The organism is Pseudomonas marvdashtae (assembly GCF_014268655.2).
Classification (GTDB): domain Bacteria; phylum Pseudomonadota; class Gammaproteobacteria; order Pseudomonadales; family Pseudomonadaceae; genus Aquipseudomonas; species Aquipseudomonas marvdashtae.
Genome location: NZ_JABWQX020000001.1, coordinates 2135975 through 2192521 on the forward strand (window position 1 = coordinate 2135975; position 56547 = coordinate 2192521).

The 56547-nt window shown below is 57.6% G+C and carries 52 protein-coding genes and 2 pseudogenes (2 of these 54 only partly in view); 32 read left to right on the plus strand and 22 right to left on the minus strand.

Annotation, left to right across the window (positions count from 1 at the left end):
* The 5 genes from HU742_RS09835 to HU742_RS09855 all read left to right on the plus strand — a co-directional run.
* A protein-coding gene (locus tag HU742_RS09835) for a gamma-glutamyltransferase family protein (RefSeq protein ID WP_186642350.1) crosses the window boundary here: on the plus strand, positions 1 to 821 show its 3' portion. 790 nt of this gene lie to the left of the window's left edge; 821 of the gene's 1611 nt are visible here — the last part of the coding sequence; its start codon lies beyond the left edge, outside the window; it ends in the stop codon at positions 819 to 821.
* Positions 822 to 940: 119 nt separating this feature from the next.
* A complete protein-coding gene (locus HU742_RS09840) occupies positions 941 to 1657 on the plus strand; it encodes an SDR family NAD(P)-dependent oxidoreductase (RefSeq protein ID WP_437179895.1) in 717 nt (238 codons plus the stop codon).
* 82 nt (positions 1658 to 1739) lie between these two features.
* The gene (locus HU742_RS09845) at positions 1740 to 3134 is read left to right on the plus strand and encodes an aspartate aminotransferase family protein (RefSeq protein WP_186642352.1); all 1395 of its coding nucleotides are present in this window, start codon (positions 1740 to 1742) and stop codon (positions 3132 to 3134) included.
* A gap of 68 nt (positions 3135 to 3202) precedes the next feature.
* The gene (locus HU742_RS09850; RefSeq protein WP_186642353.1) at positions 3203 to 4570 is read left to right on the plus strand and encodes a glutamine synthetase family protein; all 1368 of its coding nucleotides are present in this window, start codon (positions 3203 to 3205) and stop codon (positions 4568 to 4570) included.
* Between the two features lie 72 nt (positions 4571 to 4642).
* Positions 4643 to 6070 carry an aldehyde dehydrogenase family protein gene (locus HU742_RS09855; RefSeq protein WP_186642354.1) on the plus strand — a complete coding sequence of 476 codons (1428 nt, stop codon included), beginning with the start codon at positions 4643 to 4645 and terminating at the stop codon, positions 6068 to 6070.
* A gap of 562 nt (positions 6071 to 6632) precedes the next feature.
* On the opposite strand, the gene HU742_RS09860 is transcribed toward HU742_RS09855, so the two are convergent.
* Positions 6633 to 7244 (minus strand): LbetaH domain-containing protein, encoded by a 612-nt coding sequence (locus tag HU742_RS09860; RefSeq protein WP_186642355.1) that lies wholly within the window; start codon positions 7242 to 7244, stop codon positions 6633 to 6635.
* Positions 7245 to 7371: 127 nt separating this feature from the next.
* On the minus strand, positions 7372 to 8274 hold the full coding sequence (locus HU742_RS09865; RefSeq protein WP_186642356.1) for a bestrophin family protein: 903 nt from the start codon (positions 8272 to 8274) through the stop codon (positions 7372 to 7374).
* 265 nt (positions 8275 to 8539) lie between these two features.
* Between HU742_RS09865 and HU742_RS09870 the strand changes: the two genes are divergently transcribed.
* Complete coding sequence (locus tag HU742_RS09870; protein ID WP_186642357.1) at positions 8540 to 10528, plus strand: M10 family metallopeptidase C-terminal domain-containing protein; 1989 nt, start codon at positions 8540 to 8542, stop codon at positions 10526 to 10528.
* A 149-nt stretch (positions 10529 to 10677) separates the two neighbouring features.
* On the opposite strand, the gene HU742_RS09875 is transcribed toward HU742_RS09870, so the two are convergent.
* The gene (locus HU742_RS09875; RefSeq protein ID WP_186642358.1) at positions 10678 to 12024 is read right to left on the minus strand and encodes an aspartate aminotransferase family protein; all 1347 of its coding nucleotides are present in this window, start codon (positions 12022 to 12024) and stop codon (positions 10678 to 10680) included.
* Between the two features lie 732 nt (positions 12025 to 12756).
* Here HU742_RS09875 and HU742_RS09880 point away from each other — a divergent pair.
* The gene (locus HU742_RS09880) at positions 12757 to 13680 is read left to right on the plus strand and encodes a LysR family transcriptional regulator (RefSeq protein ID WP_186642359.1); all 924 of its coding nucleotides are present in this window, start codon (positions 12757 to 12759) and stop codon (positions 13678 to 13680) included.
* A gap of 64 nt (positions 13681 to 13744) precedes the next feature.
* Here the strand turns inward: HU742_RS09880 and HU742_RS09885 are convergent.
* The 5 genes and pseudogenes from HU742_RS09885 to HU742_RS09905 all read right to left on the minus strand — a co-directional run bounded on the left by HU742_RS09885 (position 13745) and on the right by HU742_RS09905 (position 19889).
* A pseudogene (locus HU742_RS09885) lies at positions 13745 to 15216 on the minus strand (aldehyde dehydrogenase family protein).
* Positions 15217 to 15343: 127 nt separating this feature from the next.
* Positions 15344 to 16753: an APC family permease gene (locus HU742_RS09890; RefSeq protein ID WP_186642360.1), complete on the minus strand. Its 1410-nt coding sequence runs from the start codon at positions 16751 to 16753 to the stop codon at positions 15344 to 15346.
* Positions 16754 to 17217: 464 nt separating this feature from the next.
* Positions 17218 to 17793, minus strand: a complete 576-nt coding sequence (locus HU742_RS09895; RefSeq protein ID WP_186642361.1) for a c-type cytochrome — start codon at positions 17791 to 17793, stop codon at positions 17218 to 17220.
* Positions 17780 to 19087, minus strand: coding sequence for a sulfite dehydrogenase (gene soxC, locus HU742_RS09900; RefSeq protein ID WP_225923553.1), 1308 nt, complete (start codon positions 19085 to 19087; stop codon positions 17780 to 17782). The genes HU742_RS09895 and soxC overlap by 14 nt, the downstream gene beginning before the upstream one ends.
* Positions 19088 to 19271: 184 nt before the next feature.
* Complete coding sequence (locus tag HU742_RS09905) at positions 19272 to 19889, minus strand: TetR/AcrR family transcriptional regulator (RefSeq protein ID WP_025214418.1); 618 nt, start codon at positions 19887 to 19889, stop codon at positions 19272 to 19274.
* A 192-nt stretch (positions 19890 to 20081) separates the two neighbouring features.
* Between HU742_RS09905 and HU742_RS09910 the strand changes: the two genes are divergently transcribed.
* A complete protein-coding gene (locus HU742_RS09910; RefSeq protein WP_186642362.1) occupies positions 20082 to 20963 on the plus strand; it encodes a DMT family transporter in 882 nt (293 codons plus the stop codon).
* A 96-nt stretch (positions 20964 to 21059) separates the two neighbouring features.
* Here the strand turns inward: HU742_RS09910 and HU742_RS09915 are convergent, their stop codons facing one another.
* The 3 genes and pseudogenes from HU742_RS09915 to HU742_RS26960 form a co-directional block, all read right to left on the minus strand.
* Positions 21060 to 21911: a universal stress protein gene (locus tag HU742_RS09915; protein ID WP_186642363.1), complete on the minus strand. Its 852-nt coding sequence runs from the start codon at positions 21909 to 21911 to the stop codon at positions 21060 to 21062.
* Positions 21912 to 21922: 11 nt separating this feature from the next.
* Entirely contained in the window at positions 21923 to 23410 is a 1488-nt protein-coding gene (locus HU742_RS09920) for a SulP family inorganic anion transporter (protein WP_186642364.1), read from the minus strand.
* A 368-nt stretch (positions 23411 to 23778) separates the two neighbouring features.
* Positions 23779 to 24059 (minus strand): annotated as a pseudogene (locus HU742_RS26960) (type II toxin-antitoxin system RelE/ParE family toxin); the annotation flags it as partial.
* A 131-nt stretch (positions 24060 to 24190) separates the two neighbouring features.
* On the opposite strand from HU742_RS26960, the gene HU742_RS09930 reads away from it, so the two are divergent.
* Positions 24191 to 24541 (plus strand): ArsR/SmtB family transcription factor, encoded by a 351-nt coding sequence (locus HU742_RS09930; RefSeq protein ID WP_186642365.1) that lies wholly within the window; start codon positions 24191 to 24193, stop codon positions 24539 to 24541.
* 37 nt (positions 24542 to 24578) lie between these two features.
* Positions 24579 to 25649 (plus strand): flavin-containing monooxygenase, encoded by a 1071-nt coding sequence (locus tag HU742_RS09935; protein ID WP_186642366.1) that lies wholly within the window; start codon positions 24579 to 24581, stop codon positions 25647 to 25649.
* 34 nt (positions 25650 to 25683) lie between these two features.
* On the opposite strand, the gene HU742_RS09940 is transcribed toward HU742_RS09935, so the two are convergent.
* Positions 25684 to 26829: an MFS transporter gene (locus HU742_RS09940; RefSeq protein ID WP_186642367.1), complete on the minus strand. Its 1146-nt coding sequence runs from the start codon at positions 26827 to 26829 to the stop codon at positions 25684 to 25686.
* Positions 26830 to 27024: 195 nt separating this feature from the next.
* Between HU742_RS09940 and HU742_RS09945 the strand changes: the two genes are divergently transcribed.
* The 3 genes from HU742_RS09945 (at position 27025) to HU742_RS09955 (ending at position 29456) form a co-directional block, all read left to right on the plus strand.
* Complete coding sequence (locus tag HU742_RS09945; protein ID WP_186642368.1) at positions 27025 to 27519, plus strand: MarR family winged helix-turn-helix transcriptional regulator; 495 nt, start codon at positions 27025 to 27027, stop codon at positions 27517 to 27519.
* A 63-nt stretch (positions 27520 to 27582) separates the two neighbouring features.
* Positions 27583 to 28086 carry an arsinothricin resistance N-acetyltransferase ArsN1 family A gene (locus tag HU742_RS09950; RefSeq protein ID WP_186642369.1) on the plus strand — a complete coding sequence of 168 codons (504 nt, stop codon included), beginning with the start codon at positions 27583 to 27585 and terminating at the stop codon, positions 28084 to 28086.
* A gap of 14 nt (positions 28087 to 28100) precedes the next feature.
* Positions 28101 to 29456: an FAD-dependent oxidoreductase gene (locus HU742_RS09955; RefSeq protein WP_186642370.1), complete on the plus strand. Its 1356-nt coding sequence runs from the start codon at positions 28101 to 28103 to the stop codon at positions 29454 to 29456.
* 52 nt (positions 29457 to 29508) lie between these two features.
* On the opposite strand, the gene HU742_RS09960 is transcribed toward HU742_RS09955, so the two are convergent.
* Positions 29509 to 29781: a hypothetical protein gene (locus HU742_RS09960; RefSeq protein WP_039588715.1), complete on the minus strand. Its 273-nt coding sequence runs from the start codon at positions 29779 to 29781 to the stop codon at positions 29509 to 29511.
* Between the two features lie 265 nt (positions 29782 to 30046).
* Here HU742_RS09960 and HU742_RS09965 point away from each other — a divergent pair, with 265 nt between their 5' ends.
* From HU742_RS09965 to arsH, 5 genes are read left to right on the plus strand one after another with little or no spacing between them, the layout of a single operon-like run.
* Entirely contained in the window at positions 30047 to 30460 is a 414-nt protein-coding gene (locus HU742_RS09965; RefSeq protein ID WP_039588714.1) for an arsenate reductase ArsC, read from the plus strand.
* Positions 30461 to 30468: 8 nt separating this feature from the next.
* Positions 30469 to 30840: a metalloregulator ArsR/SmtB family transcription factor gene (locus HU742_RS09970; protein ID WP_082112043.1), complete on the plus strand. Its 372-nt coding sequence runs from the start codon at positions 30469 to 30471 to the stop codon at positions 30838 to 30840.
* 27 nt (positions 30841 to 30867) lie between these two features.
* Entirely contained in the window at positions 30868 to 31338 is a 471-nt protein-coding gene (locus HU742_RS09975; RefSeq protein ID WP_039588713.1) for an arsenate reductase ArsC, read from the plus strand.
* A gap of 18 nt (positions 31339 to 31356) precedes the next feature.
* The gene (arsB, locus tag HU742_RS09980) at positions 31357 to 32430 is read left to right on the plus strand and encodes an ACR3 family arsenite efflux transporter (RefSeq protein WP_186642371.1); all 1074 of its coding nucleotides are present in this window, start codon (positions 31357 to 31359) and stop codon (positions 32428 to 32430) included.
* The gene (arsH, locus tag HU742_RS09985) at positions 32423 to 33139 is read left to right on the plus strand and encodes an arsenical resistance protein ArsH (RefSeq protein WP_186642372.1); all 717 of its coding nucleotides are present in this window, start codon (positions 32423 to 32425) and stop codon (positions 33137 to 33139) included. Before arsB ends, arsH begins: the two co-directional genes overlap by 8 nt.
* A 20-nt stretch (positions 33140 to 33159) precedes the next feature.
* Here arsH and HU742_RS09990 read toward each other — a convergent pair whose 3' ends face one another.
* On the minus strand, positions 33160 to 33360 hold the full coding sequence (locus HU742_RS09990) for a FecR/PupR family sigma factor regulator (protein WP_082112048.1): 201 nt from the start codon (positions 33358 to 33360) through the stop codon (positions 33160 to 33162).
* Positions 33361 to 33851: 491 nt separating this feature from the next.
* On the opposite strand from HU742_RS09990, the gene HU742_RS09995 reads away from it, so the two are divergent.
* The 3 genes from HU742_RS09995 to arsJ are packed head-to-tail and all read left to right on the plus strand — an operon-like array spanning position 33852 to position 36621.
* The gene (locus HU742_RS09995; protein WP_186642373.1) at positions 33852 to 34364 is read left to right on the plus strand and encodes a cyclin-dependent kinase inhibitor 3 family protein; all 513 of its coding nucleotides are present in this window, start codon (positions 33852 to 33854) and stop codon (positions 34362 to 34364) included.
* Between the two features lie 22 nt (positions 34365 to 34386).
* On the plus strand, positions 34387 to 35391 hold the full coding sequence (locus HU742_RS10000; RefSeq protein WP_186631189.1) for an ArsJ-associated glyceraldehyde-3-phosphate dehydrogenase: 1005 nt from the start codon (positions 34387 to 34389) through the stop codon (positions 35389 to 35391).
* Positions 35392 to 35400: 9 nt separating this feature from the next.
* Positions 35401 to 36621, plus strand: a complete 1221-nt coding sequence (gene arsJ / locus HU742_RS10005) for an organoarsenical effux MFS transporter ArsJ (protein WP_186642374.1) — start codon at positions 35401 to 35403, stop codon at positions 36619 to 36621.
* A gap of 82 nt (positions 36622 to 36703) precedes the next feature.
* Here arsJ and HU742_RS10010 read toward each other — a convergent pair whose 3' ends face one another.
* The 3 genes from HU742_RS10010 to HU742_RS10020 are packed head-to-tail and all read right to left on the minus strand — an operon-like array spanning position 36704 to position 38502.
* Positions 36704 to 37342: a transmembrane anchor protein gene (locus HU742_RS10010; protein ID WP_186642375.1), complete on the minus strand. Its 639-nt coding sequence runs from the start codon at positions 37340 to 37342 to the stop codon at positions 36704 to 36706.
* 12 nt (positions 37343 to 37354) lie between these two features.
* Positions 37355 to 38092, minus strand: coding sequence for a HupE/UreJ family protein (locus tag HU742_RS10015; protein WP_186642376.1), 738 nt, complete (start codon positions 38090 to 38092; stop codon positions 37355 to 37357).
* A gap of 47 nt (positions 38093 to 38139) precedes the next feature.
* A complete protein-coding gene (locus tag HU742_RS10020; protein WP_186642377.1) occupies positions 38140 to 38502 on the minus strand; it encodes a hypothetical protein in 363 nt (120 codons plus the stop codon).
* Between the two features lie 96 nt (positions 38503 to 38598).
* On the opposite strand from HU742_RS10020, the gene HU742_RS10025 reads away from it, so the two are divergent.
* A complete protein-coding gene (locus HU742_RS10025; RefSeq protein ID WP_186642378.1) occupies positions 38599 to 38895 on the plus strand; it encodes a metal-sensing transcriptional repressor in 297 nt (98 codons plus the stop codon).
* Positions 38896 to 38902: 7 nt separating this feature from the next.
* Positions 38903 to 39730: a nickel/cobalt efflux protein RcnA gene (locus tag HU742_RS10030; protein ID WP_186631205.1), complete on the plus strand. Its 828-nt coding sequence runs from the start codon at positions 38903 to 38905 to the stop codon at positions 39728 to 39730.
* Here HU742_RS10030 and HU742_RS10035 read toward each other — a convergent pair.
* On the minus strand, positions 39703 to 40062 hold the full coding sequence (locus tag HU742_RS10035) for a hypothetical protein (RefSeq protein WP_186642379.1): 360 nt from the start codon (positions 40060 to 40062) through the stop codon (positions 39703 to 39705). The genes HU742_RS10030 and HU742_RS10035 overlap by 28 nt on opposite strands.
* 310 nt (positions 40063 to 40372) lie before the next feature.
* On the opposite strand from HU742_RS10035, the gene HU742_RS10040 reads away from it, so the two are divergent.
* Genes HU742_RS10040 through qhpG form a run of 4 tightly spaced genes read left to right on the plus strand, consistent with a single transcriptional unit; the run spans position 40373 to position 45954 of the window.
* Positions 40373 to 42277, plus strand: a complete 1905-nt coding sequence (locus HU742_RS10040; RefSeq protein WP_186642380.1) for a sigma-54-dependent Fis family transcriptional regulator — start codon at positions 40373 to 40375, stop codon at positions 42275 to 42277.
* Entirely contained in the window at positions 42277 to 43995 is a 1719-nt protein-coding gene (locus HU742_RS10045) for an ABC transporter ATP-binding protein (RefSeq protein WP_186642381.1), read from the plus strand. Before HU742_RS10040 ends, HU742_RS10045 begins: the two co-directional genes overlap by 1 nt.
* Positions 43985 to 44662, plus strand: a complete 678-nt coding sequence (gene qhpE, locus HU742_RS10050; protein ID WP_186631214.1) for a subtilisin-like serine protease QhpE — start codon at positions 43985 to 43987, stop codon at positions 44660 to 44662. Before HU742_RS10045 ends, qhpE begins: the two co-directional genes overlap by 11 nt.
* Entirely contained in the window at positions 44659 to 45954 is a 1296-nt protein-coding gene (qhpG, locus tag HU742_RS10055; RefSeq protein WP_186642382.1) for a flavin-dependent monooxygenase QhpG, read from the plus strand. The genes qhpE and qhpG overlap by 4 nt, the downstream gene beginning before the upstream one ends.
* Positions 45955 to 46004: 50 nt before the next feature.
* Here qhpG and HU742_RS10060 read toward each other — a convergent pair whose 3' ends face one another.
* The gene (locus HU742_RS10060) at positions 46005 to 47495 is read right to left on the minus strand and encodes an aldehyde dehydrogenase family protein (RefSeq protein WP_186642383.1); all 1491 of its coding nucleotides are present in this window, start codon (positions 47493 to 47495) and stop codon (positions 46005 to 46007) included.
* A gap of 479 nt (positions 47496 to 47974) precedes the next feature.
* Between HU742_RS10060 and peaA the strand changes: the two genes are divergently transcribed.
* From peaA to HU742_RS10085, 5 genes are all read left to right on the plus strand, one after another.
* The gene (gene peaA, locus HU742_RS10065) at positions 47975 to 49555 is read left to right on the plus strand and encodes a quinohemoprotein amine dehydrogenase subunit alpha (RefSeq protein WP_186642384.1); all 1581 of its coding nucleotides are present in this window, start codon (positions 47975 to 47977) and stop codon (positions 49553 to 49555) included.
* An 82-nt stretch (positions 49556 to 49637) separates the two neighbouring features.
* Positions 49638 to 51068, plus strand: a complete 1431-nt coding sequence (peaB, locus tag HU742_RS10070) for a quinohemoprotein amine dehydrogenase maturation protein (RefSeq protein ID WP_186642385.1) — start codon at positions 49638 to 49640, stop codon at positions 51066 to 51068.
* A gap of 1 nt (position 51069) precedes the next feature.
* Positions 51070 to 51393 (plus strand): quinohemoprotein amine dehydrogenase subunit gamma, encoded by a 324-nt coding sequence (gene qhpC / locus HU742_RS10075; protein WP_007933151.1) that lies wholly within the window; start codon positions 51070 to 51072, stop codon positions 51391 to 51393.
* 24 nt (positions 51394 to 51417) lie between these two features.
* Positions 51418 to 52536, plus strand: coding sequence for a quinohemoprotein amine dehydrogenase subunit beta (gene peaD / locus HU742_RS10080; protein ID WP_186642386.1), 1119 nt, complete (start codon positions 51418 to 51420; stop codon positions 52534 to 52536).
* An 83-nt stretch (positions 52537 to 52619) separates the two neighbouring features.
* Entirely contained in the window at positions 52620 to 54308 is a 1689-nt protein-coding gene (locus tag HU742_RS10085; protein WP_186631231.1) for an AMP-binding protein, read from the plus strand.
* A 52-nt stretch (positions 54309 to 54360) separates the two neighbouring features.
* Here HU742_RS10085 and HU742_RS10090 read toward each other — a convergent pair whose 3' ends face one another.
* The 3 genes in view from HU742_RS10090 to HU742_RS10100 are tightly spaced (each overlapping or abutting the next) and all read right to left on the minus strand, a layout consistent with a single transcriptional unit that may run on beyond the window.
* Positions 54361 to 55722, minus strand: coding sequence for an isochorismate synthase (locus tag HU742_RS10090; RefSeq protein WP_186642387.1), 1362 nt, complete (start codon positions 55720 to 55722; stop codon positions 54361 to 54363).
* Positions 55719 to 56027: an isochorismate lyase gene (locus HU742_RS10095; protein WP_186642388.1), complete on the minus strand. Its 309-nt coding sequence runs from the start codon at positions 56025 to 56027 to the stop codon at positions 55719 to 55721. Before HU742_RS10095 ends, HU742_RS10090 begins: the two co-directional genes overlap by 4 nt.
* On the minus strand, positions 56024 to 56547 hold the 3' portion of the coding sequence (locus HU742_RS10100; RefSeq protein WP_186642389.1) for a thioesterase II family protein. Its footprint extends 235 nt past the window's final position; only the last 524 of its 759 coding nucleotides appear in the window; its start codon lies off the right edge, out of view; its stop codon occupies positions 56024 to 56026. Before HU742_RS10100 ends, HU742_RS10095 begins: the two co-directional genes overlap by 4 nt.

Sequence of the window (56547 nt, forward strand, 5' to 3'; positions counted from 1 at the left end):
TCCCGCCGAGCGGCCAGGGCCTGGTGGCGTTGATGGCGCTGAAGATCCTCGAAGGCTTCAACTTCGATCACCGCGACAGCCAGCAGACCTGGCACCGCCAACTGGAGGCGATGAAGCTCGCCTACAGCGACGGCCTGCACTACATCACTGACCCGGCGCACATGCGCGTGGCGGTGGCCGACCTGCTCAGCGATGACTACAGCACCCGCCGCCGTGACCAGATCGGCGAGCAGGCCCAGCCGCCCAAACCCGGCGACCCCCATGCCAGCGGCACGGTGTACCTGGCCACGGCGGATGCCGAAGGCAATATGGTCTCGTTCATCCAGAGCAATTACCACGGCTTCGGCTCCGGCGTAGTGCTGCCCGACAGCGGCATCGCCCTGCAGAATCGCGGGCAGGAATTCAGCCTTGATGAGGCGCATGCCAACTGCCTGGCACCGGGCAAGAAAACCTTCCACACCATCATCCCGGGCTTCCTCAGCAAGGACGGCAAGGCCCTTGGACCGTTCGGCGTGATGGGCGGCTATATGCAGCCCCAGGGCCACGTGCAGATGGTGATGAACCTGGTGGACTTCGGCCTCAACCCCCAGGCGGCATTGGACGCGCCGCGCTGGCAATGGCTGGGCGACATGAAGGTCGGCATCGAACACGGTGCTTCACGCGACATGGTCAATGCGCTGGCGCGGCGCGGGCACAAGGTACAGACCGACAGCGACCTGACCGACTACGGGCGTGGGCAGATCATCCTGCGCGACCCGGTCACCGGCGTGTTGTGCGGCGGCACTGAGCCACGGGCGGATTCGCATATCGCGGCGTGGTAACGGTTGCCTGATTGCCATCCTTTTACCCATCGAGTAAGCGGGAGAGCACTGTGTTCAATAGTGAGTTGGGCGCGCACGTTGCACTGGTCAGCGGTGCCGGAAGTGAAGCCGGGATCGGCATGGCCATCGCTCGCAGACTGGCTGCATCCGGAGTGAAGTTGATCATTACGGCGAGCAGTCAGCGTATTTCGCAGCGGATTGAAGAGCTGCGAGCTGAAGGGTTCGAAGTGGAAGGCCGGCCAGCTGACCTCACTGATGAATGTCAGGTGCGTGATTTGAGCCTGTGGGCAGAGTCCGTCTGGGGACGGGTGGATATTCTGGTGAACAATGCCGGCATGGCCATGCAAGGAAGCCCTGAGGTGTTCTCGGAATTGGCAACGATGGAACTGCAGGAGTGGAATCTTTCACTGGGCAGAAACCTGACCACAGCCTTTCTTCTGACGCGAGCCGTTCTGCCCGGTATGAGGGCGCGAAATTACGGGCGCATCATCAATATCAGCTCCACCACAGGCACTCGGTGCAGCAACCCGGGCGAGGCGGCTTATAGCGCCGCCAAGGCCGCGATGGTAGGCATGAGCATGGGGCTTGCGCTTGAAGTCGCCAGGCAAGGGGTCACCGTCAACAGCGTCGCGCCGGGCTGGATTACCACAGGGTCAACCTCACCCGTTGAAGCCGAGGCGGGACGCTTCACCCCGATGGGCCGGGCAGGCAGCCCTCACGAAGTGGCTGCGGCGGTTGCATTTCTGGCGTCGCCTGAATCCAGTTACATCACCGGTGAAGTCATTGTGGTGGATGGCGGGAACTGTTTGGTCGAGAACAAAGCCCCTCGGGCCTGAACTTAAAGATGGGGGCGGTGGAGTGTTCCTGTCTGAACGACGACGTTTAACTGATTTTTGTCATTAACACAGGGTGTTGATCATGTCGAAAAGTGGAATTAGTGAATCAGCGATTGCTGCGTTTACCGCCTCCGAGCGTGAGCGTTTCATAGAAAGCAACCCAGCGTCGATGGCGCTGGCCAAGCGTGCCAGGGCGAATCTGTTCAACGGTGTGCCCATGCACTGGATGAGCGACTGGTCGATGCCTTCGCCGCTGTTCGTGCAGCGTGCCAAAGGTGCACGCTTCACCGATGTTGATGACCATGAGTACATTGACTTTTGCCTGGGCGACACCGGCACGATGTTCGGCCATTCACCTGATCCTGTTGCCCGCGCCATCGCCGAGCAGGCGAACAATGGCTTGACCACGATGCTGCCCGGCGAGGACGCGGTGGTGTGCGGCGAGTTGCTGGCTCAGCAATTTGGGCTGCCTTACTGGCAAGTGACCGCGAATGCGACTGACGCCAACCGTTATGTGCTGCGCTGGGCGCGCGCCATCACCAAACGCAATGTCCTGCTGGTGTTCGACGGCTGCTATCACGGCACCGTGGATGACGTGATGGTGCGCTACCGCGACGGCAAGACAGTGCACCGTCCGGGTCTTGTGGGCCAGGCCTACGACTTGAGCCAGTACAGTCGATCCATCCCCTTCAACGATGTCGCCGCACTGGAGGCTGCGTTAGCTCAGGGCGATGTGTGCGCGCTGATGTGCGAGCCGGCGATGACGAACATCGGCATGGTCCTGCCCGATCCTGGGTTCATGCAAAAGTGCCGAGAATTGACCCGCCAATATGGCAGCCTGCTGGTCATTGATGAGACTCACACGATTTCCACGGGCTTGGGTGGATGCACGCGCCAATGGGCGTTGGAACCCGACTTTTTCGTGGTGGGTAAACCCATCGCAGGGGGCATGCCTTGCGCTGTGTTTGGCGTGACCGAGGAAGTTGCCCGGGCCATGCGCGACGTGCAGATGAGCGCAGAGGGCGGCGGCCATGGACACAGTGGCATGGGAACAACGCTGTCCGCCAACTCGCTGGCGATGCGCTGCATGCGCGCCAGTCTTGAAGAGGTCATGACCGACGGAGCCTACCAGCACATGCTGTCTGTCGCCTCACGACTGGCGCAGGGATTTCGCGCGTTGTTCAAGCGCCACCAACTGAACTGGTCTGTCACCGAGTTGGGCGCTCGTTGTGAGTTTCAATTCTGTGCCACGTCGCCCAGAACCGGTGCGCAAGCCGAGGCGGCTTTTCATGACAGCCTTCAAATGGCGCTGCACCTCTACCTGATCAATCGCGGCATCCTGATCACACCTTTTCACAACATGACCCTGTGCTGTCCACAAACAAGTGATGCAGATATCGACAGGCTGATCGGTGAACTGGATAACGCGCTGACCACGCTGCTTGCGCTGCCGGGAGCCCGGGTCCTCTCTTCATAAGTGGATGCTGACGCCGCCGTTTTTTCAAATACTGCCAAGGCGCTTGAATGAGCGCCAAGAGGTTTGACATGCAATTTTCTGATAGAAAAGAGGCCGAGGATTATCTCGCCGCACACCCTGAAGTGCTGAGCATCGAGTTGTTCCTGATCGACGCGAATGGCGTGCCACGGGGCAAACTGTTGCATCGTAACGAGCTGCTGGCGATCTATGAAAATGGTCGGCCACTGCCAAGCTCCATTCTTGCCTTGACCGTACAGGGTGAAGACGTGGACGAGACTGGCCTGGTCTGGGATGTCGCTGACGCTGATTGCTGGACCTATCCCTTGCCGGGGAGCCTGACCCTGCAACCCTGGCGCGCCCAACCAACCGGTCAAGTGCAGGTGAGCATGCACCCCACCCAGGGTCTTCCCGCCGCGCCCGTCGACCCGCGCCATGTACTGGTGAGCACCATCGAGCGGCTCAAAGCCGATGGCTTCCATCCGGTAATGGCCGTTGAGTTGGAGTTTTACCTGCTGGACCAACAGCGCGACGTCAACGGCCGACCGCAGCCGGCGCAGCAAACCAATGGCGTACGTCCGGTGGCTCCGCAGGTGTATGGCGTATACGAACTCGAACAGGTTCAACCGTTTCTTGATGACCTCTACGCAGCGTGCGCGCTGCAGGGCTTACCGGTGCGTACGGCGATCTCCGAGTATGCGCCGGGTCAGCTCGAGTTGACGCTGGAGCATCGTTTCGACGCACTCCAGGCCATCGATGAAGGCGTACGTTACAAACGCCTGGTCAAGGGTGTCGCCAACAAACACGGGCTGCAAGCGTGCTTCATGGCCAAGCCATTCAGCGATCAGGCCGGCAGCGGTCTGCACCTGCACGTCAGCCTGGCCGACGAGGAGGGCAACAACCTGTATGCGAGCGAAGATCCGCAGGGCACGCCGCTGTTGCGTCACTCCATTGGCGGGATGATGGCAACCTTGTTCGACTCGCTGGCGATCTTTTGCCCCCATGCCAACTCCTATCGCAGGTTTCAGACCGGCAGTTACGCGCCGCTGGCCAAAAGCTGGGGCGTCAACAATCGTACGGTGTCGTTCCGCGTGCCCGGTGGCCCTGCGATCAGTCGGCACATTGAACACCGCATTTGCGGTGCCGATGCCAACCCCTATCTCGCTGCTGCCGCGTTGCTGGCGGGCATTCACCACGGCATCACGCATCAGAGCGATCCTGGCGCTGCGATTGTGGGCAACGGCTATGAACAGGCGACCGATTTTTTACCCACCGACTGGCTGACCGCGTTGCAGGCACTGGAACGCTCTACCTGGGCTCGCGAGGCGCTGGGCGCTGAATTCCTCAAGGTGTACCTGGCGATCAAGTGGCGCGAGTTCCGTACCTTCAATGCCGAGGTCGGCGAGCAGGACTGGCGCTGGTACCTCACTCACGCATGAATGTCGCCCCGTCAGCGTGTCTTGAAACGGACCGCTGAGGGCACCTCTTTCCGAGTTATCCAGAGATAAACCATGAACCATGCGCTCAAGTTCTACATCGATGGCCAGTGGGTCGACACCCAGTCGGGCAACACCCTGGAGGTGATCGACCCTTCCACCGAGCAAGCCTTCATCAGCATCGCGGTGGGCAACGCGGCGGATGTGGACAGCGCGGTAAACGCTGCTGCCAGGGCCTTTCCCGCGTTCTCTGTAACCCCCGTCGGCGAACGCCTGGCACTGCTCAAAAACATCCTGCGGGTCTACAACCTGCGCTACGAAGACCTGGTCAAGGCCGTCAGCCAGGAGATGGGCGCGCCGTTGCATTTTGCCCGTGACTCACAAGTCTGGAGTGGCCGCGCGCACCTGGAGTCGACCATCAGTGCCCTGGAGACGTTCCAGTTCAACGAAGTGCACGGCATTACTCAGGTGATGCGTGAAGCCATCGGCGTCTGCGCCCTGATCACGCCCTGGAACTGGCCGCTGAACCAGATCGTCTGCAAGGTCGCGCCCGCCATTGCCGCCGGTTGCACCGTGGTGCTCAAACCCAGTGAGATCGCGCCTCTGACCGGCATCATCTTCGCCGAAATCATGCATGAGGCGGGCGTGCCGGCCGGGGTGTTCAACCTGCTTAACGGCACCGGGCCGGATGTGGGCCATTACATGGCCAGCCACCCGAAAGTCGATATGGTCTCGTTCACCGGTTCCACCCGCGCAGGTATTCTTGTCGCCAAGGCAGCGGCCGATACGGTTAAGCGCGTGGCTCAGGAGTTGGGCGGTAAATCGGCCAATATCCTGCTGGAAGACGCAGACTTTGATGTGGCGGTGGCCAAGGGGGTTAAGGGCTGCTTTTCGAACTCCGGGCAATCCTGCAATGCGCCGACCCGCATGCTGGTACCACGCGCGCAGCATGCCCGTGCCCTGCAGATTGCCAAAATAACCGCCGAGCAGCTGGTTACCGGCAACCCGCAGGAGGCCAGCACGAATCTCGGTCCGGTCATCAGCGACGCACAGTTCGCCAAGATTCAGAGCCTGATCGCCATCGGTATCGAGGAGGGCGCCACCTTGGTGACTGGCGGTCTGGGCCGTCCTGAGGGCCTGGACAAGGGCTACTATGTGCGACCCACCGTGTTCGGCGACGTGACCGCGCAGATGACCATTGCCCGCGAAGAAATCTTCGGCCCCGTGCTGTCGATCATTGCCTATGACAGCGAAGCGCAGGCCATCGAAATGGCCAACGACACCGTCTACGGCCTGGCCGCCTACATACAGTCCGGTAATATCGAGCATGCCCGCGCCGTTGCCAAACAGATGCGTGTCGGCTCGGTGTACCTGAATTACCCGGTCTGGGACACGCTCGCACCGTTTGGCGGCTACAAACAATCCGGCAATGGCCGCGAGTATGCGGGGTGGGGCATTCACGACTTTCTGGAAATCAAGGGCGTGGTCGGTTGGAGCGACTGACCACTGAACGGGCAACAGTTACGCCCTGAGCTGAACATGGGTCGTAACTGTTGCAGGGGGACACTTTATTTTCGGTAGTCTAAGCTCACCCTCAGGAGACTCATAATGTGCGCTATCGGCAATCAGCAATGTTCTCCATTGGCTGTGGGTAGAAGCCAATATCCTTGCGTAGAGTTACACCTTTTTTTGATCTTGAAATACTCTAAAAACAAGTCCAGAATTGAGTCCTTTCTTACTTCGGAAAGAAAATAAACCCCTTAGATTTCAATGAGTCGGACACCAGATACGAGTCTCGTTTCCCGCTCCCAAGATTCAGAAAAAAGCCACTGAGATGAGTGGCTTTTTTTGTGCCTGGGATTTCCTGATATCAATGGTTGTATGGCGATCGTCTGTTTTGTTTCTGCACTTACCCTACTGCTTGTGCCTCGAAAGAGTCGGTACGTTCTGCATCGCCCAATCGGGCGATGGAAAATTCGAGATTGGGAACGGGCCTAGGTTTATATGCGGTGGGCTTGGGCCGGTGGGGAGGGCGTTTTTGTGACGGTACCAACGGTTAAGAATGTTAATCGTAGGCGAACTGGTCGATCAATCCAAGACGAGGAACATATGTTTTTGGCCGCAATAAAGCGCCTGGAGCGATCACTGCGTTTGCGCCAATCTTGCAGCCATCACCCACCAGCGCTCCGAATTTGCTGACTCCTGTCTCGATCACATAATCTTCGTGGCGGATTTTTATATCAGCCCCGTCCAGTTCGTTACGATAGTTTGCGATGATCGCACCGGCTTCAACATTTACCGACTCGCCAATCAATGAGTCGCCAACGAAATTGAAGTGTGCAAGCTTGCTGCCATCCAGCATGAAGGTGCTTTTCAGCTCACAGCTGGGGCCAACAATGCAGTTTCTCCCGAGATACACACCTCCACGAAGGTACGCGCCCGTAGCTACGAAACAGCCCTCGCCGATGATCACTGCGCCCTTCAGTACGGCTCCTTGCTCAATGACGGCAGTTTCATGAACAGCAATATTGCCTTGACGCCGGTATCCCGCGCCAAGCGCTTCAAGCAATGCCAGGATCCGATTCTCGCAATCCTGAGCCACCGCCCAAGGGGCAGCAGAGCCCATGCCCAGCAATGGCCATTGCTTGATGTAATCATCGACTTTTGGTGATTTCATAAAAGATCTTCCGAAAAGTGAGCTTGGTTATGCCTGCCTTGCGCCCATTGGACGTAATCACGCGGATGTTGCGCCGGCGTTTTGATTCATTCGGGAGCCTTCACAAGCACAGCCGGTTCCCGATTGCTCAAGCGTTCTCTTTAAGCCCGCGCACATCACCCAAGGAATCGCGCTGCATCGACTGCAGGTTCTTTTCGATGGTTTCGCACAGCGCTTCCATCTGGATCTGATGTTCGCTGTGGCGAAACGGGCTCTGCAGATCGGTGCCGATGCGCTCGATTGCCAGCAGCATAAACCCAACCACGGTCGAAGCCAGCGGCGTGAACCAGCCCAGGGATTCCACCAGTCCAACCGGCACAATCAGGCAGAACAGCGAGATAAACAGCCGTGGAAAATACACATAAGGGTAGGGCAGCGGCGTATTCGCGATCCGCTCCATGCCGCCCTGACTGTTGGACAGGTCCACCAGCGTCGACTCAAGACGCGCCAGGCGAATACTGTCCAGGTGCCCGGCCTGGTATTCCCGCGCGAGCAAAGTCGCCGAGCCGGTGAGGATATCGTTGGCAAAGTTATTGGTCGTGCCACTGCGGGCAAACTCTTCGGCCGGAATAAAGGCGCGCACCTCCTCGGGACAAGGCTGGCCTTGCAGATGCGCGGCGAGGCAATTCACATAAGCGACGTGGCGGCGCAACAGGGTCGACTTGACCGGATTCACCTCGCTGTCGGCGTCGTCCAGCAGCGTCAGCACCTGACGGGCGAAGCTGCGTGAGTTGTTGATCATCGTCCCCCACAGCGTCCGCGCTTCCCACCAGCGGTTGTAAGCACTGCTGTTGCGGAAACTGATCAACACCACCAACGCCGAGCCGAGCAAGGTCAGCGGCATCAGCGGCAGGTTCAGCTTGGCGTTGAGAAATAGCATGAAGTCCACCGTGACGGCGATGTCCCAGAGCAACAACCAGAACAACGCCCAGCCCACATAGCCCATGGTCTTGACGATCAGACGGTAATTTTTGACGATGGCAGCTTTCAAACGGAACCTCGTGGCGAGCAGTTAGCTTAAACGCTTAAGCTCGGACGATGCTTGGGGGCAAAGGTTCGGTTGGCGCGGGAAGCATGACATTTTGGTCGATGTATGCGCAAAGGTCGAAATGTTGTTTGCCCACCTCAAAGGCATCCTGGAATTGGATCGCCTGCGACTACGATTCTTAATGGAAAGCGCAAGCATCAAGCCATAACGTCAATCAATGTGGACTAGAGTTATCCCCGTCTAAAACATGCTGAAAGAGGACTGTGAAATGGAAGATTCACTCCGCTCCCCCCAGAACTCGCCACTCAAGACGGGTCTGGTTACCGTAGGCTACACCGGTGTAGATGAGCCCGGTCGCATAGTGGCGGACGCCGATGGCTCTATCTGGTTCGCGGGGTACAGCTCATCCTATTCCTTCGATGATGATTATTGGGCGGCCGACTACCGGGCTACCCTGAGCAAGTTCAATCCTGACGGCACTGTCGATACGAGCTTCAGTGACGATGGCAAAAGCTTTTTAGGCCCTTACGTCAGCTATTGGTATGGCGGTGCTGCCGAGTTTGGCGGCGGGGCAGCGGTGCAGTTAGGTGGAAAGTACCTTGTGATCGACTCAGGCTCCAAGGCAACGGTATCGCGATTCAATATCGACGGTGCCCTTGATAAAAGCTTTGGCGAAGGTGGCAGGGTGGTTACCCCAGTGGGCGACGATGCGCAAAATGCAATCGCGGTGCTGGCAGACGGCAGCATCCTGGTAGGTTTTTCTGCTGTGGACGACGAAAGTTACACGGAAATTGCGCGCCTCACGCCAGACGGTGAAATCGACCTGAGCTTTGGCGGCGACGGGCGCCTGGAGATTGCTGGCGTAGGAAATTATTCTCCCTTCGGCTTGACGCTCCAGCAGGACGGCAAGGTTCTGTTGACTTCCACTCAAGGCATAGTCCGTGTGAACGCTGATGGAACATTGGACAAGGAATTTGATGTCGACGGCATCGCGTCCTATTCGAAGGGTTCCGCTTCAGGGGTCACCGTACAGGCCGACGGAAAGATTCTCGTCCTTGGCAGTTTCGAGAATGGGGCGGGCATTTATCGCCTCAATCCCGACGGCAGTCTCGATACTACCTTCGGTGGCAGTGGGCAGCTGGCCGACGGTTTCGCCGCGCCGGGCATCAGTGGAAGAGATGCCGTGGTGCTTGCTGACGGTCGAATCCTCGTTTCCGGAACAGTTTCCACCTTTGCTGATGGGACCAATCTTGGCATTATGCGGCTGGACCCGGATGGCAACCTTGATACAACCTTTGGGAATCCTGACGACGGCTACAGGCACCTTACCGGTGGTACAGCGGATAATCTGTTAGTAGGTACCCACTCCTACAACTATGCAATTTCAGGTGGAGCCGGCAACGATCTGATCGATGGCCGTGGTGGCCGCGACCTGCTCACCGGGGGTGAGGGCGATGACGTGTTCCGCTTCCAGTCGATGACGGACAGCTTCCGAACCGCTGATACTGCCTTTAGTGATCGAATCCGCGACTTCAATGCAGACGAGGATATGCTGGATCTTTCAGCGCTTGGTTTTACGGCGTTGGGTAATGGTCATGGGGGAACGCTTGCATTGAAGGTGAACGAGGAGGGCACGCGGACCTACCTGAAGAGCTACGATGCTGATCCCGACGGTCAGCGCTTCGAGCTTGTGTTTGATGGCGACCTCAGTCAACAGCTGGATGCAAACAACCTCCTCTTTACACCCGGCCTCTTGAGTGGAAGCGACGCCAACGATTCCCTCTTCGCGCACGGTTGGACAGAAACGCTTATGGGATTGGCAGGGAACGATACGTTGACCGGCAGCCTGGGAAATACCTCGCTTGATGGCGGCGCGGGACGGGATCTTTTAGTGGGGGGCGGTGGCATTGATGCGTTCCACTTCGGTTCAGTGAGCGACAGTTACCGGACGGACTCGGTAAATTCTGCAGATCGCATTTTTGGTTTCGAACAAGGCGTCGATAGGATTGACGTCTCGGCCCTGGGCTTCGTCGGCCTTGGGAGCGGTCACAACGGCACTCTTCAAGTCAGGACAAACGCGGATAACACGCTTACCTATCTCAGAAGCCTGGAGACCGATGAGTCAGGTGCCAGATTCGAGGTCACGCTGCAGGGTAGTTATCAGTTTCAGAGTGAGTCGTTCATTTTCGCTTCGACACACACTGGCATTGCGGAAATACAGCTGTTGGGTATGTCACCGGACTACACCCTGGCTTGATTCAGCGGACGAAAATTCAGGCCTCAAAGTGAGTAAAAAACATAGAGATGGCCGTATGAAAAAGAGGTTCAAGACTCTTTTCCTGGCTCTCGATACGCAGCAATCGTGCCGGCGTATCGAGGACCGGCGGGGCATGTGGCGATGGGATATTAATCCTTCGCGTAAATGAGATGAATAATGTCCTTAGTGGTTTCTATGAAGCCCTCGACATCTTCGTCTGTCATCGGAAGTGTGAGTCCCACTTGGCCGCGATGGACAGGATAGTAGCCACGTGTTGCCATTTCCAGTGCATAGATACCCATGCTGTTTTCGTCAATCTTATGCCAGTAGTCGCGGTGCGTATTAATGGTCTGACCGAGCTCTTTAGTGAACGCATAAGCGAATACTGAGAAGGAGCCGAAAACGGTAAATGGATATTTGGACGCTTTGGCCCAGGTATTCAGCTCAGATTTGATCTTCGCTGCCATTTCATTGAGTCGCGCATAAGCCCTCTCATCCATGGCTTTAAGGCAGGCAATGCCCGCCGCGCAGGCCAATGGATGACCATGGTGGGTGCCCGAGATCATGACCTGGTTTTCCTCGATGACCCGGAAAACCTCTCTGCTGCCGCCCACTGCGCCAATGGGTAGGCCGCCACCGATCATTTTGCCGAGGACCGTCAAATCCGGCTTGATTTGATACTCGCTTTGCAGCGCTTTGAAATTTGCACGGAGTGTGATGGTCTCATCAGCGATTAAGAGAATGCCCAGTTCCTTGGTAAGCGCCCGAAGCTTTTGCACGAAATCTTTATCAAGCTCTACAATCCCACCGGCGCAAGTCTGCAATTCCATAATCAAACACGCGATTTCTTCCGCGTTGCCACGGAGGATTTTTGCGCAAGAATCAAAATCATTTTGGGTCAGCACAATGACGTTGTCGCTTTTATACGCGGGAATTCCGGCAGAGTCTGGAAGAGCCTTTGGATGAGTATCTGGGCCAGGGAAATTGTTCGGGTCAGGGTGAGCGGAAATCGCGAGGTCATCGGAGAAACCGTGATATCCACCTTCAAATTTGGCAATCTTCTTACGCGCTGTATAGCCTCTTGCGATACGCACGGCACTCAAGCATGCCTCACTCGCAGAGCAAAAAAATTTAACCTGTTCAACAGAGTCAATGCGCTCGCAAATCAGTTTGGCAAGCGCGAGCTCGTGATTCGTAGGGTTCCCGAATGAGAACCCATTCGGTAGCGTTTCATGAATTGCATTTAAGATCGCAGGATGATTGTGGCCCAGTACATTGGTGGCGAAGTTATTATTGAGGTCGAGGAGTTTTTTACCTTCGACAGTATAAAGATATTGTGCTTCGCCCTTGTCGACGAAGATTGCATGCGGGCCATAGCCAAATGTGCGCCTGCTAAAACCTCCTGGAATATACTCCTTTCCTTTCGATGTTTGTTCCTTGGAAAGATTAAAGGCTTCAGAGAAATTTTTTAGCGATTGCTGGTAGTTAAGCTTCATGGCTATTTCCAAAGTGGCTTGAAATTATGGTTGCTTTGAATGGGTCCAGGCTTTTTAACAGGTTTGCGCATGGCTATTTTTTGAATTCAATACCAGAACTGCGGGTCGTGAAGCTCTATATGTTGCATCGTTGATGCAGCTTCTGTCCTGTGCATTTGACCAACGCTAAGGTCATCATATTTTCTCAATTAGTATCTGGGCAACGGTGATTTTTAGATCGCTTGATCAGGTTTCGTGATCGCTGGTACTGGCAAATAAATTCAACGGATTGAAAACTTGGTCGCTAAGGATATCCAGTCATCCTCAATGCTCGGAATCAAAGGAATATGGACAGGGATTAAAAAGTCTGCTGCATGGGCGGAAGAGCGCAGATGAGGTTGGGTTTGCCGTAGTGTTACCATGTGGAGACGCGTTGTTACCGAGTGCTTCCTACCTGCCCACGGGACGCACCAATTGAGGCGTTTTTGGGATTCTCAAAGAGTTGCGATTTCTTTATCGGCCCTACGACAGCCGGCGATCGCCGCATAGGCTCGTCAAGCATCATTGAGAACCCGTGAAGAGGTATTTTTTTAGTGAATTGCGCCATTGTGGAGCTTTTTTTAAGCTAATTAAGGCTCCCGTAAACCCACGGGTCGGGTAAGGCTTCGCTGTTCAACCGCTACGTCAAAAATTTGCATGAATTTTGCTGCGTATTGCTTTCCCAAATGTTCCGTGAGTAGAGGGTACCCCTCAATGGACACTAGACAACTTCTTTTAGCGACCAGGCTGGCTGAGACCCTTCATTTCGGTAAGGCTGCCGAGATTGAGAATATCGCTCAATCTGGTCTGAGCGCTCAAATTGCGAAACTTGAAAGCGAGTTAGGTTTCAAATTGTTTGAACGTACCAGTCACCGTGTTTCATTGACCCAGGCAGGTCAGAGGTTCATAGAACAAGTTCGAACACTATTGGGTAGCATGAACAATACGATCTTGGAGTGCCGTGCCCTTGCTGAAAACAGTCGGGGTGTTTTGAAGTTAGGTTTCTTCGGTGATGCAGCGGGCGAACTGACTCACCTTATCTTCACGCTCTTTCAGCAGAGCAATCCTGACATCCGGTTGGTATTTACTGAGCTGTCCATGACAAATCAAGTCCAGGCTCTGATCTCGGGCAAAGTGGATGCGGCCCTCGTCAGGCTACCGATTAACGATCCGCGTCTTGAGCTCGATGTGATGTTTGACGAGCCGCGAGTGGCTGCCGTACCGGCCAATCATGAAATGGCGCATGCCTCGATCCTTACAATCTCAGATCTGATTGAGCAACCGTTTGCAGTAGCGGGCGAGGGAGCGCCGGCCGAATGGGCCGCATACTGGAGTTTGGGCTCAGAGCGGCAGGAGGCTAGCCGGATTGGCGCGTATGTCCAATCGATTCCAGAGAGTTTGGCTGCGGTTGCCTATGGCGGCGCGTTTGATACCTTCCCACTTACCGCCACACGCTTGTTCAGTCACCCAGGCGTGCGCTATGTACCATTGGCTGACGCACCACGTAGCTCATTGGCTTTGGCAACACTTGCCGGCAACCGGTCGCCGGCTGTTAGATCGCTCCGACGCTGCGTGACAGAGACGCTTGAAAGTTCTCTTTCGTGTATTCCTGAGGCTCGGCGCTTCGAAGTGGCTTAACCGCTCGCGAACCCCAAGAGTGGGTTTTTGCCCCTCCAGTCAATTGGCCAACTGGAGGGTGTACTCAGAAGGGATAGTGGCGGGGTTGCCGCTGAACAGATACCCATTGAGTGGTGGTGAACTCTTCAATTGCCCAGTCACCGTTGAATCTTCCAAGGCCTGAGTTCTTCTCCCCACCAAATGGGACGTTAGGAGCATCTGCCACCGGCATGTCATTCACATGAGCCATGCCCGAATGGATGTGCCGTGCGAAATGAACACCTCGTTCAACGTCACCTGAAAAGACCGCGGCGCAAAGGCCAAAACGGGTAGCGTTAGCCAGTTCCAATGCATGATCGGCGTCCCTTGCGCGCATTATCCCGGCGATCGGCCCAAAAATTTCTTCGTAGGCCAACTCCATATCAGATGTCACCTCAGTGAAAACGTGCGGCGCCAATACCAGTCCTGCAGATTCGCCGGCATAAGCCAACGTTGCGCCTTCTGCCTTGGCTTGTTCGACCTTGCGTACCAATCCGTCGAACTGTTTTCGGTTGATGACGGGCCCAACCGAGGTTGCCGCATTTTTGGGATCGCCGATTATCAAGTCGCTCACGCGCTGGATAAACAGGGAAACGAACGAGTCGTAAATCGGCTCCTCCACAATAATTCTATTGATGGCCATGCAGATTTGGCCCTGATGCAGAAATTTGCCTACAACAGCCGCGTGAACTGCTTGCTTGAGATCCGCATCGGCGAGCACTACAAAGGGTTGTTACCGCCTAGTTCCAATGCCACATGTTTCAGGTATTCGCCGCTGCCTGCCTGGCGGGCAATGTTCTGGCCAATCGGCGTTGACCCAGTGAAGGAAATGAGGCTCGGTACTGGATGGAGCACAAAGTCATCTCCAATCTCCGAGCCAGCCCCCACTACGACACTGAGCACACCTTCTGGCAATCCGGCCTCTTCAAAGATGCGCGCAAGCAGCAAGCCTCCGGTGACTGGGGTATCGCTGGCAGGTTTCACAACTACAGCGTTACCGAGCGCCAATGCCGGGGCGAGTGATCGCTGGGTGAGATGGAATGGAAAGTTCCAAGGGCTAATCACTCCAACTACGCCGACTGGGCGTCGATATACTCGGCTTTCCTTGTTCGGCACATCGGACTCCACGATGCGACCATGAACCCGGCTTGGAAAGGAAGCCGCTTCCAAAGTGATAGCTTTCGCTGACGCCCATTCGATCTCAGCTTTTATGCGCGTACTTCCTGACTCGGAAATGATCCAATCAACCAATTCGTCATGGCGCTCATCAAAAATCCGAGCGGCTCCTAGCAGCACTTCGGCTCGCGCAGACGGCCCCGTGGCTGCCCAGCCGGGCTGTGCCGCTTGCGCTCTAGCATAAGCTTCGTTCAAGTCTTCCTTATTCGCCAACGGGATTTCGAGCAGGGGCTGCTGCGTGAAAGGATCACGAACAGTCATAGACCGTCCTGTTCGACCTTCCCGCCAAACGCCCCCTATCAGTTGCAGATTGAGGTCGCTATAAGGTTGATGGTTGTTCACGTTATTCTCCGAATTTATTGGCAAGGATGGAATCAACTCTGCGCCGCAGCCTTTGCGAGGTGGCTCCGCGATTAAAAGAACCACCTGTAACGGTTCGTTCAATTTGAACAGGGGGGAGGTTGTCGTTCTACGAAATGACCGGTGTGACAGGAAATTTCTCTTTAGCCCTGAGTCCGTTAATAACGCCCGCCAATGCGGCTATCACGACGAGCCAAGGCAGCAGAGTTGCGATACCTTCCTTAGCGCCAGTCAGCTCATCAAAATTCGCCACGGCGAGAACAACGGCAGTCGCCAGTCCGCATCCACCGAGTGTTGGGGCGACTACGCCTTGCCACCTGCTGCACTTTTGAGTCTTGAGAGTGAAACCGACGACAGCGGCGGCACCGAGGGTCTGTAGGGCCAGAACAGCGAGGGTGCCGAGCCCAACCATCCACAGATAGAGATGCTGGATCGGGTCGGCATTGGTGACGATGAATAATCCCACGGCTACAACGGTCGTGATTGAGAGCGCAACGCTAGCGACGTGTGGACTTGCGTGTTTGGGGTGTACTCGGCTGAGCTGTCGAGGTACGAAGTGATTGCGGGCCAATGCGAAAAGATAGCGACTGAGAGCGTTGTGGAAGGAGAGCAGGACCGCGAATACACTCGTGACTACCAGGATTTTCATGATTTCTGTGGAAAGGGCGCCGACGTACTGCGTGTTGGCATTAAACACAAAATTTATCATGTCAGCGCCGGCAACACTTTGGACGTCGCTATTTGAATAAGCCAGGCTGAGGCACCACGTTGTAAGCGTGTAAAAGATACCGATGATGGCAATGGCTACATACGTAGCAAGGGGAACGGTACGACTTGGGTTTTTCGCTTCTTCGCCGTAAAGGGTTGTGGACTCGAACCCTACAAAGCAACAAAACGCGAACATCAATGCCACCCCGAGACCAGGAGTAAATATCTGAGAAGGCATGAAGCCATTCCAGGAGAAACTCTTGGCTTCCGTTTGGGCGATGACTGCGATGTCAAAGACAAGCAGGATCAGGATCTCGAAAATCATCAGCACGCCTAACACCTTGGCTGACACCTTAACGTCCATGTAGCCGAAGATTCCTACCAGTCCGATTATGATGAGAGCTATGACGCGCCAGTCCACCCGCAGTCCTGCAATCGACATAGCAAGGTCTGCCCCGAAGGCAGCGAATTGGCCGTAAATGCCAGTCAACATAGCTATATAGGCAAGCAGTGCAATCCCGCCAGCAGCGTTGCCGGCTGGTCGCCCCAATCCGTGAGTCACTAGCTCGGCGAAGCCACCCGCACTGATCACATGGCGGCTCATGGCTGCAAATCCAATTGCAAACAGCAGCAATACCAGCGAGGCGATCAGATAGATACCAGGAGCGCCTGCACCTCCCATGGCAAAAACCACAGGGCCAGCACCCAGGGTGGCGCCGAGCGGGGCCGCCGCTGCAATTACAAAAAAGACGATGTCGGAGACACCTAAGGATTTGGGCTTAAGCCCAGGTTGTGTCGGCTCAATTTGCATACAGGCCTCCCCTTACAGCAAGACGGGATTTGAATTGTTATTGGTAGCCTGATTTTTCTCCCAGCGATTCACACTGGCAATCCTCAAACGCTGATCGTTCGATCATAGTCGGTGATTGAACCGACGCTTTTCTCGTTGGCGGTAATCACTCGCTAGTAAGTACAGGCCATGAGATACGTTTGCTCATCTAGGTTGCAGGTGCCTTGGTGCTTCCGTTGGAGTCCCGTGCTTACGAGCTCTACAGTCAGGGCGGCCATGTACTAAATGCTAAGGTCGAAGCAATATTTGCTGCGATGCACAGTGACGAAGTTACGCTACGACTGGGACGCGGGACGTTGGTTCTTCAAAGCGTGGACCCATGTAAGCGGTCGACCGTTGTTGCTGGCGAACTGGCGCGCTTCATCAGCAAAGCTCGTTGAGAAGAAACAGTTTATCGGCGAGTGGTTTTTACATTTTTTGACCCGTCAGTGAGCTTTCAAACAGTTCGACATACAGGCAACAGCCTTGCTGTCCGGTCTGTCATCGGTATAAAAACCGTCTCGATTCGGCATCTTTACATCCGCCAAGGTCGCTGCATCCACGGTCGCGTTGGCGTCCAGCAGCTTGTTCATGTGCAGGATGTAGCCGGTCACTGCGTAGACTTGTTCGTTGGACAATGACTGTGGCGCCTGGAAGGGCATGGCTCTGCGGATGTAGTCGAAAAGCGTCGTTGCATAGGGCCAATAGCTGCCGACTGTCTTGAGCGGTTTGTCAGTAGTCAGGGTTCCTTCGCCCCCCACCAACGCAGGACCGACGCCGCCTTCGAGCTTCACGCCATGGCAACTGACGCAGCTGTTCATGTAGACCTTTTCCCCGTCCGCCACCGTCGCGCGCCCTGGAGGCAAAGCCTTGCCGTCGGGCGCCACATCGATGTTCCAACTGGCGATCTGCGCGTCGGTAGCCTGAGTGCCCAAACCGTATTGGGATTGTGCCGAGGCATGGGTCAGCGCACAGGCGCAAAGCAAACCTATGAATAACGAACCACCTTTAAGCCCGTCCATTGGTCACCTCCCCATTGCTGGACACGCGCCACGGTTGCACCGAGTTGTTGTGGTAGAAAGAGACCTTGCCGCGTTCATCGATCAGCTGTTCCAGCATCGGCTGAACATATCCGGTTTCGTCGATGGCGCGGCTCATGATCATCAACTCTTGGCCGTTCCATTCGAAAGGCGCCCTGAAGGCGGTCAGCGCCTTGGTCAGAATGGGCTCCTGTAACCTGGCTTGCGTCCAGTTGTTGCCACCATCGACGGAAACGTCAACGCGGGTGATTTTGCCGTGGCCGCTCCAGGCGATGCCACGCATCTCATGCAGACCCTTGCGCGTCAGTTTCTGGGTGCCGGAAGGGTAGGTGACCAGCGATTTGCATTCCATGACAAAGGAAAATTTCCGGGCTTTGCCGTCGGCCATCAAGTCGGTGTATTTGGCAGTTTCTTCCCGGCTGTAGGCGGGCGCATCGGTGACATGAAGTCGGCGTAGCCATTTGATGTGGGTATTGCCCTCGTAGCCGGGGACAAACAGGCGCAGCGGGTAGCCCTGTTCCGGCCTTAGACGCTCGCCGTTCTGGCTGTAGACAACCATCACATCGTCCAGGCATTTCTCGATGGGAATGCTGCGTGTCATTGCCGCGCCGTCCGCACCTTCGGCAATGATCCACTTGGCTTGCGGTTTGAGCCCGGCTTCATCCAGCAGGGTCTTCAGGGTAACGCCAGTCCACTCAGCACAACTCACCAGGCCACTGACTTCGGCGGCGGTTTTGCCCCAGGGAGGTAGAAACGATGGGTTGCCCGAACACTCCATGAAGTGCACGCGTGACACGGCGGGGAACTGGCGTATCTCGTCCACGGTAAAGATCAAGGCGTTTTCGGTGAGGCCGTGGATCACCAGCCGGTGTTGCGCCGGATCGATTTGCGGGACGCCCGCGTGATGGCGCTCATAGAACAGGCCGTTCGGGGTAATGATGCCGTCCAACTCTTGAAGTGGCGAGGTGCTGTAGGCGGACATCGTGTCCTTCAGGCCGGGATATAAATTCCTGACCGCTTTGGTTTCGAACGTTGAAGGTTTGCCATAAGGGCTTGCCGTGGGGGTGCCAAGGCTACGGGTCCATTGCGGGACTTCAAGGGGCAGGTTCGGATCAAGAGGGGCGACGTTGGTCGTCTCTGCGTTGACCAGGTCGCTATCGCCCAGAGCAAAGGCAGCAGTACCGATAACGGCCCCGCTTTTAATCAAGAAATCCCTGCGAGCCAAAGATGTTTGAGGCATGTCTTGCTTGGCGGGGACCATGGATTTTTTTGTCATTGTTGTTCCCTCTGATTCCTTTGTCGGGCTGGACCCAACGGCGACTCTACAGACCGATCGGTCGGTCTGTAGGTAAGCCTAGAACGAAAAACGCGCGTGGTCCAGTCGCAAGGACGACCATCGGTGATGGCGGGTGAATGAGGGGGGGAGGAAAGCGGCGCACTTGAAGCGCCGCTGATGACAGTCAAGCCGGGCGCGGCTCAACCTTCAGTCCGGGCAGGAGGGTGTCGCAAAAGAACGTCGCGATGGATTCCGGAGAGCGCGGGCCACCGGGCTTGATCCACAAGTAGCTGTAGTGGTGGATGCCAAGAATAGCCTTCACGGCTAACGAGTCAGATGTGCGGAAGGTCCCCTCGCTCACGCCAGCCTTGAGGATATTCGACCAGAGCTTTTCATACTGCCGGTGCAGGTCGAGCAATTCAGTCTGGCGCTCGCCAATGACCGAATACACTTCTCGAAAACACACCGTCATTTCGGCCAGGTGGGTGACAATCGTGCGCATCACGATGGCCGAGAATTGGCGAAATTTATCTTCTGCAGGCTGGTCGCTCTCGCACAGGGGCGTACCTTCTGCGATGAGCACTCGCAAATACCGGCTGGTGATTTCGAACAGCAATTCTTCCTTGCTGCCGATGTGGTAATACAGCGCGCCTCGAGCCAGGCCAGTGGCTTTTTCCAACTCAGCCATGCCGGTTGCGTGAAACCCGCGCGTCGAGAACAGCTGCGCAGCGATCTTCAGTATCCGCTCCTTAGTGCTTGTTTCAGCAGGTTCGGCAGCGACGACGGCGTTCTTTTTTCCCATGGGTCAATTCCAACCGGTTGAGCGCCAATCATACCCATGCGTGCGCGGTGAAGGATACAGACGGGCGAAGCTCATCCCATGGTTGCAGGAAGATAGTTGTATTGACCGATCGGTACAGAGGCGTTTAACGTGTTTTTAAGGGCGCGGTGGCGTCAAGAGTTCTGAGAGCCTGCCTAGGCATTGGGATCGACCATGACAATAAGCAACCCCGTAACGAAGGCGTCCAGCTCGTCAGCCTCGGCAAGATTGATCGCGATGATCTGTTTCGCCATGCTCGCCTTTGCCGCGAACTCCTTGCTGTGCCGCCTGGCGCTTAAGCACACCGACATTGATGCTGCGAGTTTCAGCGTTGTCCGGCTGGCCAGCGGGGCCTTGGTGTTATGGCTGTTGTGTGCCTTGAGGCGGACCTCAACCATAGGCAAAGGCAGTTGGCAGGGGGCCGCTGCCTTGTTCGTTTACGTCTTTGCTTTTTCCTTCGCGTACCGTCATTTGGAGACCGGGACGGGGGCATTGCTGCTGTTTGGCGCGGTTCAGCTGAGCATGGTTCTGTACGGCATGTTCAAAGGCGAGCGGATGCACACGTTGGCAGTCGTTGGGTTTGTGCTGGCGATTGCTGGCTTGGTCAGTCTGCTGCTTCCAGGTGCCGCAGCACCTGACCCCGTTAGCGCACTCACGATGCTGTTATCGGGGGTGGCATGGGGGATCTATTCACTGCTTGGCAAAACTGTCGCCGATCCGCTGGCAACCACAGCCGGCAATTTTCTGCGCTCGATTCCCCTGGTCTTGGTTGCAAGTTTGCCGTTTCTCTCAGAGCTGCGTTGGGATCTGCTGGGAGTATTTTATGCGGTTCTTTCCGGCGCGCTGGCGTCGGGCGTTGGCTACGCGGTCTGGTACGTCGCGGTGCGTTATCTTGCAGCGTTTCAAGCCGCGACGGTGCAGTTGAGCGTGCCCATCCTGGCTTCGCTGGCTGGTATCGTTTTTCTGGGGGAAAGCCTTAGCGTAAGGATGGTGTTGGCATCCGCCGCTGTGCTGGGGGGTGTTGCGTTGGTGCTGGGCAGCAAACAGCCCGGCTAGTCGAACAGGTCTACGCGATGCTCGCGCTTTGCGTGATATCGCCAGGGATCAGATAACCACAGTATTTCAGGGTATTGAAATACTGTGGTCGACTCTTCAGCGAAGCAGCAGTACCGGGAGCGCAGTCGTTCGAAGCATCGTCGTAGTCGTACTGCCCACCAGGAACTGCCTGATACGCGAGTGTCCGTACGCGCCCATTACTAGCAGGTCAATCATGTGCTCGGCTTGATAGGCATGCAGAACCGTCTCTACCTCACCTGTCAGGATCTCGGCTTGAACCTTCAGGCCAGACGAGACCAGTGTGCATCGTGCTTTCTCCAGCTCTTTTCGGTTGTCCTCAGAATCCGCTCCAACCATAACGATATGAACCGACAGACCTGTGCACAGCGTGCTTGAAGCAAGCATCTCTACGGTCTTATGAGCCGTGGCGCTCCCGTCAAATGCCAGCATGACTTTTCCAGGTTTTTTAAAGTGGCTGGCGGTGATCAGGATGGGACGGTGGATTGCACGGACAACGGCTTCAATCTGGCTGCCAAGACTATTAGCGCCTTGCTTACTGTCTTCACCCACTCGCCCAATCACCAGCAGACGGATGTCGTCCTGGAGGCAGCTCAGGCTTTCGACGAGGTGGCCATGTCGCTGTTTCAGATCAGGCGCTACCGCACCGGAGGCGATCATCCGCTCTTGGGCCATTTCAAGCAGGTGCTGGCCATGCTCCAGGGCGAGCTTTGCACGCCGGGCATCCAGTGTGGCCAGCTCCTCCAGCAAATGCTCTCTGCTACCCAGGCCGATGTTGCCGCTGAGATCGGCTGACGCCGGGTATTTTTCTTGGTCTAGAACATGGAGCAGTGTCAGCGGCGCATTAAGCCGTTGCGATGCCCATGCTGCGTAGTCGCTGACCGCCGGCGAGGAGGGTGAGCTATCAATGCATGCCATTACGTGAGTCATTTTTGGTCTCCTTAGTGGCTCATGAGTTTGTCGATGGCGTCAGGTTTGTCATGCACGCCAAAGCGGTCAACAATTGTGGCGCTGGCCTCATTCAGGCCCAGCACTTCAACCTCGGCACCTTCGCGACGGAACTTGATCACCACTTTATCCAGCGCTGCGACGGCGGTGATGTCCCAGAAATGCGCCTGTGTAAGATCGATGGTGATCTTGTTGAGCGCTTCCTTGAAATCAAAAGCTTCGGTGAACTTGTCTGCCGAACTGAAGAATACTTGGCCCACCACGCGATATGTCCGATGGGACGGTGCCTCCTCAAGCGTGCTCTTGATCTCCAGGTAGTGTCCGACTTTGTTGGCGAAGAACAGCGCAGCCAACAGCACGCCTACCAGTACGCCAAAGGCCAAGTTATGCGTTGCCACGACGACTACAACCGTCGCGACCATGACGAGATTGGTCGACAGCGGATGCTCTTTCAAATTACGCAGGGAATCCCAACTGAAGGTCCCGATAGACACCATGATCATCACTGCGACAAGTGCAGCCATCGGTATCTTGGAGAGCCATTCGCCGAGGAATACCACCATCAGCAGCAAGAAAATACCCGCGCACAATGTCGAGAGACGTGTGCGACCACCGGATTTTACGTTGATGATCGACTGGCCGATCATGGCGCAACCCGCCATGCCGCCGAGCATCCCGGCAGCGATGTTGGCAATGCCTTGGCCCTTGCACTCCCGATTTTTGTTGCTAGTGGTATCGGTCAGGTCATCGACGATGGTCGCCGTCATCATGGACTCCAACAGGCCCACGACGGCCAGCGCGGCAGAGTAGGGGAAGATGATGCGCAGGGTTTCAAAGTTCAGCGGGACGTCAGGCCACAGAAAAATCGGCAGTGTGTCCGGCAGTTGGCCCATGTCACCTACGGTGCGGATATCCAGGCCCAGATAAATCGCAACCGCCGTCAGGGTCAGGATGCATACCAGCGGTGAAGGGATCAGCTTGCCGATCTTCGGTACGTAAGGGAACAGGTAGATGATCCCGAGGCCCGCTGCGGTCATGGCGTAGACGTGCCAGGAGACATTCGTAAGTTCGGGCAACTGCGCCATGAAAATCAGGATCGCCAGTGCGTTTACGAAACCGGTGACTACCGAACGTGAAACAAAGCGCATCAACGAGCCAAGCTTCAGGTAACCGGCAAGGATTTGAAGTACGCCACATAGCAGAGTCGCGGCCAGCAGGTACTGTAGTCCATGCTCTTTTACCAGCGTAACCATCAGCAGTGCCATGGCGCCGGTCGCCGCTGAGATCATTCCGGGGCGCCCGCCGACAAAAGCGATGACAGCACAGATACAGAAGGAGGCGTAGAGACCGACCTTGGGGTCGACGCCGGCGATGATGGAAAAAGCGATGGCTTCCGGGATCAGCGCGAGTGCGACCACCAGTCCCGCGAGCGCATCGCCACGGACGTTGGACAGCCACGTTTGTTTAAGTGTTTGCAGCATAGAAATATCCAAGGCAAAGCATCGCGCACGCCAAAGGAAGGCGAGCGAATTGATGCAAATTCAAATTTTGAGGATTTTTGCTGTGTGCTTAAGGTGTAGAACCAGGCGTACAGCAGTGCGCACCCGCGAGCGAAGCTAGCGGAAGCAAGGTGTTGTGAGGGGGCGTAGCGCTAAGGCGGCGTAGGCTGCCAGTAGATCGTTTGGAGTACAGTCATGCTGATGTTCCTGTAGCTCAAGGGTATGCGGATCCGGAGTATACAATGAAGCCGCCGGCGATTGCGACTCGGCTGACCGCAAGGGCGCTCGGGTTGAAATGTAGAGGAGGGTGCTCTAGCTCCGCTGACCATGGCCGGTAAAGCTATGACTTGTTAGGTCGGTGATTGGTCGCTAGGCAAGTGCAACTGCGCGTCCATGGCGTCATGAAGAAGTCGGACGACCTCGATCACGTCGTCGCTCGCCACACGATAAAATACGACATGACGTGGGTTTTTGGCCGTCTCATGGGCGTGTTTGGCCTGCTGACGTGAATAGATGAGGTGATAGCTGCGAAGACCCGGTGCAGCTCATTGCGTTCATTGCTGCCAATGCAATAGGGTATGCCGGCGATTGCTTGCAGCGCGGTGAGGATCAGCGCCTGGGTGCTCCGCCTTCTAGAGCAACGTACTCTTCCATGGTCAGAAATTGCGAAACGATGTTTCAACGCAATCCACCCCAAGCTGACCGTCGGGCACTTCTTCGGCAAGTTGACGTGTGTATTAGCGTGCACATATAGTCCCGCACATGACAAACCCAACCTCTACACGTACCTGTGCAATTGATGCTGCTATCGACTCTCTCGATGGAGCCTTCTTCAAGGCTCTGTGCGAGCCGTCGCGGGTAGCTGTGCTCAAGCGAGTCATGCAACTGGGGCGAGCGGATATCGCCGAGATTGCCGAAGGGCTGCCTCAAGAGCGTTCAGTGGTATCCCGACATCTGCAAGTGCTGTTAGAGGCGGGCATCGTCCGTGCTACGAAGGTCAGTCGGCAGATGTTCTATGAGGTGGATGGACCGGCGGTGGTGACACGGCTCGAAGCCATTCTCCGGCACATGAAGAGTCTGGCCCCGTTTTGCTGCCCTGGTGCACCAAAGTAGTTTTTATTTATCTGTATATATGCATGGATGTGCACATATGAACGTAGTTAACGAGTCCACGGATGTCATCGTTGTTGGTGCGGGCCAAGCTGGGCTCGCGTGCGGTTGGCATCTGCAGCAGCAGAACCTCAGGTTTCTTATCCTGGATGCCGAGAGCCAGCCAGGTGGAAATTGGCGCAATTATTACGACAACCTGAGACTTTTTTCCCCTGCTGCTTACTCATCGTTACCCGGAATGCCATTTCCGGCGCACGCCAAGCATTACCCGCTACGCGATGAAGTCATACGTTATCTGGAGCAGTACGCGGACGCTTTCCAGCTACCCATCCGGCAGAACATACGCGTCCAGAACGTGCGCAGGGAGGATGGACTATTTTTGCTTCACACATCGGATGGCCAGTGTTTCCGCTCAAAAGCATTGATCGTTTGCACAGGTGGATTCAATCAGCCTTTCATCCCTGACATTCCAGGGCTGGGAAGTTTTCGCGGGCAACGTTTACACAGTGCGGATTACCGAAATGTCGACGGCTTCGGTGATCAACGCGTCGTGGTCATCGGTGCGGCCAACTCTGCTGTACAAATTGCCCATGAATTGGCTCAAGTCAGCCGAGTCGTATTGGCAACGAGGGAATCGATTCGGTTTTTTCCGCGAAAAGTCCTCGGTGTGGATTTCCATGCTTGGCTCAAGTGGACAGGACTGGAGAAGACTCGTTGGTTGAATGATCAAAGTACCCCTGTGCTGGATGACGGCACCTATCGTCGAGCCATGAAGCGGGGAGTTTTTGAACGCAAACCAATGTTCACGCAGGTAACGCCAACGGGCGTTATCTGGGCTGATGGGCAGCATGCTGAGGTGGACAGTCTGATTTTTGCGACAGGGTTTCGTCCGAATCTTGGTTTTTTGGCAGGTCTGCACGTGGCGGGAAACGAAACTCTGACTCAACGCAACGGAGAGGCGGAGCATGTGCCGGGTTTGTATTTCGTGGGATTACCGAAGCAGCGCAATTTTGCCTCGGCCACCCTTAGAGGCGTTGGGCCAGATGCTTCTCACATCATCCCCAGTTTGATGCGCTACATCGGCAATGCATCGCACCCCGTGTTCGCTTGATGCCAGGAATCAGTTTTCCCGCTCAGCACCGCGTCTACATGTCTTTTTGTGTAGTTGGCAGGCGCCAAGTGGCGATGAAGCACAGCAACAGAAGCCCGCACATCACGCTTAGCAGAACTGATGCTCCGAAGCTGTCCAGAACGTAAGCGGCGGCGATGGGGCCGCAGGCTTGGGCGACCAGGACGGGTCTTGCGAGCAGTCCCATTCGTACGCCATACCCTTGAGGCCCGAACAGCGCCAAGGGGAGGGTACCGCGAGCGATGGTGAGGATGCCGTTACCGGCGCCGTAAAATGCTATCGCCACAAAGGCCAGCCAGGGCAGGCCTGCAATCAGCAGCCCAAGCCCAATCAAACACAGCAACACACCGGCCCGTGCGGACCAGGTTGGATGGAGGTGCCTGCCTACGGAAAACTCCGCCACCCGTGCCAAAACTTGCGCAGGACCAATCACCATGCCGATGGCTAAGGCCACGGCAGTCGCGATGCCCAATTGCTTGAGGACATTGAGCAGGTGTACTGAGATACCTGATACGACCAGCGCCAGAACCGTCAGCATGGCGGCAATCAGCAAAAACAATTGGTGGGTGGCACTAGGGCGAAGCTCGGATGCATTGGGTGATTCTACTGCTACGGGGTGGGGCGGTTGCTTTGTGCTTCCAGGAATCAACAACGCATGGATGGGCAATCCGATCAGCAGATGAGTTGCGGCGAGGGTAAGGCAGGCGTTTCGCCAGCCGATCCAACTCTCCAGTCCCGCAATCACCGGCCAACCTAGGGTGCTGGCGAAGCCACCCAATAAGGTCAGCCCGGTGACTGACGTTCGAGCCGACTCGCCGAAAAGTCGGCCCAAGGTTGAGAAGGCGGCGTCGTATAGGCCTGCCGCCATGGCAACGCCGATCAGAGTCCAGGCGACATAGTAGGTGGCAATGTTGTCCGCGAGTCCCATCAATAGCATGCCGAGAGCCAGCAGCAGCGAACTGGCGGCCAGGACAGAGCGCCCACCACGGCGGTCAATCTGACGACCAACGGCCGGCGAGGACGCTCCCGCCACCAGCAACCCCCAGGACAGGCCGCCCACCACACTGGTGATGGACCATCCCGTCTCTTTGGCTATCGGAGACGCAAGCACCGCCGGCAAGTAGTAGGTCGAACCCCAGGCAAGAATCTGGGTGAACCCCATGGCCCACACGAGCCTGGAGCGATTGATCGGAGGATGAATCTGCTCTGGAAGCGTCACAGCGGGTACGTCCATATTTTTGTTGTTAGTAACAACAAGCTAGCGCCTTCCTCTGGCTATCGTCAATCGAGATATCAGTGTTGACGATTTCCAGGAATCAGGCTTACTGTTGTGACTGACAACTAATTTGTGACGATTATGGCAAAGCGTAAAAATGACCCGCTGACTCAGGATGCCGAGGAATTGTATGAGGCGTTGAACCAGTTGGTGCGTGTGTACCAGTTTCGGGATCGGGATCGGATCTGCTGCTACGACGTATCGGTAACCCAATGTTATGCCGTCGAGACGCTGGTCAAGAAGGGCGCTCTGCGCCTTCAGGTGTTGGCAGAAGAAATGTTCTTGGACAAAAGCACGGCAAGCCGTGTGGTAGATACCCTGGAACGCAAAGGGTATGTGTCCCGCGTTGAGGATGATGAGGATCGGCGTGCAGTACGAATCCAGGCAACGGATGCTGGACGTGAGTTATACGAGAAAATCAGGACTGACCTGATTGCCGAGGAGCGAGGGATGATCGAGAACCTCTCGGCTGAAGCCAGGCAAGGAGCGCTGAGTTTGCTCAGGCAGATTACACGGGCCACGGAGATTCGCTGCGGGCTCGCGAGTGACTGCTGCCCAGCCGTGAAGAAGGATTGAAAGGGGAGCGCTTCCCTTTTTTTGCCAATAATGTTGTTACTACCAACTCAATGGGGCTCCCAAATGCGAGTTCGTTCAGCTGAACCCAACGACACAGTTTCAATTGCGGCCATCTACAACCAGGGAATCGAAGAACGCAGCTCTACGTTCGAAACGACACCTCGAAGCCCGGCAGACATGCTTGAACGCATCAACTCTATTGAGCGTTATCCGGTGTTGGTCATGGTCGATGAGGCGGATCAGGTTGTTGGGTGGGCTGGGCTCAGTAGTTACCGCGCTCGCGCCTGTTACGACGGCATTGCGGACTTTTCCATCTACCTGGATAGCAGTATTCGCGGTCAGGGACTCGGCAAGCAGTTACTTCAGTCATTGTTGAAAGAAGCCGAAACGCACGGATTCTGGAAAGTCCTTTCACGCATTTTTACCTTCAATCACGCCAGCCTCGCTTTGTGCGCAGCCTGCGGTTTCCGCCAGGTGGGGGTGTATGAAAAACACGCTTGTCTCGAAGGTCGCTGGCTCGACTGCGCGATTGTCGAACGCCTGTTTCCGATCAATCAGCCAGCCTGAAGAAGGACTCAAACATGGAGAACAATCAACTTCCGGTCGCCATCATTGGCGCGGGTCCAGTGGGCCTTGCCGCCGCCGCTCACCTGCTGGCCAGAGGTCTCACACCGCTGATTCTGGAAGCTGGCCCGAAAGCCGGGTCCAGTATTGAAGAATGGGCGCACGTGAAGATGTTTTCTCCATGGCAGTTCAACGTGGACAAGGAGGCGGCCAAGCTTTTGCTCGCCAATGGTTGGATTCCACCACCGGAAAACGAGTATCCAACGGGCCGTGAACTGTTGGACCGATTTGTTCGACCGCTCGCGGACCTGGACCAGATCAAGCGTCACTTGCAGCTCAAGACCCGTGTTCTGGCGGTCACGCGCCTCGGTCAGGATGTGATGAAGACCCAGGGCAGATCGGCAGCGCCTTTTTTACTGCGTGTCGCAGGAGCAGCGGGTGAACAAGATGTGCTGGCCCGCGCTGTCATTGATGCCTCGGGCACCTACCTGACACCCAACTGGATGGGCGCCCATGGCATCCCTGCTTTAGGCGAGATTGAGCATGCAGCGCACATTACGTACGGCATTCCGCAGGTATTGGGGCGCGCCAGGAATCGTTATGCCAACAAAAGAGTGCTGGTGGTAGGTGGTGGTCACTCCGCGTTCAACGCCCTTCAGGATCTGGTGCGACTGACTCAGGAGGCGCCGCAAACCAAAGTGCTCTGGGCGATCCGGGGTAACTCTCTTGAGCGCATTCTGGGTGGCGGTGCACATGACCAATTGGAAGAGCGCGGAAAGCTCGGCCTGAAGATTCGCCGGTTATTGGATGACGGCGTGATCGAGCTGTTCAGGAACGTCGCTATCGATCAGATTGCCGGCGATGGCCAGGGAGTGGTCGTGAAGGCGAGAGGGCAGTTACTTCCACCCTCGGACGAGCTGATTGTGGCGACTGGATTCCGCCCTGACATGAGCCTGCTCAGCGAGCTACGTATCGCACTCGATCCTGCGACCCAAAGCCCAGTGGTGCTCGCACCAATGATTGATCCCAACGAGCACAGCTGCGGTACGGTCAGGCCCCATGGCGCGGTAGAGCTGTCGCATCCCGAGGAAGGCTTGTTCATTGTGGGAATGAAAAGCTATGGCCGAGCACCAACGTTTTTGTTGATGACGGGCTATGAGCAGATACGGTCTGTTGTCGCGGCATTGGCCGGCGATTGGGATGCGGCCAAAAGGGTTGAGCTGGTCCTTCCGGAGACTGGCATTTGCAACTCGAACTTCGATGAGGCTGATGATCGATCGGAGGTTTCGCCAGTTCAGCGCTCTTGTTGTGGGGCTGGAGGCGACGCGGTTGAAGTTGCTTCTCGGGCCTCGCCTGGTTGTTGCAAAGGCTAGCATCCATCTACCGGATCCACCCCTTGTTTCAGGGTGGATCCGGGTAGCTGTCTTATTTCTTGACCCTACTCAAATAGTCCTTGAGCGCTTTCTCGTCACCGGACTTAACGGTCATCCCCTCTGGGCCTGCCCCGACTGCCGTGTACTGCTTGGCCGGCTCGCCGTGCGCCTTGAATTCCTTCAACTGTTCTGAGCCTGAATAGAAGACCCAAAGGCGGCCGTCTTCCACTTTGGTAAAGAATCCGGGCTTGTCGTACTGGCTCGCGAAGCTGATGCCTGTAAACAGGCTGGCCAGCAAGGCAATGGTGATTGTCAGTTTTTTCATCTCTCAGGCTCCAGGTTGGTTGGATCGGAGCCGAGGCTACCCCCAAGTGCATGACAGGCTTATTACAAAATTCATATATCTGATTTTCCAGATGCGCACGCTGAAGTTCTGCTGGGTAATTTTGTGCTATCCCAGTAAATGTGGGGCTTGGCAGTGGAGTGAACGGAGAATATGACTTTTTCAGAGTTTTCTTCGGCCTACGGCTTTACTGCTCATGCATGGAAACGTATATTCGATAAACCGTATGTTAGCTGAGATCTCCACGATGACCAGCAAAACCCGTGTTCTGTTCATTTGTACCGCCAACGCTGCCCGCTCGCAGTTGGCGCAAGCGCTGCTGCGCCATACCGATTCGGAGCATTTCGAGGCGTTCAGCGCCGGCACCGTTCCCACCCAGGTCGATCCACGTACCTTTGACGCGCTCTCCCACCTTGGGGTGAGTACCGAAGGGCTGCGTAGTAAGTCGATCGACGAGTTTCGAGGTGAGCGTTTCGATTTCGTCATCACGTTGTGCGATAAAGCAGCAGCGGAGTGCCAATCCTTACCGGGTGCTGGCGAAGTGTTGGCTTGGAGTTTCGAGGATCCGGTCGCCAGCACCAAGCCCGACGCATTTCGCCACACGCTTCATGAAATTCATGAGCGCATCAAGATGTTTGTCTTGGTGAAAACCAAACGCTGAGAATCCATATGGCTGACCATCTGACACCCACCACTGTTTTTAAATGCCTGGCTGATGAAACCCGTGTCCGCACCATGCTGCTCATCACGCGCGAAGGAGAGCTTTGTGTTTGCGAACTGACCTGCGCGTTGAACGAGAGTCAGCCAAAAATCTCCAGGCACCTGGCGCAGTTGCGCACGTGCGGGCTGCTTTCGGACCGCCGGCAAGGCCAATGGGTTTATTACCGGCTGCACCCAAATCTCCCCGATTGGGTTCATCAAGTGCTGACGATTACGTTCGAAAGCAACAAGCATTGGTTAAGCCCTGATGCCAAGCGCCTTGATGAAATGGGTGACCGTCCTGAACGTGCAGCCGTGTGCTGTGAAAACAAGGTCGCTTGATTCCGCCCTCGACTATGAGACCGCTCGATGAAAATCCTTTTTCTCTGCACTGCCAACAGCTGCCGCAGCATCCTTTGTGAAGCGGTCTTCAATCATTTGGCGCCTGACGGCATGAAAGCCTACAGCGCGGGTAGTCAACCCAAAGGCGAAGTGCACCCGCTGAGTCTCAAAACGTTGGAAAAGGCGGGTATCTCGACGCTCGGGCTGTCCAGCAAGTCCAGTGATGCCCATATGAACTTGGCACCTGATTTCGTCATCACGGTATGCGACAAGGCTGCCGGGGAGGCATGTCCTGTCTTTTTCGGGCCGGCCACCAAGGCGCACTGGGGGTTGGCTGACCCTTCGGAATACCACGGAACTCAGGAAGAGATAGAGGCGGCGTTTGAAGCCACCCTGGAGCAGATCAAAACCCGTATCCAAGCCTTCCTGGCTTTACCGCTTTCTCAACTGAATGCCGAGCAGCTCAAGGCAGAGCTGGCTCTCATTGGCACGCTGTAACCACAGGAGCAAATGATCATGAGTAAAAGCCGCCTTTCATTTCTGGACCGTTACCTCACGCTGTGGATTTTTCTCGCCATGGCTTTGGGCATCGGTCTGGGGAGTCTGTTCGAAGGCTGGCCGCAGTGGCTCAACAGTCTTTCTGTGGGCACAACCAATATCCCCATCGCTATCGGCCTGATCGTGATGATGTATCCGCCTCTGGCCAAGGTTCGTTATGAGGAACTGCCGGAGGTCTTCAAGGACAAGCGCATCCTCGTTTTGTCTCTGGTCCAGAACTGGGTCATCGGCCCGGTTTTGATGTTTGCATTGGCGATCATCTTCCTGCGGGACCAGCCGGAGTACATGACCGGTCTGATCCTCATCGGTTTGGCTCGTTGCATCGCGATGGTCTTGGTCTGGAACCAGATCGCGGGTGGCAACAATCAGTACGTCGCCGGACTCGTGGCCTTCAACAGCATTTTTCAGATCCTGTTTTTCAGTCTGTATGCCTGGGGCTTCTTGGGGCTGTTGCCACCGCTGTTCGGACTGGAAGGCAGCGTGATTGAAACCAGCTTTGTCAGCATTGCCGAGTCGGTGCTGATCTACCTGGGTGTGCCATTCCTGGCAGGATTCCTGACCCGCAAGATCCTCATCGCTCGTAAAGGCGAAGCCTGGTTTCAGGAGCGCTTCATTCCAAAGATTAGCCCGCTGACGCTGGTGGCGCTGCTCTTGACTATCGTGGCCATGTTCAGCCTCAAGGGCGACGTGGTGCTGCAGTTGCCCCTGGATGTGTTGCGCATCGCCATTCCACTGACGATCTACTTCGTGGTGATGTTTTTCATCAGCTTCTGGATGGGCAAATTACTCGAAGCTGACTACCCACGTACCACCGCACTGGCTTTTACAGCCGCCAGCAATAACTTCGAACTGGCGATTGCCGTGGCCATTGCCACCTTCGGCCTGGCTTCCCCGATCGCTTTCGCCACGGTGATTGGACCGTTGGTAGAGGTGCCGGTATTGATTTCCCTGGTCGGTGTGGCCCTCTGGCTGAAACGCCGCTGGTTCGATGAATCCAAAAGCGCCGTTGTGCAGGACAAAGACTATGTTTGATGACGCCATTCCTCAGCTCGATACCGAACTGGCTGATCTTCCCTCAGCAGACAAGCTCGGTATCGAAAAGACCTCCGTCCACAAGCCGCACATCTTGCTGCTGTACGGGTCCACTCGTGAGCGCTCCTTCAGTCGTCTGTTGGTGGAGGAGGCCGCTCGATTGCTGGAGCACTTCGGCGCCGAGACGCGGATTTTCAATCCGTCAGGTTTGCCACTGCCAGATGACGCCCCCGACGACCATCCACGCGTGAAGGAGCTGCGCGACTGGGTGTTGTGGTCCGAGGGGCAGGTCTGGTGCTCTCCAGAGCGTCACGGAAACATGAGCGCTGTGTTCAAAGCACAGATCGATTGGGTGCCTCTGGCCATGGGCGCGGTACGCCCGACGCAGGGTAAAACCCTGGCGGTCATGCAGGTGTGCGGTGGCTCGCAATCGTTCAACGTGGTCAATCAGCTGCGAGTGCTGGGACGTTGGATGCGCATGTTCACCATCCCCAATCAATCGTCCGTGCCCAAGGCCTATATGGAATTCGACGATAACGGTCGGATGAAACCTTCTGCGTTCTATGACCGTGTCGTGGACGTGATGGAGGAGTTGGTGAAATTCACGCTGCTGCTTCGCGACCGTCAGGACTATCTGGTGGATCGTTATTCTGAGCGCAAGGAGTCCGCAGAGGAACTGATGAAGCGTGTTAACCAGCGGTCGATTTGAAAGGGGGGCATCGTTTTCGGCTAGAACGAGCTTTGTGCCGCACTTTTCAAGGCATGCCAAAGAGCTTTTGCCTCTGCAAACGCGTGGGCATGCGCAGGACTACGTTGGCACCAAGCATTGAGAGCGTTGGCATCAGTCGTGGTCGCGCGCCCTGAAGTGAGGCGCACGATCCAGTCTTGGGCTTCGCTCTTCAATTGCTCAGCGCATGGAACCGGAGACACGTCGTTCTCGGAAATTTCATGGCCTGGAGAGTTATTCAAGGCGGCGATTCCGAAGCATCCGGCAGCAAAGGCGAACGCCTGGTGCCGGCAAGCCGTTCACAACTGGCTCCTTCATTTCAGCCTCCTGCTTGAGTGACCGTCAGAGTGAGATTAGCGCCTGCGTAATGACAGGCATATTACAAAATATGCATATATGTATTTTCGAATGCGTCGGGTGCGTTTGCCGGATGACATACTCATCACTTTTGGGATTGGAAGCCATCGTGCCGACGGTTTTCACATCAACACTCTGAAATATCTCCTGACCGTCGCTCCGTCAGGATGATGATGAGCCTGACGTCAAATGTTTTTATATTTGTTTTATCGTATATATTGAAGCCGAATGCATGGCTGCTTCCATCCTTGGTTTCTCGGCATCTACCTTGTGTTCAGTTGGGCTGCGCAGCTCACGGCACCGTTCAGTTCGGTGCACTTTTTGAGGATTCTTCATCGTGCAACAGCATCCATACTCCGTCTTGCCCTTGGTGCAGTTCAAAGGCCAACTGATCTTCACCCCTTGCCCTGGCACAAAGGGCACCCGGCCTTTCGAGGCGCTGCAAACGCTTAAAGACGCTGGTGCCTCGGCATTACTGACGCTGATGCCGACCGAGGAGTTGCTTCAGAACGAGATCGACCTGCTGCCGGAAGAGTGCCAGATGCTCGACATCGAGTGGTTTCACCTACCGATAGAAGACGATCAAGCACCTGGTGAGGCTTTCAACGCCGCATGGGAGCAGCACGTCCCGCGACTCAAGCAACTGCTGACTGAAGGGAAAACCATCGCCATTCATTGCAAGGGCGGTTCGGGCCGTACCGGTTTGGTCGCCGCTCAATTGTTGATCGAGAGTGGTGTGCCGTTCAGCGATGCCATTCGTGATGTCCAGTCGTTGCGTCCGCGTGCCATCCAGCATCCCGCGCACATTGAATACATCGGCCAGTTCGACACCCAGACGAACGCCCACTGACACCAGAGACAGAGCACGACACATGACTATTAAAATTGGCATCAATGGTTTTGGCCGGATCGGTCGCCTTGCTCTACGAGCAGCCTGGAACTGGCCAGAGTTCGAATTCGTGCAGATCAACGATCCAGCGGGCGACGCGGTGACGCATGCTCACCTGATCAACTTCGACTCGGTGCATGGCCGTTGGCACAACGAAGCCAGCGCCGACGGCGACAACGTCGTCATCGACGGAAAACGGATCAAAGTAACGGCCGACAAATCGATTGCCGAAACAGATTGGACGAGCTGCGATCTGGTGATCGAGGCCAGCGGCAAGATGAAAACCGTGGCGGTGTTGCAGGCCTACCTGGATCAGGGCGTCAAGCGTGTAGTGGTCTGCGCTCCGGTGAAAGAGCAGGGCGCGTTGAACGTCGTCATGGGCGTCAACCAGCACCTGTTCGATCCCGCGCAGCACCGTATCGTCACCGCAGCTTCGTGCACCACCAACTGTTTGGCGCCCGTTGTGAAAGTCATCCACGAAAAGCTGGGCATTCGCCACGGCTCGATCACCACTATCCATGACCTGACCAACACCCAAAGCATCCTCGATCAGCCGCACAAGGATCTGCGTCGTGCGCGTGCTTCAGGCATGAGTCTGATTCCAACCAGCACCGGCTCGGCCACCGCCATCGCCGAGATCTTCCCGGAGCTGCGTGGACGCCTGAATGGTCACGCCGTGCGCGTGCCGCTGGCCAACGCTTCGCTGACCGACTGTGTCTTTGAAGTCGAGCGGGCCACCACTGTCGAAGAGGTCAATCAGCTCCTCAAGGACGCTTCCGAGAACGAGCTGAAAGACATCCTCGGTTTTGAGGAACGTCCGTTGGTGTCTATCGACTACCGTACCGATCCGCGTTCATCGATCATCGATGCGCTGTCGACCATGGTCATCAACGGCACCCAGGTCAAACTCTATGCCTGGTACGACAATGAATGGGGTTATGCCAACCGCACCGTTGAATTGGCCAGACTGGTCGGTCTGGCAGTCTAAGGAGCGGTCATGAAAGCCTTGTCAGCCCTCGCTCCGGAAGTGCGGCAGTACCTGCTCGTGACGGGCAACTACTGGGCCTTCACCCTCACCGATGGTGCCCTGCGCATGTTGGTGGTGCTGCACTTTCACGCGTTGGGCTACAGCCCGCTGCAAATCGCCGCGTTGTTTCTGTTCTACGAAATTTTTGGCGTGATCACCAACCTGGTGGGTGGTTACCTCGGTGCGCGGCTGGGGCTGAACCGGACCATGAACATCGGGCTGGGCATCCAGGTCGCAGCATTGCTGATGCTTACGGTTCCGGTTGCCTGGCTGACCATCCCCTGGGTGATGGGTGCCCAGGCCCTGTCTGGGATTGCCAAAGACTTGAACAAGATGAGCGCCAAAAGCTCGATCAAGCTGCTGGTCCCCGATGGGCAGCAGGGCAAGCTTTATCAATGGGTGGCGATCCTCACCGGCTCGAAGAACGCACTCAAGGGTGTGGGCTTCTTTCTTGGGGGAGCCTTGCTGGTCCTGATCGGCTTCAAAGGCGCTTTACTGGCCATGGCGGGTGTCCTGGCCGTGATCTGGATCAGCAGCGTGATGTTGTTGAAGAAGGACCTGGGCAAGGCAAAAGCCAAACCCAAGTTTCGTGAGCTCTTGTCCAAAAGCCGGGCAATCAACATTCTTTCGGCGGCGCGGATGTTCCTGTTCGGTGCCCGCGATGTCTGGTTCGTGGTGGCTTTGCCGGTGTACTTGAGCAGTGTCTTTGGCTGGGACTTCTGGAGGGTTGGTGGCTTCCTGGCTGCCTGGGTGATTGGCTACGGTATCGTGCAATCTTTCGCACCCAGGATCACCGGCAAGAAGAGTGGGCATGTCCCGGATGGGCGTGCGGCTTTTGTGTGGGCACTTGCCCTGGCGGGCCTGCCAGCCTTGATTGCGCTTGGGCTCAACACCGGGTGGTCTCCACAGACGGTACTGCTGGGCGGCCTCATGGTTTTTGGTGTGCTGTTTGCGGTGAATTCGTCCCTGCACAGCTACCTGATCGTGTCCTATGCCAAGGAAGATGGCGTATCGCTGGACGTGGGCTTCTATTACATGTCGAACGCCATGGGACGACTGATTGGAACCGTGCTTTCCGGCTGGGTTTATCAGCTATATGGTCTGGAGGCGTGTTTGTGGATCTCGAGCGTATTCGTATTGCTGGCCGCCCTGATTTCCATCGCATTACCGAGGCATGCCAAGGCGATTTGAAGCCATTCTGTGATGGACCCGAGGCCGCATTTGCGGCCCTGGTCTTATGGTTTTACGAATCAAAAACGTTTTACGACTGGAATCAGCGTTTGACGCTCAGGTAATCACCTGTCGTCTTCAACGAAATGGTCACGTCATTACTCGTGCGATTACGCCAGAACCAGCCATGGGTGCCGTCGAACAAAGCGGTGAATTCGCCCTTGTCCCCTTTGACTTGCTTGGCTTTGGAGTAGCTATGGAAATAGCCTTTTTCGCCGTTGTAGGGTTCGCCATGGGTGTCATGGTTCACCGGCCCGCCGGATGCCGTCCATTCATAGCTGACAGTTTTGTCCTTGAGCATTTCCAGTTTGATTTCTGTCGCTTCGCCCGGTTTTAGCGTGACGGTCATTTCATCTGTCTTCAGGGCCGGGCTGGGCTGGACCGCGGGTGAAGGCGCAGGTTGAGCTGCAAGGGTTGCAGCTGCAATCTGTGGAGCCGGAGCCTCTTGCACCGGCTGCGGCGCTGCATCCGCCAACGCCTCTTGGGCGAGCGTAATTTTCATTTCGCCCATTTGCGTCAGGCCCAGTACACGGCCCACGCCTGTGGGATCAATCGCATATTCCGAAGGCATGACGACGGTGACCAACAAGCCGACCGCAGCCAGCAAGGCGATGACGGTCGAGCGCACCAGTTGGTGGGCGCTGGGCAGTTCATTAACAGTGGGGAGTGGCGTATTGAACATGGTCGAAATTCCTTAGGCGGAGACAAACAGGCCGGTGATCTGGTAACCCATCAAAAGGAAACCGGCACTCATCATGGCGACGTTGGCGGTGTAGGCATGGCGCCAGAAACTGCTGGTGCGCCGCCAATACCCCATCAGAATGAGAATCGCGCTGAGGGCCAGCAACTGACCGATCTCGACACCAACGTTGAAGGCGATCAGGTTGGGAATCAGGCCGTCGGGAGAAATTTCGTATTCCTGGATTTTCGTTGCCAGGCCAAACCCGTGGAGCAGGCCGAAGATCAGCGTAGCGACCTTGGTATTGGGTTGGACACCGAACCAGCGCTGGAACGCGCCCAGGTTATCGAGCGCCTTGTACACCACCGAGAAACCGATGATGGCGTCGATAATGTACGAGCTGATACTGACCTCGGTCAGCACGCCGAGCAGCAGCGTGACCGAGTGTCCAACGGCGAACAATGTGACGTAGAGCCCTACGTCCTTCAGGCGATACAGGAAGAAAATCACCCCGAACAGAAACAGCAGGTGATCGTAGCCCGTCATCATGTGTTTGGCGCCCATGTAGACAAAGGGCAGCAACATGACGCCGGCGCTTTCCTGGATGAAACCTTTATCGCCTTCAGCGACGGCATGGGCGAGGGCTTCGGGCATTCCGACAAGAAATGACGCGAGCAATAGAAACAACAGTAGGAGTGGGCGATGCGAAGGCGCAATGAACGCGCCGACGCCTCTCATTGAGTGTGAATGCATGGATTAAATCCTTCGTTGCAGTGATCAAGGGCCGCAGGGCGACCATGTCAGGAGGCACGCGAAGGACGAGGTGGACGCTCGATCAGAAAAATGGGCGCACGGGGAACGGCGTAACCAAGGACCTCGGCTTGTGGAGAGAGCTGTGGCTGGGCCGCCAGGATCGGCACGGAGGTGAGTTGCGGCGTCTCGTGTTGATGATCGGGGGTCAGGGGGGAGTGATAGTGATCCGCGCAGTTCGAACACGTCATGTCAGCTTGCTCATCATGAGAATGATGATGAGCGTCTTGCGCGACATCCCAAGAGGGCTGGTCCGACATCATCGACAGCGTACGGGTATGCCCGGCCCAGGCCATGAACATGGCGAAAGCCAGCGCGAATACCACTGCTGTTGTCAGTGTCCTGCTGAACATAATGATCGTGTTTCGACTCGTTATTCTGGGTTTGCCATATCCCCCCTGGGGGGATAGGATTGCCAGCGTAATTCATTGAAGTCCGAGACTCAAGTCATGAGTGACCAACACGAACACAGCCATCCCCATACCCACCAAAGCCATGAAGCGATCATCAAGCGCCTCAAACGCGCGGACGGTCACTTGCGCAGCATCATCCTCATGATCGAAGAGGGGCGTGAGTGCGTGGATATCGCCCAGCAGTTGCATGCGGTGGAGAAAGCGGTGTGCCAGGCCAAGCGGACGTTGATCCAGGATCACATCGATCACTGCCTGGAAGACACCGTTTCGGCGCTGAACAAAGGTGAGCGCGCGCCGCTGGAAGCCTTCAAACAAATCACCAAGTACCTCTAGGCTCGACATGCCCAATTTTGCTGAATTGCTGCAACAAGGCGGCGCTCACGCCTGGCTGTATTTCCCCAGCGCCATCTTGCTGGGCGCCTTGCATGGCCTGGAGCCGGGTCATTCGAAAACCATGATGGCGGCGTTTATCGTGGCGATCAGGGGGTCGGTAAAGCAGGCGGTTTTGCTGGGATTGGCGGCGACGCTATCCCACACTGCGGTGGTGTGGCTGGTCGCGATCGGTGGCATGTACCTGGGCCAAGGGCTGGACGCTGAGACGACGGAGCCGTACTTCCAACTCGCATCTGCGGCCCTGATCATTGCCATCGCGTTGTGGATGCTCTGGCGTACCTGGCGTGGCGAACAGATGTTCAAGTTCGAGCAAGGTGATGAGCATCATCAGGGCGAACATGACCATGGGCATGAACACGCCGAATTGGAGGACTTGGAGCTGTCTCTGGAAGGTTACCAGGACGCCCACGAACGGGCGCACGCCAACGATATCCGCAAGCGTTTCACCAACCGTGAAGTCACCACGGGCCAGATCATTGTGTTCGGCCTGACGGGTGGACTGATTCCTTGTCCGGCTGCCATCACCGTTCTGTTGCTCTGCCTTCAAGTTAAAGAAGTCGCGCTGGGCGGCATGCTTGTCTTGTGTTTCAGCATTGGCTTGGCGATCACCTTGGTTACTGTGGGAGCGGCGGCAGCCATTGGCGCACGGCAAGCCACCAACCGCTGGCCGTGGCTGAGCACCGTTGCGCGTCGGGCGCCTTATTTGTCCAGCGTGTTGATCATTGGGGTTGGTCTGTACGTGGGCGTTCACGGCTGGAACGGTTTGAACGCATAAGGCTTATGACTAAGACTCAGCTCCGCTGATCGGGCTCTGGCTGCTGCGCCAGAGGTTTCACGATAAGCCTTTTCTCGCTTTCGATAAAACTCAGCCCTGCGCTTGGCGTCTTCTCGCTCCATTTCCTCGTAATGCTTGCGTTTTTCGCGAGCCATCTCTTCGTGGGCCTTTCGGTGTTCCCTGTTATTTTCCTGATCCGCTTTCTCCATCTTTCGCTGGTGTTCCCAGTACCGCTGGTATTGCTCCCGGATTTCCTTATCAGGGTCATCAGCATAAGTTGGCCCTGCGGCCATGCACAGTAATGCGAAGGCATACGTGGTGATTTTGTGCATGGGGTATTGAGCTCCAGTGGTGTTGCGAAACGACGTATCCGGTAGACATCCAACCTGGAAAAAGTTGCTCCTCTGATTCGAAAGTATGGGCTACCCGCCGTAGTGACAGGCTTTCGTTACCAGACAGCGGCAGATGGTTTTATGGAAGCCGGTACATCAAGCGTTCGGCCAGCGACGGTGTTGGTCGTCAATCCCATAGGGGTGCTGATAAATGCCATAAGGCACTTGCCAATGCCCTGACGTTAACGTAAAGATGGCGGCAAGGCGCTGAACCTAGAAGGGCGCAGGGCGGACCGATCCGGAGCGCTTGATGATGCTGATAAAAACAACTCATCCCAAACTTCATCGCGAGGCCCGGCTGGCCCGGGAAAAACTGCACCTCGAGGGCACCGTTCCCGATGGCGTATTGCGCGCGGAAATCGATGCGTCCTGGCGGCGCAGTCTCAGTCATGGCGTGCATTTCAATGCCAAGCAAGAACTGGCGTTGGAGTCGAACGCCAGCCTTGAAGTGCTGCTGGAAAGCAATCGGTTGTTGATCGATGCGGCGATGCCGGCCATCGATTATCTGGCCGAGCGCCAGGGCAAGGAAGGGCTCATCATCCTCGCCAATTCCGACGCCACCATCCTGGCAGCCGAAGGGCGCGCCGATCGTTTCAAAGGTAGCAACCTGCAAGACATCACGCTGGGCGCGTGTTGGAGCGAAGCGGCGCGCGGCACCAACGCGCTGGGTACCGCGCTGGTGGAAGCCCGGCCAACGATGATCGATTGCGGCGAGCATTACCTAGACCGTCTGACCGATTTTTCCTGCACCTCGGTGCCGATTTATTGCCCGGAGGGTGACATCCTCGGCGTCCTTGACCTGACCCGCGAAGGCCCGCTCGGCCGCGTTCACGACAGCACGGCGTTGCTGACCATGGCCGTCAGCCAGATCGAAAGTCGCGTGTTCAACGCTTGTTACCCGGAACAGATCGTCCTTGCCTTCCACAGCCGTCGGCAATACCTCGAATCCCCCTGGCAGGGTTTGCTCGCGGTGAGTCTAGGCGGGCAGATCCTCGCGGTCAGCGCCCAGGCATGTCAGTTGCTCCATGCCGAGCGTTCGGCGCTGGTTGGCCGACGCTGTGAAGAGTTCCTGGGTGTCGATGGCCTGCAACTGTTATCGCGCCTGCATCAGGGCGGCATCGGCAGTCTGCAAACCGCCAAGGGTGAATTTTTCTACAAAACCCTGCGCGCGCCGCAGCGCTCGATCAACGTCAGCGCTCCATCGCGCACCCCAATTAAAACCGCTAAACCGCAGCCCGATCTCGAATCCCTGGCCGGCAACAATGCCCGTTACGCCCGGGCGCTGCGCATGGCCCGCCAAGGCCTGGCCAATGAATTGCCAGTGTTGCTGTTGGGCGAAACGGGCACCGGTAAAGAAGTCATCGCCCGAGCGCTGCATATGGCTGGAACCCGCTGCGACAAACCTTTCGTCGCGGTGAACTGCGCGGCCATCCCCGAGGGCCTGATCGAGTCGGAGCTGTTTGGCTATCGCGAAGGCGCCTTTACCGGTTCGCGCCGGGGCGGCATGGTCGGGCGCCTGCAACAGGCCCATGGCGGCACGTTGTTTCTCGATGAAATTGGCGACATGCCGCTGGCCTTGCAAGCCCGTTTACTCAGGGTACTGCAGGACCGCAAGGTCGCGCCGCTGGGCGCTGGAGAGGAGCAAGACATCGACATCGCGCTGATCTGCGCCACGCACCGCGACCTTAAGCGTCTGGTGGAAGACAAACACTTTCGCGAGGATCTGTTTTACCGGGTCAACGGCATCAGCGTAATGCTCCCGGCCCTGCGCGAGCGCGACGACTTCAATGGCCTGGTCGATCGTTTGCTGGCCAAACTCGATGCGCCGACAGTGGTCCTGCATGACGATTTGATCCGCTTGCTAGGCGGCTATCACTGGCCGGGCAACATCCGCCAATTGGAAATGGTTCTGCGCACCGCGTTGGCCATGCGTGAACCCGGGGACGCCGTGCTCACCCTCGACCATCTGCCCGACAGTATGCTCGACGAACTGACCGTCGGCGAACGCCCTCAGAGCGGCAGTATTCGTGAACATGAACTGGAGCTGATTCGTCAGTCCCTGGACACGCACCAAGGTAACGTCTCGGCCGCCGCCGATGCCTTGGGTATCAGCCGCGCGACCCTGTATCGCAAGCTCAAACTGTTGCGTTCGTGATGCTGCGTTTGATCGTTCGGCTGGTCGACAGCCAGAACCCCGCGGCCCTGCAAGCGGCGTTGCGCTGGCTCTACAGCTTCGTGCGCCCGCACCGGTTGGCGATCGCCGGGCTGCTTGGGCTGTCGGTCTGCGCTTCGTCGCTGGTATTGGTGCAACCCTGGCTAACCAAGCTGCTGATCGACGACGGCCTGTTGGCGCGCAACTTTGCGATGCTGGCGCTGATCGCCGGGTTGATGATTGTCGCCGGGTTGTTGGGCACGGCGCTGTCGGGCATCAATCGGTACCTGCACACGCGATTGTCCGGACGGATTCTGTTTGCCCTGCGCGATGACCTTTATCGGCATCTGCAGACGCTCTCGCCGGGTTTCTACGGCCAGCGGCGCATCGGTGATCTGATGTCGCGTCTGGATGGCGATGTCGCGGAGATCCAGCGCTTTGCCGTGGATTCCCTGTTCTCGGCGGTGTCGAGCGTGATTGGCCTGGTGGTCGCCGTGGCGATGTTGGTGACCTTGTCGTGGCAACTGTCGCTGCTGGCCTTGGTGCTGATTCCACTCGACGTGCTTTGGCTACGCTGGATGCGGCGTAAGGTCGAGCGCGATGTGCGGCAGTTGCGCGAGCGTTCGGCGGACATGTCCTCGTTCATGGTCGAGACCTTGCCGGTGATGAAATTCATCCAGTCCGCCGGACAACAACAGCGCGAGGCGCAGCGACTGCAGACGTTGGGCCAAGGGTATATGAGTCAGCTCTTGCGCCTGCAGGTCACTGAGTTTTTCACCCAAGCGGTGCCCGGCACGCTGACATCGTTGTCGCGGGCCTGTGCGTTTTTGATTGGCGGGTACTGGGTGGTGCAAGGGACTTGGCAATTGGGCGCGTTGATCGCCTTTTCCACCTATCTGGGCATGGCTGTCGGCCCGGTCCAGAGCCTGCTAGGGCTCTACGTAGCGATTCAGCGGATGACCGTGAGCCTTGGGCGGGTCATGGAACTGCGCGGTGAAGAGCCAACCGTCCTCACTCCGGTTGCGCCGCAGCCGATGCCGGTCTCTGGCGAACTGCGTTTCGACAACGTGCACTTCAGCCATCCCGGTCGCCCGACCACCTTGCGTGGTATTCAAGCGCGAATTCCCTATGGGTTGAAAGTCGCCCTGAGCGGCGGCTCTGGTGTCGGTAAGTCGACCCTGATCGATCTGCTGCAGCGGCACCACGATCCGCAGTCCGGTCGGGTCTTGCTGGGGGAGGTCGATCTGCGGGAACTGGACCTGTTCCAGCTGCGTCGGCGGATAGCCGTAGTCAGTCAGGACATCGTGCTGTTTCGCGGCAGCCTCGCCGACAACCTGGCCTACGCGGTGCCCGACGCCAGTCGCGAAGCGATTGCCGAAGTGGCGCGGCTGGCGCAGCTCGACAACCTGGTCGAGTCACTGCCCGAAGGCCTCGACAGCCCTTTGGGCGAGCGTGGCCAGCAGTTGTCCGGCGGGCAGAAACAGCGCATCGCCATCGCCCGGGCGCTGTTGCAGGATCCGTTGATCCTGGTGCTGGACGAAGCGACTTCGGCGGTCGACGAAGCCACCGAGCGCGAAGTGATCGCGGCCATCGACCGGTTGTTCGCCGGGCGTACGCGGATCCTGATCAGCCATCGCCCCTCGACCCTGGCCGATGCCGATCTGTGCTTTGAACTGCTGGATGGCGTGCTCACGTCAAGAACGGTGCAGCATGAGGCCTGAGCTGCGGATTGGGGTGGTGGACAGTGGTCATTCGCCGGCGCAACGGGGGCGAGTGATTGCCGGTCGGCGGTTCTCGCTACAGGAGGATGGACAGGCCGAAAGCGATCTACGCGACGATCCGCTGGGCCATGGTAGCGCGGTGATCGAGGCCATCAGCCGGCGTGCACCGGCGGCGGTTTTTTGCGTAGCCCAGGTGTTCGACCAGCGTGGCGTCACCAGCGCCTTGCAGATCGCTACCGCCATCGATTGGCTGGTGGCGCAGGACGTGCGGTTGATCAATCTGAGCCTCGGGTTGCGGCAGGATCGTCACCTGTTGCGTGAAGCCTGTGCTGCGGCGGTGGCGCGGGGCATTTTGCTGTGTGCGTCCAGCCCGGCCCAGGGCGAAGGGGTGTTCCCGGCAAAGTATCCGCAGGTGCTGCGGGTCACCGGCGACGCTCGTTGCACCGAGCAGCAATGGTCGTGGCTCAACAGCGCCCAGGCGGATTTTGCCGCGTGTGTTCACGGTACCTACCCGGGGCAGTCGGGTGCGAGCCTCGGCTGTGCGGCATTGAGCGGGCACATTGTGGGCTTGCTCATCGAAAATCCCGAGGCGAGCAACGAACACGTTGTCGAGTGGCTGCAAAAGAACGCCCGTTATCACGGCCCTGAACGGCGCGTCGGCGCATGAAGCCGATTGTGATTCTTGGCGCGGGGCCTGCGGGGGCGGCGGTGGCCCTGGGGTTGCGACGGCTTGGGTATCCCGTGACATTGGTCAGTGAATGGCGGCGCTTCGCGGCACTGGAAGGGGTTTCCGTGCGGGTGTTGGATGCCTTGCGCGGTGCGGGGCTGCATCAAACATTGACGGACGCGGCGCAGCCTTCCCAGCGACAGGTGTCCTGGAACGGTCAGCAGCATGCTCAGAACATCGAATTTTTGCTGGATCGCCCGAGCTTCGATCGCGGCTTGCGCGAGGATTTGCGCCTGGCGGGGGTTGAGTTGATCGAGGGCCGAGTGCTGACGGTGCAGCCACACGCTTCGGCACATCGAATCGAACTGCAAGGGCGTGACGCGCTGCTCGCGGATTTCCTGGTGGAGGCCCGCGGACGCCAGGCACCTGCCCTTGGTAAAGGCCTGCGTGGGCCGGAGACGGTCAGCTTGCTCAATCGCTGGCAAGGTGCGCCGGGTACCAACGCCAGCGCTGTGGAAAGCCTTGCGGACGGCTGGGCCTGGATGGCGCGCCGGGCCGACGGCCAGTGTTATTGGCAATGGACGGTGGACGTGGCCAGTGCCGAGTTGCCGGGCAAGGCGCTGTTGCTCGACTACTGCCGCCAGCGGTTCCAGCAGTCGGCATTGACCCAGGCGTTTTTCGGGGGTGAACCGCAAACCGATCTGCACCTGCATGCCCGCAGCAGTACGGCGATCTTGTGTCCGCAGGTCTGCGGCGATCATTGGATTCGTGTGGGCGACGCCGCCATGGCGGTGGATCCGCTGTCGGGTAATGGCATCTTCCAGTCGTTGTCTTCGGCGTTGCAAGCGCCTGCGGTGATCAACACGCTGTTGCGCAAACCTGAGCGGAGGTTGCTGGCACAGCGTTTTCATCAGCAACGGGTGGAGCAGTTGTTTTTACGCTTCGCGCGCATTGGCCGGGACTTTTATGCCGATGAGCAGCGTTGGTCGAACCAGCCGTTCTGGCAGGCGCGGCGGCAGTGGCCGGATGCTGAGGTCGCCCACGCCGAGGCGAATTTCTCCGCTCTGAGGATTGAGCTGGCGCCGGTATTGCGCGATGGATTTGTGGATGAGGCCGAGGTGGTGATCACGGCGGATCAACCGCTGGGGATCTGGCATGTGCAAGGGATTGAGTTGGCAGCGTTGGTGCGACGGTTGCACACCGAGCCGACTGCACAAGTGTTGGCTGGGTTGACGGCGGAGCAGGGGCAGGCGGTTCGCAGCTGGCTGCTGGGGCAAGGGTTCAAGCCCTGACATTCGAGGTGCAGGTCGTTCCCACGCGGAGCGTGGGAACGATCTGTGTGTCAGAGCTTGATCAACACCGATTTCAACTCGGTGTAATGCTCGATCGCCGCATACCCCATCTCGCGCCCGACCCCCGACATCTTGTAGCCGCCAAACGGCAACGCCGGGTCCAGGGCACTGTGACAGTTGACCCACACCGAACCCGACTTGATCCGCGGAATCATCCGGTGCACCGCCGCCAAATCGTTCGACCAGATGCTTGCTCCAAGGCCATAAGGGCTGTCATTGGCCATGCGCAGCGCATCAGCCTCGTCGTCGAACGGAATCGCCACCAGCACCGGGCCGAAAATTTCTTCTTGTACCAATGAGTGCTGCTGATCGACATCGACAATCACCGTGGGTTTGACGAAGAACCCCGGCCCGAATTGCTCACCGCCGCAGGCGATGGTCGCGCCGCTTTCCCGACCTTTTTCGATGTAGCCATAAACCCGTTCCTGTTGCCGCGCGGAGATCAGCGGGCCCATTTCGACACTGGGGTCCAGGCCATTGCCGAGCTTCATTGCATTGGCGATGTCGGCGATATCCGCCACCACATTGTCGAAATGCTTGCGCTGCACATACAGCCGCGAACCGGCGCAGCAGACCTGGCCCTGGTTGAAGAAAATCGCACTGGCGGCACCCGCGGCAGCGGTCTTCAGGTCGGCATCGGCCATGACGATGGTCGGCGACTTGCCGCCGAGTTCCAAAGTGACCCGGGTCATGGATTCCATGGCGATCTTGCCGATCTGCTTGCCCACGGCGGTGGAGCCGGTGAACGTCAGCTTGTCCACCAACGGATTGTGAGTCAGGGCGGAGCCCGCCGTGATACCGGTGCCGGAGACCACGTTGAACACGCCTTCGGGGTAACCGGCTTCCAACACCAGTTCTGCGAGCTTCAGCGCGGTCAGCGGCGTTTCGTCGGCAGGTTTGAGCACGACGGTGCAACCGGTGGCCAGTGCCGGGCCGAGTTTCCAGCAAGCCAGCAGCAGCGGGAAATTCCAGGCGACGATAGCGCCGACCACGCCCACCGCTTCGCGGCGAATGAAACTGTGGAATTGATCGTTGGGCATCAGCGGCAGCGACACGTCGACGCTGGAGCCTTCGATCTTGGTGGCCCAACCGGCCATGTAGCGCAGGAAGTCGATGGACAGTTGCACGTCCATCACTTGCGCCACCGCCGCGCTCTTGCCGTTGTTCAGGCATTCGAGCTGGGCCAGCAGTTCGGCGTCGCGCTGCATCAGGTCGGCGAGTTTCCACAACAGGTTCTGCCGCTCCCGAGGGCGGGTGCGGGTCCAGGCCGAATCGTCGAAAGCCTGACGGGCGGCCAACACTGCGCGGTCGACATCGTCGGGGGTGGCCCGTGGTACCAAGCACAGCACTTCGCCGGTGGCCGGATTATGCAGCGGCATGGTCTGACCGTCGGCGGCCTCGACCCAGTCACCGCCGATGAGCATGCGTGGGGCGCGTTGGACGAAGGCCGAGGTGGCGGGGAGCAAATAAGGCAGGGGCATGATGAGACCTCTTGTTGTGCGTGAGGACGTGGATTTCCCCAAGGTTGGCAATGGCTGTGCCAAGTATCAGGAACGGGCGGATAGCCCTTTGTTGGCGGGGTTTTTAGCGACGAAAGGGGAAGGTTTGGACCCGGGTTTTGTCGCAAATCGCGACAATGCATGAGACGACGAGTCATTCCCGTATTTACCGAAACATCATCGCTGACTATGAAGTGTCCCAGTCGGGGTCATCTATGCTTGTCTCAGACTGCAACAGCTGTCGCGATATTAGACGCAGGCCCTTTCGTTTTGATGCGCGAAAAAGCCAAGATGTTCACATAACTATTTGATTTAAAGGATGTTCGTTAAGCTGGCACGCTCCGTGTATTGCTCATCGCAGACGTTTCTCTTGCCTCCGTCAGCGGGTTGTCGCCGACGGCAGAAACCATAAAAACGATAAGCCACAAAAATAAGAAAGCACCGTGCGAGGTTCGACGTTGATGAAGAGAAAACTCCGATCAGGCCTGAGCGTCAGTCTGCTGGCCGTGGCGGCCTGCGTGGCGCTGCATTCGCCTCACAGCCTGGCAGCTCGCGACGCCCAGACTGTCCTCAAGGAAACCTGCCAGGGCTGTCACACCCCTGAAGCCAATAACGCCCTGAGCCGTATCAGCCACCAGCGCAAAACCCCGGAAGGCTGGCTGATGAGCATTGCCCGGATGCAGATCATGCACGGTTTGCAGATCAGCGATGACGACCGCCGAACCCTGGTCAAATACCTGGCCGATACCCAGGGCTTGGCGCCGAGCGAAACCGATGGTGTGCGTTATGCGCTGGAGCGACGGCTCAATACCGTTGAGAAATTCGACGACCAGACCAGTCAGATGTGCGGCCGTTGCCACTCCGGTGCGCGGGTTGCGCTGCAGCGCCGACCCGCCCAGGAATGGGAGCGCCTGGTGAACTTCCACCTCGGCCAGTGGCCGTCCCTTGAGTACCAGGCCCTGTCCCGCGACCGCGACTGGTTCGACCTGGCCCGCAAAGAGATGGTGCCGCTGCTGGCCAAGCGTTATCCGCTGGACGACCCGGCCTGGAAAGCATGGCAGGGCAGCGCGCCGAAAGCCGAGGCGCTGGTCGGCGACTGGAGCTTCAGCGGGCACCTGCCGGGTAAGGGCGAACTGGCTGGCGTCATGAGCGTGACTGCCGATGGCAGCGACACGTTCAAGGTCAACGTCAAAGGTCAGTACGCCGACGGCAGCCCGTTCAATGGCGAGGGCAATGCGATTCTCTACACCGGTTACGAATGGCGCGGCAATGTGTCCATCGATGGCGTGACCATGCGCCAGGTATTCGCCGCCCAGGGCAACGCCATGCAGGGCCGGATGTTCGAGGCCGAGCACGACGAGCGGGGGCTGGACTTCGTCGCCGCCAAGCAGGGTTCCAATCGTTTGCTGGCGGTGCAGCCGGGTTATCTGAAGGCGGGCAGCGAAACCGAAGTCACCCTGATCGGCAGCGGTCTCACTGGCAAACCTGACTTCGGCAAAGGCGTGGAAGTGGTCCAAGTGCTGGAGCAAACGCCCGAGCGCCTACGGGTCAAACTCAAGGCGGCTGCCAATGCTCAACCGGGCCTGCGCAACGTCACGGTCGGCACGCTGAAAGGCCCGACGCTGTCGGTCTACAGCAAGATCGCTGAAGTCAAAGTCGTGCCCGAATTCTCGGTGGCGCGGATCGGCGAGGGCGGTGGCTCGACGCCGAAAGTCCAGGGTCGTTTCGATGCTGAAGCCTGGGGCAAGGGCGCTGACGGCAAGCCCTATCGCATCGGCGTGTTCCCGGCGCAATGGACAGTGGAGGCTTTCGATGACCGCGCCAAAGAGGATGAAGACGTCAGGTTTGCCGGCACCATGCAGGCCGATACCGGCGTGTTTACCCCAGGCGATGCCGGGCCGAACCCGCAGCGCAAGATGTCCACCAACAATGCCGGCAACCTCAAGGTGATCGCCGCCATCGACGACGCAGGGAGGTCCCTGACCGGCGAAGGCCACATGATCGTCACCGTGCAACGCTGGAACAATCCACCCATTCCATAAGTTGGCTGTTTTTTAGCGGTTCCAGACACTTTTCGGAATGACCGCAGGCCTCATGAATCGGGGCTTGCACAGGAGGTTTGCAATGGGCGCTATTTTGAATCTGGTCGAACGCAATCTGCACGAAGTGCATGTCGACGCCGACCGCATGTTGTTCCACATTCCCAGCAGCTCGCTGTTCGCCAGCGATGAGCTGACGGGCACCATCATCGATACCTTGCGCGGTCCCGGCTGTTCATCGGACGACCTGATCCAACGCTTGGCCGCACGCTTCAACGGCGAAGAAATCACCGAAACCCTGCGTGAGCTGATTTCCCTGGAACTGGTCAGCGACGGCTCGCCACTGACCCCGGACATCGGTACCAAACGCGTCGAGCGCACCGCGATCAATACCGTGGTGCTCAACGTCAACACGGGCTGCAACCTGAGCTGCACCTACTGCTACAAAGAAGACCTCGACAAGCCCTCGGCCGGCAAGAAGATGGACGTTGAAACAGCGGTCGCTTCGGTAGAAATGCTGCTGCGCGAATCCCCGGATGAAGAGCGTTTCACGGTGGTGTTCTTCGGGGGAGAGCCGCTGAGCAATCGCAAGCTGATCGAGTACATGGTCGATTATTGTGAAAAGCGTTTTGCCGAAGCGGGCAAGTTCGTCGAATTCGTCATGACCACCAACGCCACGTTGCTCACCGAAGACACCGTGGACTACCTCAACGCCCACCGCTTCGGGCTCTCGGTGAGTATCGACGGGCCGAAAACCGTGCACGACCGCAACCGCATCACCGTGGGCGGGCAGGGCACGTACGACGTGGTACGGCGCAAGGCCCAGATGCTGCTGGCGCGCTACAACAGCCGCCCGGTCGGCGCGCGGGTCACCCTGACCACGGGCGTCACCGACGTCGAAACGATCTGGGATCACCTGTTCAACGAACTGGGGTTTGCCGAGGTCGGTTTTGCTCCGGTGACGTCCGGCGATATCAGCAGCTTCAACCTGTCCAGCGACGAGCTGGTCGAAGTGTTTGCCAACATGAAAAGGCTCGGTCGGCGTTATCTGGAAGCGGCGCTGGAACACCGCAATATCGGTTTTTCCAACCTGCACCAGTTGATCACCGATATTCATGAAGGCCACAAGAAGGCTCTGCCTTGCGGGGCGGGCCTGAAGATGCTGGCGGTGGATCACAAGGGCGAATTGAACCTGTGCCACCGCTTTACCGGTTCGAGCCTGCCGACGTTCGGCAACGTTCACAGCGGGGTGAAACAGGTCGAGTTGAACGATTTCTTGTCCCAGCGCCTGGACCGTACCAACACCGGTTGCGAAGACTGCCAGATCCGCAATCTCTGCTCTGGCGGCTGCTACCACGAGAGCTACGCCCGATACGGCGACCCGACCCACCCGACTTATCACTACTGCGAACTGATGCGTGACTGGGTCGACTTCGGCATCGAGGTTTACACCCGGATCATGGCTCACAACCCTGCGTTTATCAGCAGCTACATCACTCCGCGCAAGGCTCACTGATATGAAACATCTCAAGGCAATCAACAACAAAGCCCAGAAGCTCGATCAGGCCGCGGCCGAAAACCGTATCGAAGAAGTGGTGGCGATGAGCTCCGTCGCCGGCTGTGCCTCGACCACTGATCCAGGTTGGGAAATCGACGCGTTTGGCGGCGTGTCGTCGCTGTGCCAGCCAATGGAAGCCGACCTGTATGGCTGCTCCGACCCATGCTGGTGGCCGGCCCAGGTGCCGGACATGATGAGCACCTACCCGGACTGGAACAAGGATGCCCAGGCGTCCAACGAAAACTGGCGCAACCTCGGCACTGTCTTTCCGAAAGACAAGTGATAGGACATGAAGAAGGATTCCAGCATGCAATGCATCAAAGCCTGCGGCTTGGCCGCGTTCGGTGTCCTGGGCGTTATATCGCTCAATGTTCTGGCCGATGAAAACACCGCGCTCCAAAGCGGTCACGAATACATGGTGACCACCAATTATCCGAACAACCTGCACGTGATCGACCTGGCCACCGACAGCCTGTTCAAGACCTGCAAAATACCGGATGCCTTCGGTCCTGGCACCGTGCAGCTGTCGCCGGATCGCAAGACCGCCTACGTGCTGAACAACCACTACGCGGATGTCTACGGCGTTGAGCTGGACAGCTGCAAGCAGGTCTTCCACGCCAGCATTACCCAGAAACCGGGGGAGAAAGCGAAGTCGATGTTCGCCTTTACCCTCAGCCATGACGGCAAGGAACTGTTCACCATCGCCAATCCGACGTTGATGCTCAACGATCGTTACGAGGTGCAGCAACCTCGGCTCGACGTGTACGCCACCGATGCCGGCATGGACGCCAAACCCATTCGCAGCTTCCCGGCGCCACGGCAGCTGACCATCATGCAAAGCGGCGACGATGGCACGTTGTATGTGGCGGGAGCGGATGTCTACAAGGTCAACGTGAACACTGGCAAGTTCGACGTGCTGATTCCCAGTCGCCATTGGAAACGTGCCAATTACAGCGCACCGGATGTGCTCTACGTGTGGAACCAGCAGACCTACCGTCATGATTTTTCGCTGCTCTACACCGCAGCGAAATTCAAGGACAAGAAGCAGGACCCGGCGACCGCCGAGTACCTCTATGGGCTGTTCAGCATCGACCTGAAAACCGGCAAGACCGAAACCACCGACTTCGGCCCCCTGACGGAAATCTACTTCAGTGGCATGCGCTCGCCCAAAGACCCGAACCTGATGTTCGGCGTGCTCAACCGGCTGGCCAAGTACGACATCAAGCAGAAAAAACTGCTTCAGGCCGCTACGCTGGATCATTCCTACTACTGCATTTCGTTCAACAAGGCCGGCAGCAAGATTTACCTGGCGGGTACCTTCAACGACGTAGCGGTGTTCGATGCCGACAGTTTGAAGCAAATCGGTAACATCAAATTGCCCGGCGGCGACATGGCGATTACCACGGCGCAAATATTCACGCGTTAAAAACAACGAGGGCAAGCCATTCAACAAGGGCGCCTGCGGGGTAACCCCCCGGCCCACATTTGGATCGTACAGAGAGAATCGATATGAGTGTTCCCAGTTACACCAGAGGACCGCAAACCACACCCTTGCTGGCGATGACCATTGGCGCGGCGTTCGACCGAGCGGTGGAACGGTTCACCGATCGCGAAGCTTTGGTCGTACGGCATCAAGGGCTGCGCTACACCTGGGCACAGTTGGCCGAGGAGGTGGATGGTTGCGCACGAGGGTTGCTCGCGCTGGGCCTCAAGGCCGGTGAACGGGTAGGCATCTGGTCGCCGAACTGCGCGCAATGGTGCATCACCCAATTCGCATCGGCCAAGGTGGGGGCGGTGTTGGTGAACATCAACCCGGCCTACCGTCTGACCGAGCTTGAGTACACGCTCAAGCAATCGGGGTGTCGCTGGCTGATTTGTGCCGACTCGTTCAAGACTTCCAATTACCACGCGATGCTTCACGATCTGCTGCCCGAACTCCACCGCTGCGCTGTCGGCGCACTGGAAAGCGACCGGTTGCCTGAATTGCAGGGCGTGATCAGCCTCGGCGACACGCCGGCTGACGGTATGTTGTCATGGGAGGGCCTGTTGGACCTGGCGGAACAAGTGTCTGCGGAACAACTACGGCAATGCGGTGAGCAATTGCAATTCGACGACCCCGTCAACATCCAGTACACCTCGGGTACTACTGGATTTCCCAAAGGTGCCACCCTCAGTCACTACAACATCCTGAATAACGGTTTTATGGTCGGTGAAAGCCTGAAGCTCAGCGAGCACGACAGGTTAGTGATACCGGTGCCGCTGTATCACTGCTTCGGCATGGTCATGGGCAATCTGGGTTGTGTCACTCACGGAACGACAATGATCTACCCCAGCGCAGCCTTCGATCCGCTGGAGACCCTGCGGGCCGCCGCACAGGAGAAAGCGACCGGCATGTATGGCGTGCCGACGATGTTCATTGCAATGCTCGACCATCCAGAGCGCCAATCATTGAACCTGAGCCATCTGCGAACGGGCATCATGGCCGGCTCCACCTGCCCGATCGAAGTCATGAAACGGGTGATCGACGACCTGCACCTCAAGGAGATGCAGATCGCCTACGGCATGACCGAAACCAGCCCGGTCTCCACCCAGACCGGCCCGGACGACGATATCGAGCATCGAGTCACCCGTGTCGGCCGCACTCAGCCGCATTTGGAAAGCAAGGTCGTCGATGAGCAAAACCGGATCGTTGCTCGCGGTCAGATCGGCGAGCTGTGTACCCGAGGCTACAGCGTGATGCTCGGCTACTGGAACAACCCGCAAGCGACCGCGGAGGCCATCGACGACGCAGGCTGGATGCACACCGGTGACCTGGCAATCATGGATGAGGAGGGTTACCTGAGGATAATCGGGCGCAATAAGGACATGATCATTCGGGGCGGCGAGAATGTTTATCCGCGCGAAATCGAAGAGTTCTTCTTTACTCATCCTGCGGTGGCAGACGTGCAGGTCATCGGGGTGCCGGACGACGTCTACGGGGAAGAGATCGTAGCTTGGGTCAGGTTGCATGAGGGGCACCAGGCAGATGCCGACGAGCTGCGCGAATACTGCAAAGGCCGGATCGCTCACTTCAAGACGCCGCGCCATTTCAAGTTCGTTGACGATTTTCCGATGACCGTCAGCGGCAAGGTGCAGAAATTCCGCATGCGTGAAATCAGCGTTGAGGAACTGGGAGCGTCGAAAAGTGACCTCTTATAATCACTGGGCCGAGTCGGCGCATTGATGCACCGTTGAACGGCCCTGGTATCGCTTAGGAAGACGAGAGACGTAATGCATCCTCCATGCTAGCCAGCTTGATTTGCGTCTCCTCGTACTCATCCTCCGGCTGGGAACCACGAACGATCCCGCATCCTGCGAACAAGTGGCAATGTCCAGGTGTCATCAGCGCCGAACGCAGGGCCACGAGGAAATCGCCATTACCCCGTGAGTCCAGCCAGCCCACGGGCGCTGCGTACCAGCCCCGGTCAAAACCTTCGTTATGCCGAATGAAGTTCATGGCTGTCGGGCCAGGCAAACCTCCGACCGCGGGGGTGGGGTGCAAGGCCTGAATGCCGTCCAGCAAGCTGCGTCCATCGTCAAGCCTGGCGCTGATCGGGGTACTCAGATGCTGCACCGTGGCCAGCTTCAGCAGTTCGGGTCGGGTTGCTGCCTGCAAGTCGCTGACGATGCCTTTCAATCCTTGCAAAATGGTCTGCACCACCAATTGATGTTCGTGCAGCTCCTTGGGGTCCGCCAACAGATCCGCGCCCACCTTCAGGTCTTCTTCGGGCGTCACGGCGCGACGAGCGCTACCCGCGAGGGCGTGGGTGGTCAGGTAGCCTTCATGGCAACTGAGCAGGCGCTCCGGGGTCGCGCCCATGAAACAGTTGTCTCCCCGGTGCAGGGCGAACAGGTGGGCTTGGCTGCGCCGCTCGTGCAACCGGCGCATGACGGCGCCGCTGTCGAGCGTGGCATTGAGCTGATATTCGACGTGGCGGGCGAGCACCACTTTGCTCAGCTCGCCGCTGTCGATGGCCTGCAAGGCGTTGGCGACCTTGGCCTGCCATTGTGGTGCTGGCAATGCGTTGCGTTCGATGACCTGGGGGATCGACTCGGGCGAGTGTGAGGGCGCGAAAAGCTCTTCGTACGCGGCAAGACTGTTTTGTACCAGGACGGCTGGATCACTGTCGGGTTCCACCACGCACTGGCAACGCAGCCAGCGGCCGTCTCCGTTCTCGCTGAGCAACCAATGGGCAAGGTGAAAACTGGCATCGGCAAACGGTGACCAGTGCGGCGCGCGACGTTGGTGCGCGTCGAAGCGCAGGCCACCCAGCAACAGCGGTGGACACGGGCCGTCGATCACTGCGTCGGCACACAGCGCGAACCATTGACGGTTCACCTCGGCCAATCGCTGGGCCCCAGCGGCTTCTATCTGCCAGGCGCAGCCCAGGCCAAACAGCGTCAGGGCCGGTGAGTGAGCGCACCAGAAGAAGCCCTGCCGGTGCGTTTCGTAGAGCACCAAGGGATCCAGCGTCGGTGCGGGGTGCGAACTCACGGCGACAACGGGACGCTGGTACTTCAGCGCGCGCTGGTGCGCAGCTTCGAACACGTTCAACAAGGCGGCTTCGTTCATACGGCCGTGCTCTTTTTTTGCAGCCAGAACGCCGTCTGTTCCGCGATGTACCAGTGGATGATCTGATTGAACAGGCCCTCGATGAATTCGCCGTCCAGACCGGCCTCCTGTGCCCATTGTCGGCGCTGCGGCAGCATCGCCGCGACGCGGTCCGGTGCGGCGATACTGGCCTGGTCGGGCTTGAACGCCGAGGCCGCCCTGACGTATTGCATGCGCAGGCCCAGGGCGTCGATGATCTGCCGGTCGAGGGTGTCGATGGCGTGACGAATGTCCGGCAGGCCGGTGCAGTGTTCCGGGGTTTTCATACCGAGTCTCCTTGAAGATAGGCAGTGCGTTGCAGCAGGTGATGGATCACGGGGCGCGGCTGTTGCTTGAGGTAAAAATGATCGCCGTCGAACTGGCGTATGTCCGGGGTGTGCTCGCTCAGGTCCGCCCACGCTCGGGCCTGGTCCAGGCCGACGTCGGTGTCGGCCCGGGCCAGCAGTACGTCGATGGGCGCCGCCAAGCGGTCAAGCTGCGCCGGTCGCCAGGTCTCGATGGCCTGGTAGTCGCTGCGCAGGGTCGGCAGGAACAGTGCGCGCAGTTGCGGGTTGTCCCAAAGGCCTGTGGCCTCGGCGTCCTGGCGCAGAATGTCGGCGATCAGCGCGGCGTCGTCCTGGCGGTGCAGGTCACTGAGTGGTTGCCGGTGCGGGGGCGGGTGGGCCGAGACAAATACATGTTCGGCGCCGAAGCCCGCCGCCTCCAGCTGCACACCGACGGCGTAGGCCAGTGCTGCGCCCATGCTGTGGCCAAACAGCCACAGCGGGCGGATAGGCAGGTTCAACA

What these genes read in the sequence shown, in the direction of transcription:
- HU742_RS09945 (WP_186642368.1), top strand. Translation starts at nt 27,025, where the DNA reads ATGGCAAAGCGTAAAAATGACCCGCTGACTCAGGATGCCGAGGAATTG.
- HU742_RS10015 (WP_186642376.1), bottom strand. Translation starts at nt 38,092, where the DNA reads ATGCATTCACACTCAATGAGAGGCGTCGGCGCGTTCATTGCGCCTTCG.
- HU742_RS09935 (WP_186642366.1), top strand. Translation starts at nt 24,579, where the DNA reads ATGAACGTAGTTAACGAGTCCACGGATGTCATCGTTGTTGGTGCGGGC.
- HU742_RS09950 (WP_186642369.1), top strand. Translation starts at nt 27,583, where the DNA reads ATGCGAGTTCGTTCAGCTGAACCCAACGACACAGTTTCAATTGCGGCC.
- arsJ (WP_186642374.1), top strand. Translation starts at nt 35,401, where the DNA reads ATGAAAGCCTTGTCAGCCCTCGCTCCGGAAGTGCGGCAGTACCTGCTC.
- HU742_RS09850 (WP_186642353.1), top strand. Translation starts at nt 3,203, where the DNA reads ATGCAATTTTCTGATAGAAAAGAGGCCGAGGATTATCTCGCCGCACAC.
- HU742_RS10020 (WP_186642377.1), bottom strand. Translation starts at nt 38,502, where the DNA reads ATGTTCAGCAGGACACTGACAACAGCAGTGGTATTCGCGCTGGCTTTC.
- HU742_RS10085 (WP_186631231.1), top strand. Translation starts at nt 52,620, where the DNA reads ATGAGTGTTCCCAGTTACACCAGAGGACCGCAAACCACACCCTTGCTG.
- HU742_RS09860 (WP_186642355.1), bottom strand. Translation starts at nt 7,244, where the DNA reads ATGAAATCACCAAAAGTCGATGATTACATCAAGCAATGGCCATTGCTG.
- HU742_RS10035 (WP_186642379.1), bottom strand. Translation starts at nt 40,062, where the DNA reads ATGCACAAAATCACCACGTATGCCTTCGCATTACTGTGCATGGCCGCA.
- HU742_RS10030 (WP_186631205.1), top strand. Translation starts at nt 38,903, where the DNA reads ATGCCCAATTTTGCTGAATTGCTGCAACAAGGCGGCGCTCACGCCTGG.
- HU742_RS09970 (WP_082112043.1), top strand. Translation starts at nt 30,469, where the DNA reads ATGGCTGACCATCTGACACCCACCACTGTTTTTAAATGCCTGGCTGAT.
- HU742_RS09930 (WP_186642365.1), top strand. Translation starts at nt 24,191, where the DNA reads ATGACAAACCCAACCTCTACACGTACCTGTGCAATTGATGCTGCTATC.
- HU742_RS10095 (WP_186642388.1), bottom strand. Translation starts at nt 56,027, where the DNA reads ATGAAAACCCCGGAACACTGCACCGGCCTGCCGGACATTCGTCACGCC.
- HU742_RS09975 (WP_039588713.1), top strand. Translation starts at nt 30,868, where the DNA reads ATGAAAATCCTTTTTCTCTGCACTGCCAACAGCTGCCGCAGCATCCTT.
- peaD (WP_186642386.1), top strand. Translation starts at nt 51,418, where the DNA reads ATGCAATGCATCAAAGCCTGCGGCTTGGCCGCGTTCGGTGTCCTGGGC.
- qhpE (WP_186631214.1), top strand. Translation starts at nt 43,985, where the DNA reads ATGAGGCCTGAGCTGCGGATTGGGGTGGTGGACAGTGGTCATTCGCCG.
- HU742_RS09875 (WP_186642358.1), bottom strand. Translation starts at nt 12,024, where the DNA reads ATGAAGCTTAACTACCAGCAATCGCTAAAAAATTTCTCTGAAGCCTTT.
- HU742_RS09960 (WP_039588715.1), bottom strand. Translation starts at nt 29,781, where the DNA reads ATGAAAAAACTGACAATCACCATTGCCTTGCTGGCCAGCCTGTTTACA.
- HU742_RS10010 (WP_186642375.1), bottom strand. Translation starts at nt 37,342, where the DNA reads ATGTTCAATACGCCACTCCCCACTGTTAATGAACTGCCCAGCGCCCAC.
- HU742_RS09905 (WP_025214418.1), bottom strand. Translation starts at nt 19,889, where the DNA reads ATGGGAAAAAAGAACGCCGTCGTCGCTGCCGAACCTGCTGAAACAAGC.
- HU742_RS10090 (WP_186642387.1), bottom strand. Translation starts at nt 55,722, where the DNA reads ATGAACGAAGCCGCCTTGTTGAACGTGTTCGAAGCTGCGCACCAGCGC.
- HU742_RS09965 (WP_039588714.1), top strand. Translation starts at nt 30,047, where the DNA reads ATGACCAGCAAAACCCGTGTTCTGTTCATTTGTACCGCCAACGCTGCC.
- HU742_RS10045 (WP_186642381.1), top strand. Translation starts at nt 42,277, where the DNA reads ATGCTGCGTTTGATCGTTCGGCTGGTCGACAGCCAGAACCCCGCGGCC.
- HU742_RS09870 (WP_186642357.1), top strand. Translation starts at nt 8,540, where the DNA reads ATGGAAGATTCACTCCGCTCCCCCCAGAACTCGCCACTCAAGACGGGT.
- HU742_RS09920 (WP_186642364.1), bottom strand. Translation starts at nt 23,410, where the DNA reads ATGCTGCAAACACTTAAACAAACGTGGCTGTCCAACGTCCGTGGCGAT.
- HU742_RS09855 (WP_186642354.1), top strand. Translation starts at nt 4,643, where the DNA reads ATGAACCATGCGCTCAAGTTCTACATCGATGGCCAGTGGGTCGACACC.
- soxC (WP_225923553.1), bottom strand. Translation starts at nt 19,087, where the DNA reads ATGACAAAAAAATCCATGGTCCCCGCCAAGCAAGACATGCCTCAAACA.
- HU742_RS10000 (WP_186631189.1), top strand. Translation starts at nt 34,387, where the DNA reads ATGACTATTAAAATTGGCATCAATGGTTTTGGCCGGATCGGTCGCCTT.
- qhpG (WP_186642382.1), top strand. Translation starts at nt 44,659, where the DNA reads ATGAAGCCGATTGTGATTCTTGGCGCGGGGCCTGCGGGGGCGGCGGTG.
- HU742_RS09940 (WP_186642367.1), bottom strand. Translation starts at nt 26,829, where the DNA reads ATGGGGTTCACCCAGATTCTTGCCTGGGGTTCGACCTACTACTTGCCG.
- HU742_RS09915 (WP_186642363.1), bottom strand. Translation starts at nt 21,911, where the DNA reads ATGACTCACGTAATGGCATGCATTGATAGCTCACCCTCCTCGCCGGCG.
- HU742_RS09910 (WP_186642362.1), top strand. Translation starts at nt 20,082, where the DNA reads ATGACAATAAGCAACCCCGTAACGAAGGCGTCCAGCTCGTCAGCCTCG.
- HU742_RS10060 (WP_186642383.1), bottom strand. Translation starts at nt 47,495, where the DNA reads ATGCCCCTGCCTTATTTGCTCCCCGCCACCTCGGCCTTCGTCCAACGC.
- arsH (WP_186642372.1), top strand. Translation starts at nt 32,423, where the DNA reads ATGTTTGATGACGCCATTCCTCAGCTCGATACCGAACTGGCTGATCTT.
- peaB (WP_186642385.1), top strand. Translation starts at nt 49,638, where the DNA reads ATGGGCGCTATTTTGAATCTGGTCGAACGCAATCTGCACGAAGTGCAT.
- HU742_RS09845 (WP_186642352.1), top strand. Translation starts at nt 1,740, where the DNA reads ATGTCGAAAAGTGGAATTAGTGAATCAGCGATTGCTGCGTTTACCGCC.
- HU742_RS10040 (WP_186642380.1), top strand. Translation starts at nt 40,373, where the DNA reads ATGATGCTGATAAAAACAACTCATCCCAAACTTCATCGCGAGGCCCGG.
- qhpC (WP_007933151.1), top strand. Translation starts at nt 51,070, where the DNA reads ATGAAACATCTCAAGGCAATCAACAACAAAGCCCAGAAGCTCGATCAG.
- HU742_RS09890 (WP_186642360.1), bottom strand. Translation starts at nt 16,753, where the DNA reads ATGCAAATTGAGCCGACACAACCTGGGCTTAAGCCCAAATCCTTAGGT.
- peaA (WP_186642384.1), top strand. Translation starts at nt 47,975, where the DNA reads ATGAAGAGAAAACTCCGATCAGGCCTGAGCGTCAGTCTGCTGGCCGTG.
- HU742_RS09955 (WP_186642370.1), top strand. Translation starts at nt 28,101, where the DNA reads ATGGAGAACAATCAACTTCCGGTCGCCATCATTGGCGCGGGTCCAGTG.
- HU742_RS09880 (WP_186642359.1), top strand. Translation starts at nt 12,757, where the DNA reads ATGGACACTAGACAACTTCTTTTAGCGACCAGGCTGGCTGAGACCCTT.
- HU742_RS10025 (WP_186642378.1), top strand. Translation starts at nt 38,599, where the DNA reads ATGAGTGACCAACACGAACACAGCCATCCCCATACCCACCAAAGCCAT.
- HU742_RS09840 (WP_437179895.1), top strand. Translation starts at nt 941, where the DNA reads ATGGCCATCGCTCGCAGACTGGCTGCATCCGGAGTGAAGTTGATCATT.
- HU742_RS09895 (WP_186642361.1), bottom strand. Translation starts at nt 17,793, where the DNA reads ATGGACGGGCTTAAAGGTGGTTCGTTATTCATAGGTTTGCTTTGCGCC.
- arsB (WP_186642371.1), top strand. Translation starts at nt 31,357, where the DNA reads ATGAGTAAAAGCCGCCTTTCATTTCTGGACCGTTACCTCACGCTGTGG.